At 40.0% G+C, this 57,671-nt stretch carries 46 protein-coding genes (2 of these 46 only partly in view); 10 read left to right on the forward strand and 36 right to left on the reverse strand.

Annotated elements, in window-relative coordinates; all coding sequences use genetic code 11:
* The 6 genes from PISS_RS07980 to seqA form a co-directional block, all read right to left on the reverse strand.
* On the reverse strand, nucleotides 1–293 hold the 5' end (the start) of the coding sequence (locus tag PISS_RS07980) for a dihydrolipoyllysine-residue acetyltransferase (protein ID WP_058154663.1). Its footprint begins 1,276 nt before the window's first position; 293 of the gene's 1,569 nt are visible here — the first part of the coding sequence; it begins with the start codon at nucleotides 291–293; the stop codon falls past the left edge of the window.
* Between the two features lie 8 nt (nucleotides 294–301).
* Nucleotides 302–1,279: an alpha-ketoacid dehydrogenase subunit beta gene (locus PISS_RS07985; protein ID WP_013464999.1), complete on the reverse strand. Its 978-nt coding sequence runs from the start codon at nucleotides 1,277–1,279 to the stop codon at nucleotides 302–304.
* A complete protein-coding gene (locus PISS_RS07990; RefSeq protein ID WP_058154665.1) occupies nucleotides 1,279–2,493 on the reverse strand; it encodes a thiamine pyrophosphate-dependent dehydrogenase E1 component subunit alpha in 1,215 nt (404 codons plus the stop codon). Before PISS_RS07990 ends, PISS_RS07985 begins: the two co-directional genes overlap by 1 nt.
* 265 nt (nucleotides 2,494–2,758) lie before the next feature.
* A complete protein-coding gene (gene astE, locus PISS_RS07995; protein WP_058154666.1) occupies nucleotides 2,759–3,811 on the reverse strand; it encodes a succinylglutamate desuccinylase in 1,053 nt (350 codons plus the stop codon).
* 81 nt (nucleotides 3,812–3,892) lie between these two features.
* The gene (pgm, locus tag PISS_RS08000; RefSeq protein ID WP_058154667.1) at nucleotides 3,893–5,530 is read right to left on the reverse strand and encodes a phosphoglucomutase (alpha-D-glucose-1,6-bisphosphate-dependent); all 1,638 of its coding nucleotides are present in this window, start codon (nucleotides 5,528–5,530) and stop codon (nucleotides 3,893–3,895) included.
* Nucleotides 5,531–5,539: 9 nt separating this feature from the next.
* Nucleotides 5,540–6,124 carry a replication initiation negative regulator SeqA gene (gene seqA, locus PISS_RS08005; protein ID WP_028835192.1) on the reverse strand — a complete coding sequence of 195 codons (585 nt, stop codon included), beginning with the start codon at nucleotides 6,122–6,124 and terminating at the stop codon, nucleotides 5,540–5,542.
* A gap of 489 nt (nucleotides 6,125–6,613) precedes the next feature.
* On the opposite strand from seqA, the gene PISS_RS08010 reads away from it, so the two are divergent.
* The 5 genes from PISS_RS08010 to fur all read left to right on the forward strand — a co-directional run bounded on the left by PISS_RS08010 (nucleotide 6,614) and on the right by fur (nucleotide 9,145).
* Nucleotides 6,614–7,381 carry an alpha/beta fold hydrolase gene (locus tag PISS_RS08010; RefSeq protein ID WP_008113779.1) on the forward strand — a complete coding sequence of 256 codons (768 nt, stop codon included), beginning with the start codon at nucleotides 6,614–6,616 and terminating at the stop codon, nucleotides 7,379–7,381.
* A gap of 95 nt (nucleotides 7,382–7,476) precedes the next feature.
* Nucleotides 7,477–7,698, forward strand: coding sequence for a DUF2788 domain-containing protein (locus PISS_RS08015; RefSeq protein WP_008113777.1), 222 nt, complete (start codon nucleotides 7,477–7,479; stop codon nucleotides 7,696–7,698).
* A 2-nt stretch (nucleotides 7,699–7,700) separates the two neighbouring features.
* Nucleotides 7,701–7,979, forward strand: coding sequence for a LexA regulated protein (gene ybfE, locus PISS_RS08020; RefSeq protein ID WP_008113775.1), 279 nt, complete (start codon nucleotides 7,701–7,703; stop codon nucleotides 7,977–7,979).
* 13 nt (nucleotides 7,980–7,992) lie between these two features.
* Nucleotides 7,993–8,520 carry a flavodoxin FldA gene (fldA, locus tag PISS_RS08025; RefSeq protein WP_058154669.1) on the forward strand — a complete coding sequence of 176 codons (528 nt, stop codon included), beginning with the start codon at nucleotides 7,993–7,995 and terminating at the stop codon, nucleotides 8,518–8,520.
* Nucleotides 8,521–8,701: 181 nt separating this feature from the next.
* Complete coding sequence (gene fur / locus PISS_RS08030) at nucleotides 8,702–9,145, forward strand: ferric iron uptake transcriptional regulator (protein WP_013465004.1); 444 nt, start codon at nucleotides 8,702–8,704, stop codon at nucleotides 9,143–9,145.
* A gap of 72 nt (nucleotides 9,146–9,217) precedes the next feature.
* Here fur and glnS read toward each other — a convergent pair whose 3' ends face one another.
* Nucleotides 9,218–10,882, reverse strand: a complete 1,665-nt coding sequence (glnS, locus tag PISS_RS08035; RefSeq protein ID WP_058154670.1) for a glutamine--tRNA ligase — start codon at nucleotides 10,880–10,882, stop codon at nucleotides 9,218–9,220.
* A 214-nt stretch (nucleotides 10,883–11,096) separates the two neighbouring features.
* On the opposite strand from glnS, the gene PISS_RS08040 reads away from it, so the two are divergent.
* Nucleotides 11,097–12,167, forward strand: coding sequence for a DUF3083 family protein (locus tag PISS_RS08040; RefSeq protein WP_058154672.1), 1,071 nt, complete (start codon nucleotides 11,097–11,099; stop codon nucleotides 12,165–12,167).
* Nucleotides 12,168–12,245: 78 nt separating this feature from the next.
* Here the strand turns inward: PISS_RS08040 and sucD are convergent, their stop codons facing one another.
* The 8 genes from sucD to sdhC all read right to left on the reverse strand — a co-directional run bounded on the left by sucD (nucleotide 12,246) and on the right by sdhC (nucleotide 22,104).
* Nucleotides 12,246–13,118, reverse strand: coding sequence for a succinate--CoA ligase subunit alpha (sucD, locus tag PISS_RS08045; protein ID WP_024603036.1), 873 nt, complete (start codon nucleotides 13,116–13,118; stop codon nucleotides 12,246–12,248).
* A complete protein-coding gene (sucC, locus tag PISS_RS08050; protein ID WP_008464053.1) occupies nucleotides 13,118–14,284 on the reverse strand; it encodes an ADP-forming succinate--CoA ligase subunit beta in 1,167 nt (388 codons plus the stop codon). Before sucC ends, sucD begins: the two co-directional genes overlap by 1 nt.
* 176 nt (nucleotides 14,285–14,460) lie before the next feature.
* Entirely contained in the window at nucleotides 14,461–15,978 is a 1,518-nt protein-coding gene (gene odhB, locus PISS_RS08055) for a 2-oxoglutarate dehydrogenase complex dihydrolipoyllysine-residue succinyltransferase (protein WP_058154674.1), read from the reverse strand.
* A gap of 3 nt (nucleotides 15,979–15,981) precedes the next feature.
* Nucleotides 15,982–18,801 carry a 2-oxoglutarate dehydrogenase E1 component gene (sucA, locus tag PISS_RS08060; RefSeq protein ID WP_024603038.1) on the reverse strand — a complete coding sequence of 940 codons (2,820 nt, stop codon included), beginning with the start codon at nucleotides 18,799–18,801 and terminating at the stop codon, nucleotides 15,982–15,984.
* 87 nt (nucleotides 18,802–18,888) lie between these two features.
* Nucleotides 18,889–19,605 (reverse strand): succinate dehydrogenase iron-sulfur subunit, encoded by a 717-nt coding sequence (locus tag PISS_RS08065; protein WP_008112091.1) that lies wholly within the window; start codon nucleotides 19,603–19,605, stop codon nucleotides 18,889–18,891.
* A gap of 10 nt (nucleotides 19,606–19,615) precedes the next feature.
* The gene (gene sdhA, locus PISS_RS08070) at nucleotides 19,616–21,388 is read right to left on the reverse strand and encodes a succinate dehydrogenase flavoprotein subunit (RefSeq protein WP_013465011.1); all 1,773 of its coding nucleotides are present in this window, start codon (nucleotides 21,386–21,388) and stop codon (nucleotides 19,616–19,618) included.
* Nucleotides 21,389–21,736 (reverse strand): succinate dehydrogenase, hydrophobic membrane anchor protein, encoded by a 348-nt coding sequence (gene sdhD / locus PISS_RS08075; RefSeq protein ID WP_013465012.1) that lies wholly within the window; start codon nucleotides 21,734–21,736, stop codon nucleotides 21,389–21,391. It abuts the gene before it with no gap.
* On the reverse strand, nucleotides 21,727–22,104 hold the full coding sequence (sdhC, locus tag PISS_RS08080; RefSeq protein WP_076916082.1) for a succinate dehydrogenase, cytochrome b556 subunit: 378 nt from the start codon (nucleotides 22,102–22,104) through the stop codon (nucleotides 21,727–21,729). Before sdhC ends, sdhD begins: the two co-directional genes overlap by 10 nt.
* Before the next feature lie 406 nt (nucleotides 22,105–22,510).
* Here sdhC and PISS_RS08085 point away from each other — a divergent pair, with 406 nt between their 5' ends.
* From PISS_RS08085 to PISS_RS08095, 3 genes are all read left to right on the forward strand, one after another.
* A complete protein-coding gene (locus PISS_RS08085; protein WP_013465014.1) occupies nucleotides 22,511–23,797 on the forward strand; it encodes a citrate synthase in 1,287 nt (428 codons plus the stop codon).
* A 111-nt stretch (nucleotides 23,798–23,908) separates the two neighbouring features.
* Nucleotides 23,909–25,135 carry an aminotransferase class V-fold PLP-dependent enzyme gene (locus PISS_RS08090; RefSeq protein ID WP_036954659.1) on the forward strand — a complete coding sequence of 409 codons (1,227 nt, stop codon included), beginning with the start codon at nucleotides 23,909–23,911 and terminating at the stop codon, nucleotides 25,133–25,135.
* A 12-nt stretch (nucleotides 25,136–25,147) separates the two neighbouring features.
* Nucleotides 25,148–25,564 carry a SufE family protein gene (locus PISS_RS08095; protein ID WP_024603040.1) on the forward strand — a complete coding sequence of 139 codons (417 nt, stop codon included), beginning with the start codon at nucleotides 25,148–25,150 and terminating at the stop codon, nucleotides 25,562–25,564.
* 36 nt (nucleotides 25,565–25,600) lie between these two features.
* Here PISS_RS08095 and tcdA read toward each other — a convergent pair whose 3' ends face one another.
* The 7 genes from tcdA to PISS_RS08130 are packed head-to-tail and all read right to left on the reverse strand — an operon-like array spanning nucleotide 25,601 to nucleotide 33,061.
* Nucleotides 25,601–26,398 (reverse strand): tRNA cyclic N6-threonylcarbamoyladenosine(37) synthase TcdA, encoded by a 798-nt coding sequence (gene tcdA, locus PISS_RS08100; protein WP_058154675.1) that lies wholly within the window; start codon nucleotides 26,396–26,398, stop codon nucleotides 25,601–25,603.
* A complete protein-coding gene (locus PISS_RS08105) occupies nucleotides 26,399–27,079 on the reverse strand; it encodes a TIGR01621 family pseudouridine synthase (protein WP_058154677.1) in 681 nt (226 codons plus the stop codon).
* Nucleotides 27,072–27,836: a 3-deoxy-manno-octulosonate cytidylyltransferase gene (gene kdsB, locus PISS_RS08110; protein WP_058154678.1), complete on the reverse strand. Its 765-nt coding sequence runs from the start codon at nucleotides 27,834–27,836 to the stop codon at nucleotides 27,072–27,074. The genes PISS_RS08105 and kdsB overlap by 8 nt, the downstream gene beginning before the upstream one ends.
* Nucleotides 27,824–28,021, reverse strand: a complete 198-nt coding sequence (locus PISS_RS08115) for a Trm112 family protein (protein WP_008112074.1) — start codon at nucleotides 28,019–28,021, stop codon at nucleotides 27,824–27,826. The genes kdsB and PISS_RS08115 overlap by 13 nt, the downstream gene beginning before the upstream one ends.
* Complete coding sequence (gene lpxK, locus PISS_RS08120) at nucleotides 28,011–28,991, reverse strand: tetraacyldisaccharide 4'-kinase (protein WP_058154680.1); 981 nt, start codon at nucleotides 28,989–28,991, stop codon at nucleotides 28,011–28,013. The genes PISS_RS08115 and lpxK overlap by 11 nt, the downstream gene beginning before the upstream one ends.
* Nucleotides 28,988–30,733 carry a lipid A export permease/ATP-binding protein MsbA gene (msbA, locus tag PISS_RS08125; RefSeq protein WP_058154681.1) on the reverse strand — a complete coding sequence of 582 codons (1,746 nt, stop codon included), beginning with the start codon at nucleotides 30,731–30,733 and terminating at the stop codon, nucleotides 28,988–28,990. The genes lpxK and msbA overlap by 4 nt, the downstream gene beginning before the upstream one ends.
* A gap of 60 nt (nucleotides 30,734–30,793) precedes the next feature.
* Nucleotides 30,794–33,061: a DNA internalization-related competence protein ComEC/Rec2 gene (locus tag PISS_RS08130; protein ID WP_058154683.1), complete on the reverse strand. Its 2,268-nt coding sequence runs from the start codon at nucleotides 33,059–33,061 to the stop codon at nucleotides 30,794–30,796.
* On the opposite strand from PISS_RS08130, the gene PISS_RS08135 reads away from it, so the two are divergent.
* Entirely contained in the window at nucleotides 33,041–33,547 is a 507-nt protein-coding gene (locus tag PISS_RS08135) for a DUF2062 domain-containing protein (protein ID WP_058154685.1), read from the forward strand. The genes PISS_RS08130 and PISS_RS08135 overlap by 21 nt on opposite strands.
* A gap of 97 nt (nucleotides 33,548–33,644) precedes the next feature.
* On the opposite strand, the gene PISS_RS08140 is transcribed toward PISS_RS08135, so the two are convergent.
* From PISS_RS08140 to nhaC, 14 genes are all read right to left on the reverse strand, one after another.
* A complete protein-coding gene (locus PISS_RS08140; protein WP_024603047.1) occupies nucleotides 33,645–35,384 on the reverse strand; it encodes a DUF3466 family protein in 1,740 nt (579 codons plus the stop codon).
* An 11-nt stretch (nucleotides 35,385–35,395) separates the two neighbouring features.
* Nucleotides 35,396–37,309: an ATP-binding cassette ATPase Uup gene (gene uup / locus PISS_RS08145; protein ID WP_058154687.1), complete on the reverse strand. Its 1,914-nt coding sequence runs from the start codon at nucleotides 37,307–37,309 to the stop codon at nucleotides 35,396–35,398.
* Between the two features lie 15 nt (nucleotides 37,310–37,324).
* Nucleotides 37,325–37,564, reverse strand: a complete 240-nt coding sequence (locus tag PISS_RS08150; protein WP_016900376.1) for a glutaredoxin family protein — start codon at nucleotides 37,562–37,564, stop codon at nucleotides 37,325–37,327.
* The gene (gene rlmKL / locus PISS_RS08155; protein WP_024603050.1) at nucleotides 37,557–39,674 is read right to left on the reverse strand and encodes a bifunctional 23S rRNA (guanine(2069)-N(7))-methyltransferase RlmK/23S rRNA (guanine(2445)-N(2))-methyltransferase RlmL; all 2,118 of its coding nucleotides are present in this window, start codon (nucleotides 39,672–39,674) and stop codon (nucleotides 37,557–37,559) included. Before rlmKL ends, PISS_RS08150 begins: the two co-directional genes overlap by 8 nt.
* 90 nt (nucleotides 39,675–39,764) lie before the next feature.
* Nucleotides 39,765–40,295 carry a cell division protein ZapC gene (locus PISS_RS08160; protein WP_036954637.1) on the reverse strand — a complete coding sequence of 177 codons (531 nt, stop codon included), beginning with the start codon at nucleotides 40,293–40,295 and terminating at the stop codon, nucleotides 39,765–39,767.
* Nucleotides 40,296–40,426: 131 nt separating this feature from the next.
* Entirely contained in the window at nucleotides 40,427–41,437 is a 1,011-nt protein-coding gene (gene pyrD, locus PISS_RS08165; RefSeq protein ID WP_036954635.1) for a quinone-dependent dihydroorotate dehydrogenase, read from the reverse strand.
* Nucleotides 41,438–41,543: 106 nt separating this feature from the next.
* The gene (locus PISS_RS08170; RefSeq protein WP_036954632.1) at nucleotides 41,544–46,385 is read right to left on the reverse strand and encodes an NAD-glutamate dehydrogenase; all 4,842 of its coding nucleotides are present in this window, start codon (nucleotides 46,383–46,385) and stop codon (nucleotides 41,544–41,546) included.
* A gap of 210 nt (nucleotides 46,386–46,595) precedes the next feature.
* A complete protein-coding gene (locus PISS_RS08175; RefSeq protein WP_058154688.1) occupies nucleotides 46,596–48,917 on the reverse strand; it encodes an efflux RND transporter permease subunit in 2,322 nt (773 codons plus the stop codon).
* Nucleotides 48,917–49,912, reverse strand: coding sequence for a WD40/YVTN/BNR-like repeat-containing protein (locus PISS_RS08180; protein WP_058154690.1), 996 nt, complete (start codon nucleotides 49,910–49,912; stop codon nucleotides 48,917–48,919). The genes PISS_RS08175 and PISS_RS08180 overlap by 1 nt, the downstream gene beginning before the upstream one ends.
* A 124-nt stretch (nucleotides 49,913–50,036) precedes the next feature.
* The gene (locus PISS_RS08185) at nucleotides 50,037–51,401 is read right to left on the reverse strand and encodes a DUF1329 domain-containing protein (RefSeq protein ID WP_058154691.1); all 1,365 of its coding nucleotides are present in this window, start codon (nucleotides 51,399–51,401) and stop codon (nucleotides 50,037–50,039) included.
* 13 nt (nucleotides 51,402–51,414) lie between these two features.
* Nucleotides 51,415–53,511 carry a DUF1302 domain-containing protein gene (locus tag PISS_RS08190; protein WP_096038460.1) on the reverse strand — a complete coding sequence of 699 codons (2,097 nt, stop codon included), beginning with the start codon at nucleotides 53,509–53,511 and terminating at the stop codon, nucleotides 51,415–51,417.
* Between the two features lie 253 nt (nucleotides 53,512–53,764).
* Nucleotides 53,765–53,986, reverse strand: a complete 222-nt coding sequence (locus PISS_RS08195) for a DUF2835 family protein (protein WP_016900377.1) — start codon at nucleotides 53,984–53,986, stop codon at nucleotides 53,765–53,767.
* A gap of 3 nt (nucleotides 53,987–53,989) precedes the next feature.
* Entirely contained in the window at nucleotides 53,990–56,584 is a 2,595-nt protein-coding gene (gene pepN, locus PISS_RS08200) for an aminopeptidase N (RefSeq protein WP_058154693.1), read from the reverse strand.
* Nucleotides 56,585–56,634: 50 nt separating this feature from the next.
* A protein-coding gene (gene nhaC / locus PISS_RS08205; protein WP_016900378.1) for a Na+/H+ antiporter NhaC crosses the window boundary here: on the reverse strand, nucleotides 56,635–57,671 show its 3' portion. Its footprint extends 448 nt past the window's final position; 1,037 of the gene's 1,485 nt are visible here — the last part of the coding sequence; its start codon lies off the right edge, out of view — the gene reads right to left on this strand; it ends in the stop codon at nucleotides 56,635–56,637.

Genomic DNA, 57,671 nt, shown 5'->3' on the forward strand with positions numbered 1-57,671 from the left:
TCACGAGTACTTGTTGGTGAAGAAGCTGTTTGAGTCTCTTCACTAGGCGCTTCACCGGCAACATCCATTGCAAATAACGGCGCATGTACTTTAGCAATATCGCCTTTTTTACAATGCAGCTTAGTGATCACCCCATCGTGTACCGCTGGAATTTGCACTAAGGCTTTATCTGTCATCACATCACAAATAGGCTGATCTTCTTTTACAGTGTCGCCCTCTTGTACCAGCCATTCGACTACTTCGCATTCAACTATGCCTTCACCAATGTCAGGTAATATAAAATCTTTAGCCATGGAAACCCCTAAAAGTTCACTGATTGTTTAATTGCGGCCATTACTTTTAATGCATCTGGAACATATTCTTTTTCGAGCGCCAGCGGGTATGGCGTATCTAGGCCACAAACACGTAAAATAGGCGACTCTAAATGCAGAAAACACTCTTGAGCGATGGTTGCGGCTATTTCTGCGCCAAAACCGTTAGTAATAGGTGCTTCATGACTAACAATAAGACGGCCTGTTTTAGTCACTGATTTAGCAATCGTTTCAACATCCCATGGTAAAATACTGCGAAGGTCAATCACTTCACAGCTAATGCCCTGTTCACTGGCTTGCTTTGCCGCTGCTTCTATAATTTCCATTTGTGCACCCCACGCTAATAAAGTAACGTCAGTACCCTCTTGAACCACTTCAGCTTTACCAAGTTCAATGCTGTAATCTTCCTCAGGCACTTCACCAGTTGAAGCACGGTATAAACGTTTGGGCTCAAAAAATAGCACTGGGTTGTCGTCTTTAATACACGCACGCAGTAAGCCTTTAGCTTGGTACGGGTTACGCGGCACGACAATTTTTAACCCTGGCGTGTGAGCAAAGTACGCTTCTGGCGATTGCGAGTGATACAAACCACCAGCAATACCGCCACCGTAAGGTGTACGAATCGTTAGATTACCCACATTAAACTCATTACCACTACGATAACGAAACTTAGCCGATTCATTCACAATTTGATCAAACGCAGGAAAGATGTAATCAGCAAATTGAATCTCTGCCAATGCAGGTGCACCAAAGGCTGCCAAACCATTTGCAAAGCCTAAAATACCTTGCTCTGTGAGCGGGGTATTGAATACGCGATGCTTACCGTACTTTTCTTGTAACCCTGATGTTGCTCTAAAAACACCGCCAAAATAACCCACGTCTTCACCAAAAATACACGCTTGAGGATGTTCATTCATGGTGATATCTAAAGCAGAATTAATTGCATGTAGCATGTTCATTTTAGCCATTACTTAATTCTCCCTGCTGTTGTTGGGTAGGCGTCTGGATGTGCTTTTATATGCGTTTTAAGTTCATCATATTGACGTTGTAAAGATGGAATTGGCGTATCGTAAACATCTGAAATTAGCTCTCCTAACGCCGGCTTATCAATTACTTCAGCGCGTTTTAGTGCCGCTAAAATATCATCACGAATTGTTTCTTTCGCTTTGATATCTTCTGCGTCATCTAACCAATTTTGTTTTACTAACCATTTTCTAAAGCGCTCAATTGGGCATGTTTTATAGTTTGCTTCTTCATCTTTTGAACGGTAACCGCTTGGATCATCTGATGTTGAATGCGCACCTAAACGATACGCTATCGATTCAATTAATACCGGTTCACCTTGTGTTGCAGCAATTTCGCGGGCTTTTTTAGTAGCCGCGTAAACGGCGAGCGCATCACTGCCATCAACACGAATGGTTTTAATACCATAACCCACACCACGCGATGCAATCCCATCGCCTTTAAATTGCTCATCGGCTGGGGTTGAAATAGCATAACCATTGTTACGTGCAAAAAAGATAACCGGTGCTTTATGTACTGCAGCCATATTTAAGCCTGCATGAAAGTCACCTTCTGAGGCAGCCCCTTCACCAAAATAACAAATAGTAACGTTATCAATAGTACTTGCTAGTTCACCTGTTTTAGCATCAATGTGTTTTACTTTTTGACCATATGCGTAACCCGTAGCCTGTGGAATTTGTGTTCCCAAAGGTGATGAAATGGTCATGTAGTTAAGTGCTTTAGAACCATAATGGATCGGCATTTGACGGCCTTTACCTAAATCTAATTCATTCGAAAACATTTGGTTCATAAATTGATCAAGGGTAAAACCACGATAGTGTAAGGCTGCTTGTTCACGGTATTGCGCCATGATCATGTCATCTTGTTCAAGGGCTGCAGCAGAGGCTGTTACCGCCGCTTCTTCCCCTAAACACTGCATGTAAAAGCTAACACGCCCTTGGCGTTGAGCACCCTGCATACGTTCATCCAATAAACGAATAAAACGCATGGTTTCGTATAATTTAATAGCGGTGTGTTTAGAAATATCAGGTGCAGGAGCACTAGGATGAATGTCGCCGTCCTCAGTTAAAATACTCAGGGTTGGAATATTAAGTGCGTGGCCGTCAATAAACTCAAGCTCATGATTAATATTCAGCGATACGTTATTGGGATTACTCATAACCTACCTTCTTTTGTTGTCGGTATCACAGCGCCCCTTTGGATTATTATTATGGGTGATAGTTGCTGAATAAACTTTGCAACATCTGCACTGTATTTAATTAAAGCTGCCAACACTTTACGTTAACGTAAAGTGTTATTCAACAAAACTGTGACCAAATAAAAGTAAATAATGAGCAAAAAACTGGCAAGTTAACTATACATATAATTAACCACTTATTAATCAGTTGATTAAACTTTAATAACAAGTGGTCTGATGTGTTGATTTAGCTAAAGCGGCTATCCACTTGCATAGGGACTACTGTAAGTAATGCACGTTGCCCAATGGCAACCTGTGCGTTAGGAAAAATAATTGCTTCCCCTTCTACGTCGGCATATATGGCATTATCGCCATCGGTGGCTAAAAGCTCACCCTTTGCAAACCCTGTAAAATTCTCGGCATCGTCAGAAAACGGAAAACTAAAGTTTTGCTCTGTGCGGTTAATAGTTCGATGAACAGAAAACAACTCAAAGTCGCTTGCATTAAATTCTGGGTATTTTACTTCTTTTTGGCTAATTAATGCAGTTAGAGTTTGTTTTGTTTTTGCAAAGCGTGACATGTCGTTTTCACCAAAGGGTTTCACTTGCCCAAGCTCTACAGTAAATGAGTCGGCACCATGCACAAACGACGAATAGTAGCTAAACGTGGTGGCTGGCGACTTCATCATCAATACTGTATTCACACCACAGCTTAATAAGAACTGCAGTTGCGACTTTTTCCAAGGCTTGCCATGTAAGAATGGGTAAACAGCAAATTTTTCGTTTTTAGAACCGCGAATAGCGGTATGTAAATCATAATGACAGCGATACGTACCCTGCTCTGAACGGGCGTAAAAATCGCTAACATATTGCTCAAGTTTATCAGCGCGAACGCGTTCGTCGTTCATCGCTATACCATCAACAGTGTGGTGGCCGTTAAACAAGCGGTTTAAGTTCTCTTCTACAAATCGTTTACCAATATTAATTGACTGAGGATTACCAAAAATAAATAAAACCCGTTGTTGTAATTCAAGTTGCCCACTAATAATGTGTTTAATGAGTTCATCGCAAATTTCAATGGGGGCTGTCTCATTGCCATGAATGGCACTGGATAGCACCACATTTTTTGAGGTAACACAATCAGGCTCAAACTCAATCACACCGGTGTCATGCACGGTTACTTTAGTCTGGTTGTTAAGCGTAAATTGACCTGCCTCTAAATGCCATTCATGGTTTCGCGAAAGCGTTAAAAAATCACCATCTTGTTTTAATTGATTAATATATTCTGCAGTGGCTGACATAACGATAAAAGCCCTTTTTTTTGTAAATTATAGATACAAAAACGGCTGATAAAATCAGCCGTTTTTAGTTGTAATTGCATATTAGCTAATCACTGAATCAACCAGTTTTTTAGCTTCTTTTTCTAATAAGGCTAAGTGCTCTTCGCCTTTAAATGATTCTAAGTAAATTTTATAAATATCTTCCGTACCTGACGGACGCGCCGCAAACCAGCCGCTTTCAGTTACCACTTTTAGCCCACCAATAGCTGCATTATTACCTGGCGCATGAGTTAGCTTTTGTAAAATAGGCTCACCTGCTAAGGTATCTGCTTTTACGTCATCAGCACTGAGTGCTTTTAATCGCGACTTTTGCTCAGGCGTTGCTGGCGCATCTAGGCGTTTATAAAGTGGCGCACCAAACTCTTGCTCTAGTTCTTTATACAGCGCAGACGGGGTTTTACCCGTAACTGCAAGAATTTCAGCGGCGAGTAAGCCCATGATAAAGCCATCTTTATCTGTACACCAAACCGTGCCATCAAAACGTAAGAAAGCCGCTCCAGCACTTTCTTCACCACCAAAGGCCAATTTGCCTTTGTTTAAACCCTCAACAAACCATTTAAAGCCAACGGGTACTTCTTTTACTTTACGCTTGTTGCGCTCCGTCACTTTGTCAATCATTGAGCTAGAAACAAGGGTTTTACCGATTTCAACACTGGCATCCCAATCACGATGCGTTAGTAAATAGTCAATCGCTACGGCTAAAAAGTGATTTGGATTCATTAACCCATCTGGTGTTACTATGCCGTGACGGTCATAATCAGGGTCATTACCAATCGATAAATCAAAATCATCTTTAAGGGCAATTAAATTAGCCATTGAATAAGGTGATGAGCAATCCATACGAATTTTGCCATCTTTATCAAGCGGCATAAATGCAAAACGCGGATCAACACTGTCATTAACGACCGTTAAATCTAAATTATATTTTTGCGCAATCACTGGCCAAAAGTTAATGCCTGAGCCACCTAATGGATCAATACCAATCTTGATGCCTGCTTCGCTAATCGCTTTTAAATTAATAATGTTTTTTAAATCATCAATATAAGGCGTCATTAAATCTTCGTAGCGAATAAAACCAGAACGTGAAGCTTTAGCAAAAGGAAACAGTTCTACTTCAACTAAGTCTTCTAATAATAATTGATTGGCTCTGTCTTCAATCCATTTTGTAACGTCTGTATCTGCAGGACCGCCATTGGGCGGGTTATATTTAAAACCGCCATCTTCTGGTGGATTATGAGATGGAGTCACTACAATGCCATCGGCAAGCTCATTAGGATGATTTTTATTATAACTAACAATAGCATGGCTAATAACTGGCGTTGGAGTAAAGTCACCATTTTCTTGGGTGATCACTTGGACTTCATTAGCAACCAACACTTCAATTGCTGAGTTAAAGGCCGCCTCGCTCAGTGCGTGGGTATCTTTACCTAAAAATAACGGACCAAATATATCGTTCTGTTTTCTGTAATCACAAATAGCTTGGGTAATTGATAATATGTGCGATTCGTTAAATTTTATATCGTAGGCACAGCCTCGATGCCCTGAGGTGCCAAATGCAACACAATGCTCGGGGTTTTGCTCTAAGTCAGGCTCATTTAAATAATACGCAGACACTAACTTTGGTACATTCACTAAAGCCGATTGTGGTGCAGTTTTACCTGCGCCGGAATGAATTGCCATGGTCTTTCCTTAAAGATAATCACGAATTTTTTCAGCTTGCTCGTTGCTGTAGCCTAAACTAAGTGCAACTTCATGCAGCATCATTTTTTTACGCGTGGTATTAGAATTGGTCATCACCCAATATTCACTGTCAGTGATATTTTTTGGGTTCATACTACTACCGCTATTCACTAAGTCTTCTTTACTGGTCGCGAAGTAAACACGATCTCGACCTTTAATATCTAACACCGCAGAGAAGTCTGTTTTGTGCGTTCGGTAAAATGCACTTAATATAAATAAGAAACGACCAACAACACCTTTTTGCATTGCCAGCTCTTCTTTATTTAAAATGTTAAATACGTTTGCATTTTTTTTATTTACCGGCGGTTTTGCCACTTGGGTTGGCTGTTCAACGTCTGCTATAGGTTGTTCTAGTGATGAATTAGACACACTAACGGTTTCATTTTTATGATCAGTGTCTAGTTTAGTGGTGGTAATTTTTTCGCCGTTGAGATTTAATAAACGACGTAAAATAGTGGATGCACTCTCACCAATACTCTGTGTATTGCTTGCAATGTACTGATATAACTCGTCGTCTATGTCGATTTGTTTCATGTTCTTCCTGTCATTACGGGTCACATTTTTCTTTCGATATGATTATACCCAAATCACCTCAAGATGCGAGTTTCAGTTGGAATTAAAAGCGATTTAGGCAAGGCATTGATTGCAAACAATAGTCGTTCTACTGCTAAAACCAATAACGCAGTGTAAATCGCTTTTAAACCAACCCTCTGGGCGTTTCACAGGAACTTACTCTCATCGTTGTTAATTTTTAAAAGGGATCACCATTGTTGCAAACTAACGCCTTGATATTAAGCCCCGGTCAAACGCTGAATTCTGTATCTTGTGATGGTTTGGGTATATACCCAATCCAGTTAGAAATGCGAGTTACAACCCACGCGACTCTAAACATAGTAGTAATTAATAATTACTAAATAATCAGGAAGCTAGGTATTTTTGAGTCCAACATACAAATAATATCTGTATTTTTTGCTTTTTAGGGTAATGCTCGGCAAACTATGCGCAAAATTGAAGGAGGCGTCTATGCAATTAAATTACAAACAAATTGGTCAAGGTCCAAATGTTATTTTGATCCATGGACTGTTTGGCTCTTTAGAAAACCTTAATGTGATTGCAAAGCCATTAAGCGAGCATTTTTGCGTAACCAATGTTGATTTACGTAATCATGGCCTTTCGCCCCACAGCGATGAAATGGATTATACTGAAATGGCTAATGATGTTGTTGAATTAATGACGGCATTAAACATACAAAAAGCGCATCTGGTTGGGCACTCTATGGGCGGCAAAGTGGCGATGCAAATAGCACTGAGCCATACTGATTTAGTCGATAAACTAGTGGTTCTTGATATTGCGCCTGTGAGCTACCCTGCGCGCCATACTCAAATACTTGAGGCTTTAAATGCAGTAAAAAATGCAGATATTAGTGATAGAAAGCAAGCTGATTTAATAATGCAACCGTATATAGAGGAGTTAGGTGTACGTCAGTTTTTATTAAAAAGCTTATATAAAAATGATGATGGGCACTTTGTTTGGCGCTTTAATTTACCTGTGCTCGATGATAAATATTCAACTATTACCGCAAACATTAATGCAAATAATTCTTGTTTGTGCGAAACTCTGTTTATTAAAGGTAATGACTCTGACTACATTTTAACCGAGCATCGCGAAGCGATTAATGCGCTGTTTAAAAACGTCAGTGCAAAAATCATTCATGGTGCGGGTCATTGGTTACATGCCCAAAAACCACAGGCTGTAAACAAAGCAATCAATGATTTTTTAACTGCAGTTTAATGTTATTTTTATGGCGTGTTTTTGATTTATCACACTAAATAATTAAAGATTTATGTGCTATAGTACGCGCCGTTTAATTTAAAGGTTATACGTCGATGGTCAGTCAGTTTATTAACGAATTTGATACCTTAGGGTTGTATTTTGGCTTAGCAGGTATTTTTATTTTTATCGGCTTGGCAATTAAAGACGTACTGAAAAGCGGCAATGTGCCTAAATTTGGTCGTTATATTGTGTGGCTGGTACTCTTTTTAGGTTGCTCTGGCTTTATTGCCAAAGGACTTATTCAGGTATTTTGGCAAGGTGCGGGTGTAGGTTAAGCATGGCCAAGTCAGAAACAGATAGAACAACGCTTGATTTATTTGAATACGAGAAACGTCCAGGAAGACCTAAAACTAATCCCCTTCCTCGGGATATGCAGTTAAAGGTTAATAAACGTAATCAAATAAAAAGAGATAAGGCACGTGGTTTAAAGCGTGTTGAATTTAAAGTTTCGTCACAGCTGTATCAGGCACTGAGTGATATGGCAGATGCACAAAATATTAGCCGCAGTGCGTTGATCGAAACAATTTTACAAGAAAGATTGGCTATTGATAGATAAAAGGTTTAAATCCATGGCAAGTGTAGGCATTTTTTTCGGAAGTGACACAGGTAACACAGAACACGTAGCAAAAATGATCCAAAAAGAATTGGGTAAAAAGCTCGTTGCTGTGCATGACATTGCAAAAAGCTCTAAAGAAGAGATTGCTGAGTTTGATCTGATCTTATTCGGTATTCCAACTTGGTATTATGGTGAAGCGCAATGTGATTGGGATGATTTCTTTCCTGAGCTTGAAGAAGTAAGCTTTGAAGGTAAACTAGTGGCTATTTTTGGCTGTGGCGACCAAGAAGACTATGCAGAATACTTCTTAGATGCTATGGGCATGATCAACAATATCGTAACAGAACGTGGCGCTATTGTTGTAGGCCATTGGCCTACAGACAGTTATGATTTTGAAGCATCAAAAGGCATGGCTGATGACAAGCATTTTGTTGGTTTAGGTATTGATGAAGACCGTCAGCCAGAATTGACTGAGCAGCGCGTTAAGCAATGGTGTGCTCAGGTATATGATGAAATGTGCTTAAGTGAGTTAGCAGATTAATCCCCCCTTTTAATGCTAACTGTTTAAAATATTATCAAACAGTTAGCATTTTCCGCGTTAATATTGATATAGATCAATTGTTCTTTGCACTTCCTGCTAAGGCACGTTATCCTAACTGTTATTGTGACGAGTACATCTTGCAAGATGTCTAGTATAACTAAATAAAATTGAGACAGATTTAATGACTGATCATAACTTGGAACTTAAAAAAGCCGGGCTAAAGGTAACTTTACCGCGTATTAAAATTTTAGAGATTCTTCAATCTCCAGATAACCAACACATAAGCGCTGAAGATGTTTACAAGGTTTTATTAGATCTAGGCGAAGAAATTGGTCTTGCGACTGTTTACCGTGTTTTAAATCAATTTGATGATGCAGGAATTGTAAGCCGTCACCACTTTGAAGGCGGTAAGTCAGTATTTGAACTTTCTGGCAGCACTCACCATGACCACTTAGTGTGTTTAAAATGTGGCAAGGTTGTTGAGTTTGAAGATGATTTAATTGAACGTCGTCAACTTGAAATAGCTGAAGAAAACGGTATTAAGCTGACCAATCACTCTCTTTACCTATATGGCGAATGTGAAGATAAAGACGCGTGTAAAGCGTTTGCGCAAAGCAATAGTTAAAAGCCTATTTAGTTTAATAAAAAAAAACCTGCGATTAAGCAGGTTTTTTTATAACTAAAAAACAGAGCAATATTATTTGTGCTCTATTTTAGCCCACGAATCACGTAAGCCTACCGTTTGGTTAAATACCACGTTTTCTGATTTAGTATCACGTGAGAAATAACCGGTACGCTCAAACTGAAAACCTTGTGCTGGTACAGAATTAGCCAATGAAGGTTCAAGTTTAGCATTAGAAATAACCACTAATGAGTCTGGGTTTAACGTGCTTTCAAAGTCCTCTGCGGCTGCAGGGTTAGGCACACTGAATAAACGGTCATATAAACGTACTTCAGCTGTCACTGACCCAGGCGCAGATACCCAATGAATAACCCCTTTTACTTTACGACCATCGCTTGGATTTTTACCCAATGTTTCAGGATCGTAAGTACAGTAAATAGTTGTAATTTCACCATTGTCGTCTTTTTCAACACGCTCTGCCTTAATCACATAAGCACCACGTAAGCGTACTTCTTTATCAAGCACTAAACGTTTAAACTTATTGTTCGCTTCTTCACGGAAATCTTCGCGTTCGATAAAAATTTCACGCGTGAAAGGCACTTCACGGCGACCCATTTCTTCTTTATTTGGGTGATTAGCCACAGAAAGCGTTTCTACTTTATCGGCTTCATAATTCTCAATCACAATTTTCACTGGATCAAGTACAGCCATTGCACGCGGAGCATTTTCGTTTAAGTCATCACGGATACACGCTTCAAGCATGCCCATTTCAACCATATTTTCCTGCTTAGTAATACCGATACGCTGACAGAATTCACGTACAGATGCCGGTGTATAACCACGACGACGCAGACCCGCAATGGTTGGCATACGCGGATCATCCCACCCTTCTACGTGCTTATTAACCACTAAGTCATTAAGCTTACGCTTTGACATAATTGTGTATTCAAGGTTTAAACGTGAAAACTCAATTTGTTGCGGGTGACATTCAAGGCTGATGTTATCCAATACCCAGTCATATAAACGACGGTTATCTTGGAACTCTAGCGTACATAATGAATGAGTAATGCCTTCAAGTGCATCAGAAATACAATGCGTGAAGTCGTACATTGGGTAAATGCACCACTTATCCGCTGTTTGATGATGATTAGCAAAACGTATACGGTATATAATTGGATCGCGCAGCACCATAAATGAGCTGGCCATATCTATTTTAGCGCGAAGGACACATTCACCTTCTTTAAATTCACCGTTACGCATTTTTTCAAATAATGCGAGGTTTTCTTCAGGTGATGTTTCGCGGTATGGGCTGTTTTTACCAGGCTCTTTTAATGTACCACGGTATTCGCGAGCTTGATCTGCAGTTAAGAAACAAACATACGCTAAGCCTTTATTGATAAGCTCTACCGCATAACCATAAAGCAGATCAAAATAGTTTGACGAATACTTAATCTCACCATCCCAATTAAACCCTAACCACTGTACGTCTTCTTTAATTGAATTAACGTAGTTAATATCTTCTTTTTCTGGGTTTGTATCGTCAAAACGAAGGTTACATAAACCGTTATAGTCTTTGGCGATACCAAAATTTAAGCAAATTGATTTTGCATGGCCAATATGTAAAAAGCCATTAGGTTCAGGTGGAAAACGGGTATGCGTTGTGGCATGTTTTCCACTTGCTAAATCTTCATCAATTCGGGTTCTAATAAAGTTATTTGGGCGATTCTCGATTTCCGCCATAGGATTATAAACCTCTGTATATTGCGTGATAACAAAACTACTGCATTATTACAAAAACCAACCTTAACATACAGTAATAGATGCGGGTTTATGCAGTTATTACCAAAGTTTGTTAGATAAGGGATAGTTTATGAGCAAAATTTGTTTTAGCGCAATATTAAAGTCATTAAAGCGATTTATAGTAAACGAATAACCCCAACTTAAAGGAACGAAGATGGCCTCATTAAATCAACACCGCATATATATTCCAAGTAATGCACGTGCAAATCATTACTTATTAGCCGAAATTACACCTAATGAAGATTTTTATAAAAACTTCAGTAATATTAATGCTTGCTATGAACGAATTGCGCGTCAGTTATTTGCATCATGTGATGAATATGAACTGCATAATGTCCATTTACTCGCAAATGATAAACTCCCAGTGGTGAGATTTCATGATGAGTCTTACCAACTTGAAACCGATAAGCAAATGTTGTTTTTTTATAACCCTCGTTACCATGAAGCGCATAAACTTCATCACACAGAAAATCAGCAAAGTAAAAAAATACGCCTATTGTTTTTAGCTACTGGTGAAGATATACGTGCCCACTCTGCGCAATTTCATACCAATGTACAAAAAGTATTGAGTCATTTACAAGATCAGTTATTCTTAGACCAGCCAAGCTTTAAGCTGCGCGATCATCAACATTTAACCTATGATTTATTCGCTAAAGAAAAAGGTAATAAAGAAAGCTATGGATATAAACTAAGAAGTTTATACCCTCGTTATCAATCCAGACAATGCGCAATACCTAGTAGCCATGCTGAAATGACTTACGTCACCTTCTCTATTCCCGTGTCACGTAATATTAAAACGCAATTTCAAACACAAATTAATAGCCATACTTATAAACCGTTTTATAACCACTTTTTGCAGTTATTTACTCAACTTTGTGAAGATAATAAACTCACCCATGCAGCGATGGTTGCCAATGGGGCAATGCCAATAATTCGTAATAGTGAAGTAGATAGAAATGAGGGAAATGGTGAGTTACAAAAAATTAGTTTTGATATAGAAGATTCAGCGCCGCAATTAAAAGTATTTTTTGATGAAAATAAACTCGTAGAGACGCTACATTTTGTGATTGTTGCCGCCGCACATAACAAACATGAGATTGGCTATGGTCGCTTTATGAACCAAGTAGAGAAAACCGTTCATGCATTCTGTGATGAATTAGCTATTAATAAGCAGCGCCAAGATTTATCTCTGCGATTTTTTCAACATATTAGTTACCCGTTTTAAGATTAAGGGCAATACGCTCTAGCCATACATAACAAAAAGGCTCGCAATTGCGAGCCTTTTTTAAAGAATAACCGCTGATTACCAGCCTGTTTTTTCTTTAAGTGCTTTACCGATATCAGCCAGTGAACGTACAGTTTTTACGCCCGCAGCTTCTAATGCAGCAAATTTCTCATCAGCAGTACCTTTACCGCCTGCGATGATTGCGCCAGCGTGACCCATACGCTTACCTTCTGGTGCAGTAACACCAGCAATGTAAGAAACAACAGGTTTAGTTACGTTAGCTTTGATGTACTCTGCAGCTTCTTCTTCTGCAGTACCACCAATTTCACCAATCATTACGATTGCTTCAGTTTGGTCGTCTTTTTCGAACATTTCTAAAACGTCGATAAAGTTAGTACCTGGGATTGGGTCACCACCAATACCAACACACGTAGACTGACCAAAACCAGCATCTGTAGTTTGCTTAACCGCTTCGTACGTTAAAGTACCAGAGCGAGAAACAATACCTACTTTACCAGGCTTGTGGATGTGACCAGGCATGATACCAATCTTAGTCTCACCAGGAGTGATAACACCTGGACAGTTAGGACCGATCATACGTGTACCTGTTTGATCTAGTTTAACTTTAACGTCAACCATATCAAGTGTAGGAATACCTTCAGTGATACAAACAATTAGCTCGATGCCCGCATCGATTGCTTCTAAGATTGCATCTTTACAAAAAGGTGCTGGTACGTAGATAACTGATGCAGTTGCGCCAGTTGCTTCTACAGCGTCACGTACTGTGTTAAATACTGGAAGACCAAGGTGCGTTTGACCGCCTTTACCTGGGCTTACACCACCAACCATTTGTGTACCGTACTCAAGCGCTTGCTCTGAGTGGAAAGTACCTTGACCACCAGTGAAACCTTGACAGATAACTTTTGTATCTTTATTGATTAATACAGACATTATTTGCCCTCCGCAGCAGCAACAACTTTTTCAGCCGCGTCTGTTAATGATTCAGCAGCGATGATGTTTAGATCAGACTTAGCAAGTACTTCACGACCTAGTTCAGCATTAGTACCTTCTAAACGTACAACTACTGGTACTGTTACACCTACTTCTTTAACTGCGCCAATGATGCCTTCTGCAATCATGTCACAACGAACGATACCGCCGAAGATGTTAACTAAAACAGCTTTAACGTTGTCATCTGAAAGGATAATTTTGAATGCTTCAGATACACGTTCTTTCGTTGCGCCGCCACCAACATCTAGGAAGTTAGCTGGCTTGCCACCGTGTAGGTTTACGATGTCCATAGTACCCATTGCTAGGCCTGCACCGTTAACCATACAACCTACGTTACCATCAAGGGCTACGTAGTTAAGCTCGAAGCTTGCTGCGTGAGCTTCACGCGCATCTTCTTGAGATGGATCGTGCATTTCACGGATTTTAGGTTGACGGTAAAGTGCATTACCATCGATACCGATTTTACCATCTAGACAGTGAAGGTTACCTTCATCTGTGATTACTAACGGGTTGATTTCAAGTAATGCGAAATCGAAATCGTTGAACATATTACCAAGACCCATGAAGATCTTAACAAACTGTTTCATTTGCGTTGGGTTAAGACCCAATTTAAAACCAAGCTCACGTGCTTGGTAAGCTTGAGGACCTACTAATGGATCGATCTCAGCTTTGTGGATAAGTTCTGGTGTTTCTTCAGCAACAGTTTCAATTTCAACGCCGCCTTCAGTAGACGCCATGAACACAACTTTACGAGAAGCACGGTCAACAACAGCACCTAGGTACAGTTCGTTAGCGATGTCAGTACAGCTTTCTACTAAAATTTTAGCAACTGGCTGGCCTTTCTCGTCTGTTTGGTAAGTAACTAGGTTTTTACCTAACCAGTTAGCTGCAAACGCTTTAACTTCGTCGATAGTTTTAACTAGCTTTACACCGCCAGCTTTACCACGTCCACCTGCGTGAACCTGAGTTTTAACAACCCACATATCGCCGCCAATCTTTTCAGCAGCTGCTGCAGCTTCTTCAGGTGTATCGCAAGCGAAACCTTGAGAAACTGGTAAACCATATTCGGCAAAAAGTTGTTTTGCCTGATACTCATGCAAATTCATGATGCTTTATCCAATTTTTTATATTAAAAGAGTTGAATATTTATGCAAATAAACAACTATCCCAAATTGCGTGCCTAGTATAGATCTCATGGCGCTACATGAAAACCCCAGTATGACCATAGGCACAAAAAAAAAGCTGTGATTTTAACTCACAGCTTATATTTCATACTACTTAATTAAACATCCAGCAGTAAACGTGTTGGATCTTCAAGTAACTCTTTAATTGTTACTAAGAAACCAACTGATTCTTTACCATCGATTTGGCGGTGATCGTAAGATAACGCTAAGTACATCATAGGTAAGATTTCAACTTTACCGTTTACAGCCATTGGACGATCTTGGATTTTGTGCATACCCAAAATTGAAGACTGCGGTAAGTTAATAATTGGAGTAGATAGTAACGAACCGAATACACCACCGTTGGTGATAGTGAAGTTACCGCCGGTCATATCGTCAAGCGTTAGCTTACCATCACGACCTTTAAGCGCTAGCTCACGAATCCCCTTTTCGATTTCTGCAACAGATAGCTTGTCACAATCTTTGAGTACAGGTGTTACTAAGCCACGAGGTGTAGAAACAGCAATGCTGATGTCGAAATAGTTGTGGTAAACAATATCATCGCCATCAATTGATGCATTTACATCTGGGAAACGCTTTAACGCTTCAGTCACTGCTTTCACGTAGAAAGACATGAAACCTAAACGGATACCGTGGCGCTTTTCAAATACTTCTTGGTACTGCTTACGAAGATCCATGATTGGCTTCATGTTAACTTCGTTAAATGTAGTTAACATTGCAGTAGAGTTTTTCGCTTCAAGAAGACGATTCGCAATTGTTTTACGTAAACGTGTCATAGGCACACGTTTTTGTGTACGGTCACCCATAGGTGCTGCTGGCGCTGCTTCAGCTTTTGCCGCTGGAGCAGGTGATTTTAAGAATTGATCAACATCTTCTTTAGTCACACGACCATTTTTGCCTGAACCTTTGATTTTTGATGCATCAAGGCCTTTCTCAGCAATTAAACGACGAACTGATGGCGTTAACACATCTGAACCCTCGCTTGAGCTTTCTTCTTTGGCTGCTGGTGCATCCGCTTTAGCGTCAGATTTATCGGGTGCAGCGCCTGCTTTTACTTTACCAATGACTTGCTCACCAAGAACAGTATCGCCTTCGTCATGAATGATTTCACCCATAACGCCGTCTTCTTGGGCAACCACTTCAAGTACAACTTTATCTGTTTCAATATCAACCAAGTTTTGGTCGCGTGTTACCGCGACACCTGGTTGAACATGCCAAGTAGCAATTGTTGCATCTGCAACTGATTCTGGAAGTACAGGTACTTTAATATCCACTTCTTTACCTTCTGATGCTGGTGCTGATTGCGCCGCCGGCGCGTCTTCTGATTTTTCTGATGCTGAGCTATCTTCTTTTGGCTCTTTACTTGGTGATGCTTCTTGCGCATCACCAATTAAACCGATCACTTGGTCACCAAGTACCGTAGCACCTTCTTCTTGTAAAATTTCAGTGATCACACCGTCATTTTGTGCAACCACTTCTAAAACCACTTTGTCTGTTTCAATATCTACTAAGTTTTGGTCACGGCTTACTTTGTCGCCAACACTTACATGCCATGTAGCAACGGAAGCATCTGCAACCGACTCAGGAAGAACAGGAACTTTAATTTCTGTGCTCATTGCTTATCCTTTCTTTTCTATAGTAAGCGCGTCGGCAACGAGCGCTTGTTGTTCTTTAGTATGTACTGACATATATCCACATGCAGGAGATGCTGATGCCTTACGGCCTGCATATTTCAATTTTGCACCTTGTGGAATTGCATCAACAAAGTGATGTTGTGAACAGTACCAAGCGCCTTGGTTTTGCGGCTCTTCCTGACACCACACAAAATCAGTAACGTGTTGGTAACGTTCAATAATTGCTTTCATTTCGTCATGTGGGAACGGGTAAAGCTGCTCAACACGAACAATTGCAATATTGTCTTGCTCAAGTTTACGACGCTCTTGTAATAGTTCGTAGTAAACTTTGCCGCTACAAAATACAACACGTTCTACTTTCTTAGCATCAATCTCATCAATTTCATCAATGATGTTGTGGAATACACCCTCAGAAAGCTCTTCTAGCGATGACGTTGCAAGTGGATGACGTAGCAATGATTTAGGTGTCATTACAATCAGTGGACGACGCAGTGGTCTAACTGATTGACGACGTAACATTGCGTACACTTGCGCCGGTGTTGATGGCACACATACTTGCATGTTGTGATCAGCACAAAGCTGTAAAAAGCGTTCTAGACGAGCCGAGCTGTGCTCTGGACCCTGACCTTCATAGCCATGAGGTAACAAACACGTTAAGCCACATAAGCGACCCCACTTTTGCTCACCTGAACTTAAGAACTGGTCAAATACCACCTGTGCACCATTAGCGAAATCACCAAATTGTGCTTCCCACAATACTAATGAAGTCGGCTCTGCAGTTGCATAACCATATTCAAATGCTAATACCGCTTCTTCAGACAGTACTGAGTCGAACACTTCAAACGTACCTTGATCTTCACTAAGGTTCTGTAATGGTAAATACGTTGCACCATCTTTTTGACTATGAACAACCGCATGACGGTGGAAGAAGGTACCACGGCCTGAATCTTGTCCAGTTAGACGAATATCAGTGCCTTCAGCTGCAATAGTTGCATACGCTAAAGTTTCTGCCATACCCCAATCAAGTGGTTTTTCGCCAGCAGCCATTGCTTTACGATCATCGTATATTTTTTTAACACGAGATTGTGCTTTGTACTCTTCTGGGTAACTTGCAACTATGTTACCAAGTTCTTTAAGCTTTTCTACCGAAACGCTAGCATCGTAATCAACACTCCATTCATGGCCTACATACTTAGCCCAATCTGAAGAGTGTGATGTTTCTGGCTGTATTTCTTCAACAACACAGTTGCCATCGTCTAAACCATTACGGTAATCATCAGCAAGCGCTTTCACTTCATCTTCTGTGAAAGAACCTTCAGAAATCAGCTGATCCGCGTAGATTAAACGAGGTACTGGGTGTTTTTTAATTTTTTGGTACATAATTGGCTGTGTAGCGTTAGGCTCATCAGCTTCGTTATGACCATGGCGACGGTAACAAACAAGGTCAATCACAACGTCACGTTTAAACTGATTTCTAAAATCAAGCGCGAGTTGCGTTACAAAAGCAACCGCTTCAGGATCATCAGAGTTTACGTGGAAAATTGGCGATTGAACCATTTTTGCGATATCAGTACAGTAATCAGTTGAGCGTACATCGTCTTTTTTACTTGTTGTAAAACCAACTTGGTTATTAACAACAATACGGATACTACCGCCACAACTAAATGCATTAGTTTGCGATAAGTTAAACGTTTCTTGAACAACACCCTGACCTGCAATTGCTGAGTCGCCGTGGATAGTGATTGGAAGTGCTTTGCTGCCTGTTTTGTCATTAAGACGATCAAGACGTGCACGCACAGAGCCCATAACCACCGGATTTACGATTTCTAAATGCGACGGGTTAAACGCAAGTGCCATGTGCACGTTGCCACCTTTAGTCGCGAAATCTGATGAATAACCCATGTGGTATTTAACATCACCTGAGCTTAACGTTTCTTTGTGCTTGCCAGCAAACTCATCAAAAAGTTCTGATGGATTTTTGCCTAGCACATTAACAAGAACATTTAAGCGACCACGGTGGGCCATACCAATAACGGCTTCTTTTTGGCCACTTTCACCGGCACGGTGAATAAGCTCTTTTAACATTGGCACTAACGCATCGCCACCTTCAAGTGAGAAACGCTTAGCACCCGGGAACTTAGCCCCTAAATATTTTTCAAGACCATCAGCCGCTGTTAATCCCTTGAGGATTCGTAGCTTTTCATTTTTATCAAATTTTGGCCTAGACTGAACAGACTCTAAACGCTGTTGTAACCAACGCTTTTCTTCTGTTGATGTGATGTGCATATACTCGGCGCCAATAGAACCACAGTAAGTGGTTTTTAGTGCTTGGTATAACTCACCTAAAGGCATAGTATCGCGGCCAACGGCAAACGATCCTACGTTAAATTCGCGGTCAAAGTCAGCATCCGATAAGTCGTGGTACTCTAGCTCTAAATCTCGTACACGTTCTCGTTGCCAAATACCTAGTGGATCTAGGTTTGCATTTTGGTGTCCACGAAAACGGAAAGCATTAATAAGTTGCAGTACTTTAACCTGTTTAAGGTCGCCACCACTGCCCTCTGCTACCACTACTTCTCTATGCTTGTTTTTAGCAAGCGCCGCAAATTGTGAACGAACTTCTGAATGTTTTACTTCAACATCCACACCATCTACTTTTGGTAACTGTTCGAACACTTCTCGCCATTCTTCTGGCACCGAAGTCGCATCGTCTAAATACGCTTCATAAAGCTCTTCAACATAAGCAACGTTACCGCCGTTTAAATGTGAAGATTCTAGCCATGCCTTCATCACACCTTCGTGCATTTATAAGCCCTTTTTTTTAGCGCAGAAATTAATAGTTATATAACAAGATGGCTAATAAATTATTAGCCATCTTTCGTCTACTAGAAATTAAACCGAGCGGTTTAATAACATAGATTTTATTTGTCCAATTGCTTTGGTCGGATTAAGACCCTTAGGACAAACGCTAACACAGTTCATGATACTGTGGCAACGGAACACACTGAATGCATCGTCTAAGTCAGCTAAACGCTCTTCTGTTGCTGTGTCTCGGCTATCAGCTAAGAAACGGTAAGCATGAAGAAGGCCTGCTGGACCTATAAACTTATCTGGATTCCACCAGAAAGAAGGACACGATGTAGAACAACATGCACATAAAATACACTCGTAAAGCCCATCTAATTTATCACGTTCTTCGATAGATTGAAGACGTTCACCTGCAGCAGGCTCATCATTAATTAGATACGGTTTTACTTTTTCGTATTGAGTGTAGAACTGACTCATGTCAATAACAAGGTCACGAACAACAGGAAGTCCAGGTAATGGACGCACTACGATTTTACCTTTGCCATTTTTTTGCAGCGTAGATAAAGGAGTAATACATGCTAAACCGTTCTTACCATTCATGTTTACGCCGTCTGAACCACACACGCCTTCACGGCATGAACGACGAAACGATAGTGTAGGATCTTGCTCTTTTAATAGTAAAAGTGCATCCAATACCATCATGTCTTGGCCTTCCTCAGTTTGCAAAGTGTAATCTTGCATACGAGGTGCGTTATCAACATCCGGATTGTAACGATAAACTGAAAATTGTACTTGTGCCATCGTCTCGCTCCTAGTAGGTACGTGCTTTAGGTGGGAAAGCTTCACGTGTTTTAGGCTCGTAGTTTACTTTACGCTTGCTCATTTCATCCGTTACCGGATTAAATACTGAGTGACATAACCAGTTTTCGTCATCACGATCTGGGAAGTCAAAGCGAGAGTGTGCGCCACGGCTTTCAGTACGGAAGTTTGCAGCTACTGCAGTTGAGTAAGCTGTTTCCATTAAGTTGTCTAGTTCTAAACATTCAATACGCATGGTGTTAAAGTCTGATGATTTGTCATCAAGACGCGCGTGCTGTAAACGTTCACGGATTTCTTTAAGTTCAGTAAGACCTGTAGCCATTGAGTCACCTTCACGGAATACCGAGAAGTTAAGCTGCATACATTGTTGTAGGTCTTTCTTGATTTGAACTGGGTCTTCGCCTTGACCAGCTGTTGAGTTTTCCCAACGGTTAAAGCGCGCAAGAGACGCTTCTAGGTCAGACTCTGAAGCCGCTTTAGAAATTTCAACGTCATTTAGGTATTTACCTAAGAAGTTACCTGCTGCACGGCCAAATACAACTAAGTCAAGTAATGAGTTACCACCTAAGCGGTTAGCACCATGTACAGATACACACGCAATCTCACCAACAGCAAATAAACCTTGTACTACTTTTTCGTTGCCAGCAGCATCGATATTAAGTACTTGACCATTTACGTTTGTTGGCACACCACCCATCATGTAGTGACATGTTGGGATAACTGGAATCGGTTCTTTTGCAGGGTCAACGTGAGCAAATGTTTTAGCAAGATCACATACACCTGGAAGACGTAAGTTAAGCGTTTCTTCGCCTAAGTGGTCAAGTTTCAACTTAAGGTGAGGACCCCAAGGACCATCACAACCACGACCTTCACGAATTTCTGTCATCATTGAACGAGCAACAACGTCACGAGACGCTAAATCTTTAGCATTTGGTGCGTAACGTTCCATGAAGCGTTCGCCATCTTTATTTAAAAGATAACCACCTTCACCACGACAACCTTCAGTTACTAGCGTACCAGCGCCAGCTATACCTGTCGGGTGGAACTGCCACATTTCCATGTCTTGCATAGAAATACCAGCACGTGCAGCCATACCAACACCGTCACCGGTATTAATGTGAGCATTGGTTGTTGATGCGAAAATACGACCTGCACCACCTGTCGCTAACACAACTGCTTTTGATTTGAAGAAGGTGATTTCACCTGTTTCAATTTCAATCGCTGTACAGCCTACTACATCGCCATTATCGTTTTTAACTAAATCAAGTGCATACCATTCTGAGAATACATTGGTTTTGTTTTTAACGTTTTGTTGATAAAGAAGGTGTAATAATGCATGGCCCGTACGGTCAGCTGCTGCTGCAGTACGCGCAGCTTGTTCACCACCAAAGTTTTTCGATTGACCACCGAAAGGACGTTGGTAAACACGGCCATTTTCAAAACGCGAAAATGGTAAGCCCATGTTTTCTAATTCAGTAATAGCTTCTGGGCCAGTTTGACACATGTATTCGATAGCGTCTTGGTCACCGATAAAATCGGAACCTTTAACGGTATCATACATATGCCATTCCCAGTTATCTTCATGCGAGTTACCTAACGCGACTGTAATACCGCCTTGAGCAGATACAGTGTGTGAGCGTGTCGGGAAAACTTTAGAGATTAGCGCACATGTTTTGCCAGATTCAGTAATAGCAAGAGCAGCGCGCATACCTGCACCACCGGCACCAATTACTACGGCGTCAAATTCACGAACAGAATATTTCACTTAAACACCCCATAAAACGATTAAACCCACAGCTACGTAAGCAACAGCCATTAGGTTTAGTACAAAGCCTAAAAAAGCACGCAATTTAGCGTTCTTTACATAGTCGGTAAGAACCTGCCAAAGGCCGATACGGGTATGAACCATAATGCAAACTAGGGTGATTAACGTTGCCCCTTTCATTGCTAGGTTTGAGAATAGGCCTGTCCAGGCTTCATATGTGACTTCTGGCATTGCTAAAAAATAGCCAATAATAAAGATTGCATACGCGCTGATTATTAATGCCGTTGTGCGTAAAGATACAAAATCTTGTACGCCATCACGTTTAAGAGTTGCTTGATTTAAGACCATATCCACACCCCTGCCAATACAGCAAACACAACGCCAAGTGCCATCGCAATTTTAGCGCTAGTATTGCCTGATTCAAGTTCTTCCCAATGCCCCATATCCATAATAATGTGACGGATACCACCGATAAGGTGATAACCCAATACAGAAAGGGTGCCCCAAGCTATAAATTTGGCAATGAATCCGTTAAACAGACTCTTGACGAATTCAAAACCTTCAGCTGAAGAAAGAGACTCTGACCAAGCCCAAATGACAAACGTTAAAGCAAAAAATAATGCAACACCGGTGACGCGGTGAAAAATTGAAGCTTTAGCCGTTGCCGGCATAGATATAGTTGTTAGATCTAGATTTACAGGTCTTTGCTTTTTCACAGTTACTTGCCCATCTTGCCCGCAGTGGGGCTCATCTACTTGTTTTTCTAAAACCCACCAAATGTTTCTGGTGGAACTATCAAAATAAACGTATTGATACTAATAAAGTTCACTTTTTATGAAAATTATTATGTAAAAAAAAGTTTACCCAAATACAAATTGGTTAAAAACCTCCGTTAGTATATATAGCCGGAGACTCTTTTACAATTCTTGTTTACTTTGAGTCGTTTGCGAATTAGCCAATGGTATAATATTCAATCTATACCGAATATTTATTATACATATGTGCATAATACTTATAAAAATTGACTTTATACCCCTCTTTCACGTTAAAATGTAAAGATGTGCTTAGAATAGATTTTAGAATATAAAAATCAGAATAGTTATCTTAATAGGAGATACATAGATGGCAGATAAGAAAGCCACGGTCCATATTGATGGGCTAGATCCAATCGAACTTCCAATTTATCAAGGTACTGCTGGCCAAGATGTAATTGACGTACGTACACTCGGCTCACATGGTCACTTTACTTATGACCCAGGTTTCATGTCGACTGGTTCTTGTGAATCTACCATCACTTACATCGATGGTGGCAAGGGTGTTTTATTACACCGTGGTTACCCAATCGAACAGTTAGCAGAAAGCTCTAACTACGTTGAGTTATGCTACTTACTATTAAATGGTGAGTTACCAACTAAAGAGCAATACGATGATTTCGCTACAAAAATCACTCGTAGCACTATGCTAGATGAAAAAATCGCAAACTTCTTCCAAGGTTTCCGTTTTGACGCTCACCCTATGGCGATGCTATGTGGTGTGGTTGGTGCTTTATCTTCTTTCTACCATGAAGATCTGGATATCACTGATGCAGTTCAACGTAAAACAAGCGCTATTAAATTAGTTGCTAAGTTACCAACAATTGCAGCAATGGCGTACAAAACAAACATCGGTCAACCATTTGTATATCCACGCAATGACTTAAGCTATGCAGAAAACTTCTTACACATGATGTTCTCTGTGCCTGCTGAAGAATACAAAGTAAACCCTGTCACAGCTAAAGCAATGGATAAAATCTTCATGCTTCATGCTGACCATGAGCAAAATGCATCAACGTCTACAGTACGTTTAGCAGGTTCTTCTGGTGCTAACCCTTATGCATGTATTGCTGCGGGTATTGCATCACTTTGGGGCCCTGCTCACGGCGGTGCTAACGAAGCATGTTTAAACATGTTAGAAGAAATTGGCTCAGTTGATCGCATTGACGAATACGTAGCAAAAGCAAAAGATAAAGCGGACCCGTTCCGTCTTATGGGCTTTGGACACCGTGTTTATAAAAACTTCGATCCTCGTGCAACAGTAATGCGTCAAACATGTCATGAAGTGTTAGCAGAGCTAAACATTCAAGATCCATTACTTGATATCGCAATGAAACTAGAGCAAATTGCACTTGAAGACCCGTACTTTGTTGAGAAGAAACTTTACCCTAATGTAGATTTCTACTCAGGTATTATCTTAAAAGCAATCGGCATCCCTACCAGCATGTTCACTGTAATCTTTGCAATGGCACGTACTGTAGGTTGGATCTCACACTGGGACGAGATGCTTTCTCAACCTGGTCATAAGATCAGCCGTCCACGTCAGCTTTACACAGGTGAAACACACCGTGATTATAAAGCAACTGACAAGCGCTAAGCATTAAGTTAGTTTAAAAGGCCGCCTCTGCGGCCTTTTTTATTACCTGCTACTTGAGAATTATCTTAAACAGATTACAATTCCTGCCCACTTGATTAACTTTATGAGCCTATGTCTGTGTCCTCGTTTGATCCTAAAAAAATCCGTAATGACTTTCCTACTCTAAATCAGACAATCAATGGCTACCCTTTGGTTTATTTAGACTCAGCAGCAACAACACAAAAACCACAATGCGTGATTGACGCTACGACACAGTTTTACACCTTACAGAATGCAAATGTTCACCGCGGACGTCATACGCTGAGTGAGCAAGCTACAGCGGCTTATGAGCAAGTACGTCAACGCGTTGCCGATTATTTTCAGGTAACCAGTAACGAAATTGTCTGGACCAAAGGTGCCACTGAAGCGATTAACTTAGTTGCTCATGGCTTAAGAAATACATTAACAGCTGCTGACACTATTTTAATTAGCCCAATCGAACACCACGCTAATATCGTGCCGTGGCAAGAACTGGCAGCGCAAACCGGGGCAACATTAAAAACTTTACCACTTAATGCAGATGCTACGTTTGATATAGCACAGTGTTGTGAAGTGATTAAGCGCACCAACCCTGCACTACTGGCTATTACTCACGCTTCTAATGCGCTAGGCAATATTACTGATTTAGTCCCCTTAATAGCCTCAGCTAAGGCGGTAGGCGCGCTAACCTTAGTCGATGGCGCACAAGGGGCGCTGCATTTAAGACCGAATTTAAAAAAGCTCGATTGTGATTTTTACGTGTTTTCTGCTCATAAAATGGTGGGGCCAACAGGGCTAGGCGGTTTATATGGCCGTTATACAGCCCTTAATGCACTATCGCCTTATCAAACAGGCGGTGAAATGATTGAAAAAGTAACCTTAACGCACAGTACTTATCGTAATGCACCGGCTAAATTTGAAGCAGGAACGCCAAATATAGCCGGTGTTTTAGGTTTTGGCGCTGCACTTGAGTATTTAATGGCGCTTGATCTGCAAACATTACAGCACTATGAACAGCAGTTGTTTATTTATGCAGCGAACGCATTGAGCAAAATAGACGGTATTATTATCTACAGCGACCTCAAATCGAATATTGGCACACTTTGCTTTAATTATAAAAATGAACATCCTTATGATCTGTCAACTTTACTTGACGGCTATGGTATTGCTGTACGAAGTGGTCATCATTGTACCCAACCTTTAATGAGTCATTTAAACCTAAATGGTTCACTGAGAGCGAGTTTTGCTTTTTATAATACGACTAAAGATGTAGACCAATTTATTGCCGCACTCAAAGAATGCATTGCTTTATTAGACTAATTTGGATAAATAATGACACACACATATCAACTCGTAACTAAAAGTATTCAAAGCAGTAGTAGCTGGCAACAAAAGTACCGTGAAATTATGTTACTCGGTAAAACGCTGCCACCTTTAGCCGATATATTAAAAACAGATGATGCGTTAGTGCCAGGCTGTGAGAGTAAAGTATGGATGTTTGTTGAGTTTGACCTAACCGAGAATGCACTGGTTGTAATTGGTGACTCTGATACTCGCATAGTAAAAGGCTTATTGGCGTTAATTTTAGCCCTGTATAACGGTTTAACACCCGAAGAAGTGTTAGCAGTAAATGCTTATGATGAATTTGAAAAGCTTGGCTTAATCAGTCATTTGAGTGCGTCTAGGGGTAATGGAGTAAAAGCCATGGTTGAAACAATACAAACCATGGCCAAACAAAAAGCGCTTTAAGCGCTTTTTAAATACTATTAAACCAAAACACTTTATCTAAGTATTTAGACGCGCACGCTTGTCTAAGTATTTTCGAACCGCTTTAGCGGCAACAAAAAAACCAAAACTACCGGTGATCATCGTCACTGAGCCAAAGCCATTATTACAATCCATGTTCATACTGCCATCAGCATTTTGCTTCGCATGACACACACTGCCGTCACTACCTGGGTAAACAAGCTGTTCAGTGGAATATACACAGTCAATATTAAATTTACGTTTTGGGTTTGAACTGAAATTATATTGTTTACGCAAAATGTAACGCACTTTTGCAAGTAATGGATCTTGAGTGGTTTTTGCCACATCGCCAAAGGTAATTTGACTCGGATCGGTTTGACCACCTGCACCGCCAGTTGTAATTATAGGCATTTTATTACGTTTACAGTGAGCTATTAACGCCGCTTTTTCTTTAACCGCATCAATACAATCTATTACATAATCAAAACCTTGAATATGTTCTTGAATATTATCAAGGCTAATAAAGTCATCAATCACATTCACCACACACTCAGGGTTGATAAGCTTGCAGCGAGTTTTCATCGAATCAACTTTAGCTTCCCCTATTGTGCCTGTTAAGGCATGAATTTGACGATTTACATTAGTTGCACAAATATCATCTAAATCAATTAAGGTGATTTTACCTACGCCGGTACGCGCTAGTGCTTCAGCAGTCCAACTGCCTACACCACCAATACCCACAACACAAAAATGTGCTTGCTGTAACCACTCAAATTGCTGTTGACCATACAGTCGTTTAATACCACCAAAGCGGATATCAGTTACTTGTTCACTCATTTACCAATCCAGTTTCCACGGCGTTTGCCAAGAATTAAAATCTTGATGTTTTATCAATTGCGCATACTCTTCACCAGATTCTGGCAACAGGGTATGTTGTATTTTTTGCCCTTTCCATAAAAAATCCAGCGCAAATGCATGTAAATAGGTACGCTCTGCAGGGCTGCCTGCATAACTCGCATCACCCATTATGGGGGCACCCAAACTCTTTAAAGCAACTCTGAGCTGATGGGTTTTACCCGAATAGGGTTTTAATAGGTAAGCTCTAAAACCACTTTTAAAACTAAATGAATAAAACCGCGTAATTGCGGGATTTATTTGCGAGTTTAATAGTTTAAAAGTACCCCGACGTGACTTCGCCATGTCTCCTTTAACCCAACCTTGCTTTTTTTTAGGCTTAGAATCACTTACAGCTAAATAAAATTTATTAATAGTATGCTCAGTAAACATCTGGGTAAACTTTGCCGCAGCGTCTTTATGCCGCGCTAATATGATCAGCCCTGAAGTCACTTTGTCTAGACGGTGAACCGCAAACAATTTTTCGTTTAGTTGTTGCTCAGCAAGAAACACAAAACCAGGGCTTTCTTCTGAATGAAAATTAAGCCCTGCAGGTTTAGTTATAATATAAAAATCATCGTGCGTGTATTGCACTTTTAACACAGGCGTATCTGCTTTATTCACGCGCTTTACTTTGAATATGCGCAACGACTTTAGCTAAATCCTCTGGTGTATCAACCCCAGCATGAGGGGTAACCACCGCTTGCTCTATTTTAATCGCATAGCCATGGTAAAGCACCCTTAGCTGCTCTAGTGATTCTAAAACTTCTAATGGTGATACCGATAATTGAATATATTGCTTTATAAAGCCAGCGCGATACGCGTAAATACCCACATGGCGTTGAAAAGGCGCTAAATTAAGTGGTTGCTGCTCTGCCATCATGGCACTTCTATCAAATGGAATGCTGGCTCTTGAAAAATATAAGGCATTTTTATTAATATCGCTGACCACTTTAACCGCATTAGGGTTAAAGACCTCATCACGCTCTTCAATGGCAACACTGAGGGTTGCCATTGGCGCGGTTGATTGCGCTAATAATGTAGCCACTTGTGACACGTTATCAGGGGATAATAATGGTTCATCGCCCTGCACATTAACCACGATAGTATCTTCTGATAAATTTAGTAAATCAACGACTTCTGCTAACCGTTCAGTCCCTGATTGATGATCTTCTCGAGTCATCAATACATCATTGGTAAAGTGTTTAGCCGCATCAAATACTTTTTGATGATCGGTGGCAATAACCACTTTACTCGCTCCCGACAAACACGCTTTTTCATAGACATGTTGGATCATTGGCTTGCCACAAATATCAGCAAGTGGTTTACCTGGCAAACGAGTAGAAGCGTAACGCGCAGGAATAACAACTACGAATTCCACTTTTCTACCTCTTCAAGAGACAATTCTCGGGCTTCATTTTCAAGTAATACCGGAATATCATCGCGTACAGGATAAGCAAGCTTTGCAGCTGTACTGATCAGCTCTTGGTTTTCTTTATCAAAGCGCAACTTACCTTTACACACGGGGCAAGCAATAATTTCGAGTAACTTCGTATCAAAGGCCATGATGGATCCCTTTTTCTTTTAATAGTAAATTTAATGTGTTTATTACCGCCGCTGTTGGTTGAGCATCAACAGGCAGGTAATACCAATTAGGTTTTGCAAAATCACGGCATTTAACCGCATCTTTTTCTGTCATTAATACACAGTCATCGCCAAATTGAGCGAAATCATCAGCGCTATAAGCATAATGATCGCGAAAATGATGTGTAGACAGTAATTTAATACCTTGTGCTTGCAGTGAAGCCTCAAAACGACCTGGGTTACCAATAGCACTCACCGCATGCGCAGCCTTTAAAGGCGTCGCTATATCCGTGTTATCGGCAACGCGTTTAATAACCGATGGCTGCAAGCGATAACTAAACTCATCCTCAGAGCCATTTTCAATTACTACGTCTACGCTCTTTAATCGAGAGACGGTTTCGCGCAGTGGCCCTGCGGGCATTAGCAAACCATTACCAAATTTTCTTTCGCTATCAACAATACAACATTCTATGCTGCGTGCCATTTTGTAATGCTGCATGCCATCATCAGAAATGATCACATCAAGCTTAAAGTTTGCGTTGAGCTTTTCTATATTGTGTTGCCTATTAGGGCCAACCACTAATGGGCACTGTAAACGATTAAATAAAAGTACCGGCTCATCCCCAGCCTCTCGTGTAGTCGTTTGTGCAGTAACCAATAACGGGTAATGAGTTGCTTGCCCGCCGTAACCTCGACTAATTAAACCAACAGATAAACCTTTAGCAGTTAAATAATCATAAAGCCACAATACAAACGGCGTTTTACCATTACCGCCAACGCTTATATTACCAACCACAATAACCGGTGTTTTGCTGATAAACGATTTAAAAATGCCGAACTTATAGCAATATCTACGTAGCAAAGAAATACAGCCAAAAATAGCGGACAGTGGTAATAGCAATAACGTAATTAAGCTAAAAGGTTTATACCAGCTTTGCTCTATTTTACTCACCCTTGCTCACCAAACTGCATTTTGCATAACGCAGAATAAGTGCCATCGTTAGCAAGTAAGTCTGTATGGGTACCACTTTCAATAACTTGACCACTGTCTATTACATAAATGCGGTCACTATTTTCAATAGTCGATAACCTATGCGCAATTACAATAGACGTTTTGTCTTTCATTAATGTATCGAGGGCATGTTGAATGAGTTTTTCTGATTCAGTATCCAGCGCCGAGGTCGCTTCATCTAAAATTAAAATTGGTGCATCTTTTAATATTGCGCGAGCAATCGCGATACGTTGACGCTGACCACCTGAAAGCATCACCCCATTCTCACCAACCATAGTGTTAAGTTGTTCCGGTAAATCTTCAACAAACTCCCAGACATGAGCTTGTTTAGCCACAGCATGAAGCTCTTCCATCGATACATCGCGTTGGAGGCCATAACAAATATTATTTGCAATCGTGTCATTAAAAAGTACCACTTGCTGCGATACTAAAGCAAATTGACGACGTAAATCGGTGAGCTTATATTCATTTAAAGCAATACCATCCAGTAATATTTCACTGGGCGCTTCTAAATCATAATAGCGAGGTAGTAAGTTTGATATGGTGGATTTACCCGAGCCTGAGCGACCAACAAGCGCAATGCTCTCGCCCGCTTTAATAGTCATAGACAAATTATTTAATACCGGCTCGTCTTTAGTTGGGTATTTAAAGGTGACATTTTTTACCTCAATATGACCTTTAACTTTGTCAACCGATAAGGTGCCCGTGTCTTTTTCTATTTCTTCATCTAGCACTAAAAATACACTCTGCGCAGCTGAAATACCGCGTTGTAAATCGCTGTTCACATTGGCAAGCTGTTTTAACGGGCGTAGTAACATCATCATCGAAGAAATGAGCACTACAAAATCCCCAGAGCTAATACTGTCTATCATTGAGGGCATAGACACCACCCATAAAATAACGGCCATTGCACTGGCGGCTAAAATTTGAATGATAGAGACACTTAACGCCTTAGTCGCATCCATTTTGATACGTTGCTGGCGATTATGATTATTAATTTTAGAAAATTGATCGATTTCTTGAGTTTGACCACCAAAGCCGTGGATCACTTTGTGACCACTGAGCATTTGCTCTGAGCTGCGGGTAACTTGCCCCATCGCAGACTGAATATTTTTAGATATATGACGAAAACGTTTAGATACCACCGCCACTATAATAGCCACTAATGGAATAATAACTAAAAAGATTAACGATAATTGCCAGCTGGTATAAAACATAACTGCAAGTAAAAACACCACAAAAGCGCCTTCACGAACTACAATAAGCAGTGCTTTGGTAATCGCTTGCTGTACTTGCTCTGTATCAAAGGTAATTTTTGAAATAAGGTCGCCAGTCGAGTTTTTATCATGAAACGATACTGGCAAATGTAATATATGCTCAAATAGTTCTTGGCGAAGCGCACGCACTACCTGCGAACCAACATAGCTTAAACAGTACGATGACATAAAATTAAATACGCCACGCCCGATCACCAACGCAATAACCACAAATGGCGCATAAGTAAGTACCTGACTATTACGCTCATTTAAACCTTCATCGATAAACGGCTTCATCAGTTGGATGAATAATGCATCCATACCTGAATAACCTATCATTCCAATAATTGCGACGATGGCAACCGACTTATAGGCACCAACGTAAGAAACAAGCCGTTTATAAATTTGTGTAGTACTTTGATCCATAACACTCTCTAAAACCACTGACAGCCTCTATTGTATCCTTAGCAACAGCAAAACAAAACGTCAATCTTTGATAAACCAATAACTTTCCTGCGCCCTCGCTGTAGTAAGCTCAAGGTGCTTAGCATAAAAATCAACCCTAACTTGTCCTACATCACCGGTGCTATATTGTTTGGCGTTTATTTTATTGTAACGCTCAACTACCGCTTTACTTGGAAATTGCCACTGACCTTGATAGGCACTTGAATGAATCACAATCGTTGGGTTTACTGCCTTAATAAACTCGTCACTCGAGGAGCTGTCACTGCCGTGGTGTGGGCTTATCAAAACGGTACTTTGTAAATCATCTTTCTTTTTAATTAATTGCGACTCTCGCGTCTTTGATATGTCACCGGTAAGTAGCACACTATAGTTTGCAGCTGAGATTTTAACGATACAGGAATTATCATTACTATTATTAAATTCCTCTTTAGCAAAAGTTTGAATACTCAATCCATTAAAATCGAGTGTTGTTGCTATACAGTCGTTATATACACCATTTGGATGAAAATAATCAAAACTCCATGCATAACCGGCCGCTTTAAAATGCGCAACACCTCCGGCATGATCGTTATCTTGATGACTGACAATCGCGGTACTTACCGTTAGATTATGGGCGTCAATATAGGGTAGTAATACACTAGGCACACGACTAAAGCGATTAAAGTAACTCGGGCCAAAATCATAAATAAACGCATGCTTATCTTTTTTTATCAGTACCATAAGGCCATGGCCTACATCAAATACGTTCAACTGCCAAAGGCTAGATTGCGTAAAGTAATAATTAGAGAGTAGAGTCAAAAGCGGAATACACGCCAGTACGCGAAGCTCAATAAAATAAAGTAAAGGAACTACACTATAAAGCAGCACCACAGTGGTTATACTTACCTGACCAACATTAAGCCAACGTATGTGCTGCGGTATCGCCAGCAACATTTGATAAATATAGGTCAGTGGAAAATCATACAACACAATAAACGCATGCCAGTCGGTTAATAACCCCAGCAACACACTTAAAAATAAAGCAGGCATTAATACAAAAGATAAAATGGGAATAGCGACAAGATTTAAAACTAAACCTGCTAAACTCACGCCATTAAAAAAGTATAATGACAGCGGTAATAAGCCAATAAATAATCCCAGTTGAATAACAAAAAGAGTGCGAATATTGGCTAACAATGAATGACCTCGCAGCGGAAACTGTTTTAAAACCATAAAAATAATACATACCGCTAAAAAGGAAAAATACAGGCCAGGATTAAGCAAACTAAATGGATTAACCGCTAGAATAATAACCAACGCATATAAAATACTTCGCCATCTAAGCGCTTGCTTCGCTAAATAATAAAGCAACAAATAACAACCCAACATAATTAAGGCGCGGGTTGCCGAAATAATGAAATCACTCAAGTAAACATAAATAAAAGCGGCAACAAAGCCAGCAGCGCTATAAAAAATAGCAATATTTAATGATTGATTTAGTTCAGGCTTAATCAACTTAAGAAAACAGCGCACTGCAAAATAACAAAAGCCGAAAACCAAAGAGATATGCAATCCAGAAATAGCCAGTAAATGACTTAACCCAAGACTTTGCATTAATTGTTTATGCTCAAAGGTCATTAACGACTTGTCTCCGGTTAAGAGCACGTAATATAGCCAATTAAGTTCAGCACTACTTACGAGCTTTTTGACATAAGTCCTATAAGCCGCGATATGATTATTTTGTGGGCGGTTGTAAATCGCTAACTGCTTATTTAATACTGTACCTTTAAACGCTATTTTTTGTGTAAAGGCATAGAGTTGACTGTCGAACACAGTAAAATTTTTAATCCCCCTAAAATTTTTTAACCTAACTTGAGCAGTAAAAGCATCACCTGGCTGAATAGGTTGTGTTGAATTAATACTTAATAAGGCATTAGGTGCTCTAAACTGACTATATTCGCTATCTTCCAAACGGGTTATTTTCACTTTTACGTATTGTGGAGGTGTTGAAGAAATAACCTCTTCGACAACAACATTGACTGAATAAGCATATTTTTCGTGCTCATTAGGTAATTCTAATGAATAAAACAAGATAAAATGTGCCGCTACACAGCAAATACCGCAAATAAAGCCTAACAATACAGTTAAAAACGGCTTAAAATACGTGCTCACAATGAGGATTGAAATTGTGATAACTATAAATTCAAGGGTTTGGTAATAAAATACGGTAACAACAACTCCGATAACAAACCCAAGACTCATCCACACAGAAGTAAATGGTTGCTTTAAATGGCTAAAAAAACGATCCAACGGTTTTTACCCGATCCAAATAAAATTAGACATCACAAATCGCTAAGAATATTTGGCCGTCTTTTACATGATGCTAACCTTTGGCATTTAAATAGACGTTCGGCACGAGGTGCTTTTGCTGTTGGGCTTTTTTTTGCTTTCATCCCTGTTCCTTTTCAAATGGTGCTCGCGGCTGCCGCAGCGATAATTTTGAGAGTTAATTTACCCATTTCTGTTGCGCTAGTATGGATCACTAATCCACTGAGTATGCCGCCAATTTTTTACGGCTCCTACCTTGTTGGTACATTAGTACTTAATCAACCAGAACAACACTTTGCGTTCGAAGCCAGTTGGGCATGGTTTATAGAAAGCTTAACGACAATTGGCCCTGCATTCTTAGTCGGTTCTTTGGTATGCGCCTCTATCGCCAGTGTTATTGGCTACTTTGGAATAGATCTAATGTGGCGCCGCTCTGTAAGGCGGGCATGGGGAATGAGAAATAATTAGCCTCTCTTCCTTTAAATGCTTACATTACTATAGACAAAAAAAACCCAACTTAACAAGTTGGGTTTTTTAGTCGTTCTGTTTAACGATTTAAGCTCATTTAAAATCTAAATACACGTCTTAAACCAACAAGTGGTAGTAATAATAAACCAAGCCAAGAAAAGCTCGCAGAACTGCGTTCGTAAAATTCAGCATCTGGGGCTTTACAATTCTCAACTTCACCATTAGGGATAGGCGAAAGTTTTACCGCAACGGCTACACTTTCATATTCAATATTACCATTTACATCGGTAACAACTCCGCCCAATGAATTTCGTTTTTCAACTGTTTTAGTCGCAACACCAAATACTTCGTTGTTTTCATTAATCGATTTAGCTTCTACCATTTTATAGCTGAAACTGGTTTCACCATCACTGTCATAACAAGGCAGCAATTTATTTAGGTTAGTGATCTTGTCATCGCCAATTTTATAAATGAAGGCTTCTGAACGGCGGGTGTTCTCAGATTCACCAATTTCACCTTCACCAACAATGTAACCTTGATTATTAATGTCATTTGCATATGAGCTTGAGCTTATAAAGTAATCTTCAGGAAACACGGTCGTGTTTGTATTTATATCATGGTAAAAAAGTTTATTTCTTAGCGTGCCTTCTATTCGCTTGGTCGCATAACCTACAACAATATCGTTATCGTTGATAGCAAATGCTTTACCACTTTGCCAGTCATCTCTTTGTTCAATAAAATCAACCACTTCACCATCTTTAAAGTAAACTGGCATCGTTAAAATTGTGGAATCTCTATCAAAGTAACGGGTATTAGAAAAACCGGCCGCAACGCCATTTTTATTAACCGCTAATGCATTACTAATAAATGGGTTACTGTCTTCATCTTCTTTTGGTGTCAGCGCTAAACCTAACAATTCTGTTGAGGTTACATTATAGGCACTATCTAATGTCCACTTAACCGCTGTTTTATTAAATAAACCACGTGTGTTACGACTATTAATTGATTCAATACACGTCATTACAGGTTCATCAAGACCATCACAATTATCAGCAATTAAGGTTTGTCTCTCTGTAGGGATACTCACTGATACATTACCAACAACAACGTAACCCGTGTCAGTGGCAACAATATCAGACGCTTTACTCGTCCCACCATGTTCAGTAAATTCTGGAACAAGCGGCACTTCTACACCGCCTTCAGAAATTAAAATACCACGTTCTATAAACTCTCGGGTAAACCAAGTTTCTTCTTCAGTTTCACCATCTGGTGTAAAAGTGATTTTATCAAACGGTGCACTGCCCCAACCTACGGTCGTACCGTCCTGTGCAACAGCATTATAAAAATTGCTGGTCGATCGCGTTAACCCATCATAATCAACCGAAGCCACATCAAACAAAGATTGCTCTGTAATTACACCACTGTTGTAATTTGTAGCAACAATTGAGCTAATTTTTTGATATTCAAAGTTAGCAGATAAGTTTGACAAAAAACGAACCATAAAAGTATGCGCATCAGCATTGGTATAAATAGCGTCGTTGTTTTCGATGTCATCAAGTGTAAACGTAATTTCTTTGTCACTTAGTTCAAATGAATTTACTTCATTAGTATAAGCGTTCTTAATTAAACTATCGGTAAAATCAATATAACTAATATCAATTGGGATATTGTATAAGCCATTAGCAAGCCCAATGACATGTCCGTTTTCACTCACATCGGTAACATAAGTATGTTTTGCGTTTTCAAAGTTACCTAACTCCGTTAACGCATAGGTAGCACTTAATGCCGATGTACTCAGTGTTGCTAAAACACTGGCCGCGAGTAATTTATATTTCATTTTATTCCTTACTACTGATTCTTTAATTCTTCAAGTTCTTCCCAACGCTCAAAAGCGGCTTCAAGGTCAGACTCGAGTTGGGCTAAATGGTTCAATTCCTTAGCTGTTACATCACTGTCTTGCTTGAAAAAGTCTTCGTGACTTACTCGTTCTTGTTGTTTTTCAAGCTCAGCTTCAAGTTGTTCCATTTTATTAGGTAGTTGCTCTAGTTCAAGTTTTAATTTGTAAGAGAGTTTATTTGCTTTGTTATTACTTTTAACGGGTGCCGGCTCTGGTTTTTCAACCTTTTTAACTGGCTGCTGTTGCTGCTTCTTTTCTTGCTCTGCTAAATAGTTGGTATAGGCTTCATAATCGCTGTAGCCGCCAACGATATCTGTTACCTTGCCGTTACCCTCAAAGGCCCATACACTCGAACACGTATTATCAATAAACTCTCGGTCATGGCTAACAATCAGCACAGTACCTTGGTATTGATTGATGATATCTTCTAGTAGCTCTAACGTTTCTATGTCTAAGTCGTTGGTAGGCTCATCAAGTACCAATATATTTGATGGCTTTAAGAACAACTTAGCCAGAAGTAATCTATTTTTTTCACCACCTGAGAGCGCTTTTACGGGGGTGCGAGCACGTGCTGGCGGGAACAAAAAGTCTTGTAAATAACCTAATACATGACGAGAACGCCCGCCCATCATGACCTCTTGCTTACCCTCAGCTACGTTGTCCTGAACGGTCGCTTCTTCATTAAGCTTTTCACGGTACTGATCAAAATACGCAAACTCTAAATTAACACCTTGCTTTATTTCGCCACTGTCTGCTTTTAAATCTCCGAATAGAAGCTTTAATAAGGTCGTTTTACCAATACCATTAGGGCCGACTAATCCAATACGATCACCACGCATAACCAAAGTAGAGAAGTCATCAGCAATGATTTTATCTTTAAATGCATGGTTTAAGTGTTTCGCTTCAAACACTAATTTACCTGAACGATCAGCCGTTTCAATATTGAAATCGGTTTTGCCTACTTGATCAACGCGTTTTTTACGCTCATTACGTAATTGTTTAAGCTCACGAACTCGCCCTTCGTTACGCGTACGACGCGCTTTAACACCTTGGCGGATCCACGCTTCTTCTTCTGCTAAACGCTTATCGAACAATGCATTTTGCGTTTCTTCCACTTTTAAATCATGCGCTTTTTGTTCTAAGTAAGTGGCATAATCACCTGGATAAGAAATTAGTTTACCGCGATCTAAATCTAAAATACGTGTTGCAACGGCGCGAATAAAAGCACGGTCATGCGATATAAATACAATCCCGCCTTTAAACTCTTTTAAAAATTGCTCTAACCACATTACACTTGTCATATCTAAGTGGTTGGTAGGCTCATCGAGTAATAATAAATCAGGCTCGCTCACTAGCGCACGCGCAAGTGCAACTTTACGTAACCAACCACCAGAAAGTGATTCTAGTTTTGCATCGGGGGTTAATTCTAGTTGGGTTAAAACCAGTTGAATACGGCTATCAAAACGCCAGCCATCAGCTGCTTCTAACTTATTTGATAAGCGCTCTAGTTTGTTGAGTAACTGATCAGTACAATCTGTTTGCAATTGTGTACTTACATGATGAAAATCAATCAGTAAGTTAGCAATTTCAGGCATACCTTGGGCAACATAATCAAATACAGTGCCGCTTGCCCCTTTAGGCGGATCTTGTTCTAAACGCGATATTTTTAAACTACCGACTTGGTTTATTTCGCCGTCATCGAGTATTACTTGGCCATCTAAGACTTTTAGAAGCGTTGATTTTCCTGCACCGTTACGCCCTACAATACACACACGTTCGCCGCTTTCTATAACCGCATCGGCATTATCTAATAATGGGTGCGTCCCGTAGGCTAATTGTGCTTTTGAAATTCTAATTAAATCCATAATTAATCTTTACTCTTATTCTGCTTGCGCTAAAAACTGCTGCGCCTGAGGTGCAGTAAACGGCCAAAACAATTGCTGGCCTTGTTGATTTTTTAAAACCGGAATACTGATTTGATACTCTAAAATTAATGAGTCATCGCTCATAATATCAATAAGTTGTAATTCATCAGCTGATGAAAGTAACGGTTTTAACAGTTGCTCAGCTTGCTCACACAAGTGGCAACCGTCTGTGTGATATAAAACCCACTTAGCCATGTTTAATTAACCAGCTATTATGAATTTTTTTATTACGTTTAAAATCGGGAGATAAGGTTTTTTCTGAAATATTTTCCGCTTTTAAGCCTAAGCCCATTAACCCTACTTCGTCCATCACAAAGCCGCGTTTATTGTTAGAAAATATAAGCGTACCCGATGGGCTCAATATTTTTTTAACCCAAGTTAACAGCTTAATGTGATCATTTTGTACATCAAACGCATCTTTCATTCGCTTAGAGTTAGAAAATGTTGGAGGGTCTAAAAAGATCAAGTCGTATTGGCCTTGTGCATGCTCTAACCATTTTAAACAGTCTGCTTGCTCAAACCGATAACGCGTATTGCTAATATCGTTAAGCGCAAAGTTATCTTGCCCCCATTTTAGGTAGGTTTTAGATAAATCAACGGTAGTAATCGCTTTTGCACCGCCTAATGCAGCATGAACCGACGCTGTTCCCGTGTAGGCAAACAGATTTAAAAAGCGCTTATCTTTTGCATTTTCTTGAATGTAACGACGCGCAAGACGGTGATCTAAAAATAGTCCGGTGTCTAAGTAATCAAATAAGTTAACTTTAAACTTAGCACCAAACTCCTCTACCACCATGGTTCTGTTTTGCTTAGCCATCGGGGTATATTGTTCTTCACCTTTTTGCTTTTTACGTACTTTTACCGCAATGTTTTCAGGTGCAATATCCAGTTGTTGCGCTGTTAAGCTAATAACATCTTGCAAGCGTTTTTCTGAGGTTTTTTCATCAATTTCTTTTGGTGCTGCGTATTCAAAAATAACCGCTGAATCACCATAAATATCAACCGCAACGTTATATTCAGGAATATCTGCATCATACACGCGATAGGCGTGTACTTGATTTTGCTTAAGCCAATTTTTTAAGCCTTGCTTATTCTTTTTCAAGCGATTAGCAAAAGCCATTGAGCCTTCAAAGTTTAAAGCCGGTTTATCATCCGTGGTAAGACTCACTTGCTTGTCATCAAGTTGATACAAGTTTAATTCAACATCAAGTGGGCCATTTTTAAATTTATAACGTTTTTGCTTAACCAATTTAAGCAGTTTAAACAAGCTTTCATCCATGCCTAATAAAGCTAGTTTCCAGTGGTTGAAGTGTTTTTTAAAGCCAACACCTAAACTGCGATGTAAGTTAACCAGCTCAGCCATAGAGCCAATTCGCTCACCATAAGGTAAATTAGAAATAACAACACCCGGCAATTTAGCAACCGCAGTCAATTTAGTTGCATCGCTTTGTTTAAACTTAATTACCGTATCAAGTTCTGCGCGCTGCGCATTGGCAATGGCTTTATCAAGGACATTTGCGTCGTAATCATGGCCAATCAACCACAATTTAGGGTCGGTAATATTTGCTAAAAGCTGCTCTTTTAGTTCTTTAAATTTTGCCACTCTAAAGCTAGGTAAACGTTCAAACGCAAAGCCTTCACGAAATAGACCTGGCGCTTCATTACGCGCCATTCCAGCGGCTTCAATTAAAATAGTACCAGCACCACAACAGGGATCAAATAAAGGCTGGTTAACATTTTCAAGCCAGCCACTGCGTTTAATAATTGCTGCAGCTAAATGTTCTTTAATTGGTGCTTTACCTTGACCTTGACGGTAACCACGCTCTGATAAACGCGGGCCTGAATAATCAATATAAAGTGAAACACCATGGCGATTTAAACGTGCAACCACTCGTACATTCGCATCTTGCTTATCAACATTTGGGCGCTGTTCATACAGATCATTAAAATAATCAACAATCGCATCTTTAATCACTAACCCTGAAAACTGGGTATTTTTAAGCGAGTCGTTTGTGCCATTAAAGTCAACAGCAAAGGTTTGCGTAGGCCCAAACCACTCTTGCCAAGGTTGTAAGCGTGCAAATTTATACAAGCTGTCTTTGTCATTTACGCCTTCTTTTTCTTCAATAAGCATAAGTACACGCGTAGCAAAGCGTGTTGATAAACACACCTTTTGCGCTAGCAATGAGTCAGCCTCAAAGCGAACAGAACCCACAGTTTGTTTTGACACCGTAGCGCCAAGCTCTGTAAGTTCATCAACCAATAAATTTTCGATTCCGATAGAAGTAAGTGCGATAAATTGCAAAGTAAAAACCCTTAATAGCTAATTGCGCGGGATTATAACATAGGTTTGCGTACAAATACGCCATAAACACGGTGGGAAAACTAAATTAGATTAAGCGGTTTGACTATCGTACTGTGAGATAATAAGCGGGTGAACACGGTTGTTTAATACGCGGATCACTTCAAACTGTGAGAGTGATAAATTATCGTCAAGCGCAAAGGTTTCGCTTAAATTAATACACACAGAAGCATCAGGGCAATGCTCCACAATTAAAAACTCGCCAGTTTGAGATTCAGAGCTCAAGTTGATAACGGCTTCAGTACTAGGTGTTGTACCCGTGTAAGTTTTAAAAAACCAACTTTTAGCTAAAACGGGCTTTAATTGAAACTTAACCGCGGTGGCATTGAGCGCTATTTGACATAATTGCGCAGGATTCCATAAGTTAAACTGCTCGAGGTAATAATATACCTGCTCATAAAAAGCGGCGTCTTCTAAACTAAAGTAAGGGTTTTTAAAGGTGCAATCTGTTAATTGCCTTAGTTTATAAGGGGTGCATAGTTGCATATCGTCATTTAAATCAAGCAGTAAGCGGTTTTTTTCAGCACACGCTATCCACTGCCATTGCTTTGACGCTTGTAACATTTGCTCCTCCCTACTTAGTACTTAAAAAAATAAAATAAGACAATAAGCTTAGAGTATAGCTGCTTTTGACCATTTTTAAAACGTCTTTTTAGAACATTTATCGAACGATCAAAAGCTTACATAACTGATCCTTATAAGTCGTTAATGATCGACTTGACCAATTGTGGTCCTTTATAAATAAATCCAGTGTAAACTTGAATCAAATCAGCCCCTGCGTTCATCTTCTCTTTAGCCGATTGAACGTCATCAATACCGCCTACACCAATGATAGGTAATTGATTATTAGTTAAACGTTTTAGTTCAGAAACAATATGAGTTGAACGCTCTCTTACCGGAGCACCCGATAACCCCCCTGCTTCATCAGCATACTGCTGACCTTGCACTAGGCTACGCTCAAGGGTGGTATTTGTGGCAATCACACCATCAATTTTATTCGTTAATAATGATTCGCTCACTTGTTCAATTTGAATAGGATCTAAGTCTGGCGCAATTTTAACCAGCACAGGTACATTTTTATTATGCTTGGCAATTAAATCTAACTGTTCATTTTTTAAACTTTGCAATAGGTCATCTAATGCTGCGCCATATTGTAAGTCACGCAATCCTGGTGTGTTAGGTGATGAAATATTGACGGTTATGTAAGATGCATACTCAAACACTTTTCGCATACAGTGAATGTAATCATCTTTGCCTTGTTCATTCGGCGTATCTTTATTTTTACCAATATTAATACCTAAAATGCCATCATACTTTGCTGCTTTTACGTTATTTACTAGATTATCAACGCCTTTATTATTAAAGCCCATGCGATTAATAATTGCATTCGACTGTGGCAATCTAAACATACGAGGCTTATCGTTACCTGCTTGTGGACGCGGTGTTACTGTGCCTACTTCGACAAAACCAAACCCCATTTGGGCGAATGCATCAATACACTCGGCATTTTTATCAAGACCAGCGGCAAGCCCTACGGGATTTTTAAATTCGAGGCCTAAAAAGTTAACAGGCTTATTTGCCACGCTTTGTGACCACGCGGCACTTAACGGTGTATTAGCAAAGCGACGTAAGTTATTAAGAGCAAAATCATGGGCCCACTCCGCATCACGGGTAAACATAAAACGGCGAGCTAAATCGTAAAACATGAATATAATCCTCTTAAAGTTGTAGACAAAAAAATACCTCAGACAAGGCTGAGGTATTATATAACAAAAAACTGTTTAACGATTAATTTTAATCAGTTGCAGTTTATTACTTTGCAGAGGTATCACAGTTGTGGCCTAGTAACATAAGCTCTCTAAGTGCAACTGAGAATTTTGCAAAGTCATGACTTTGCGATGTTTTAAATTCAGTGAGCATTTGTTTCCAGCGCTGTAACAACAGATCTTGGCTATCCATCCACTGTTCAATTTGGCCATCAACATCACTACTATCACCTTCAAAGCTGTTTAACACTACTTCAGATAATGTACGTTGTTGCCAATCTAACTCTTCACGATATGAAGCACGCGCAAGTGCTTGCCAATGGTTTGAAACAGGTTGATTAGTAATTTGGTCTAAGAACCAATGTAGCCCCATTTGCGCACCAAGTTTGAAGTAAGTGTGCGATACCATATCGATTTTACGATTAGAGTTTTGCGCAATTTGTGTCAAGTCCATTACAGAGAACAAGCTTGATAACGATACAATACGCTGAGCAATCTCAACCGGAACACCGCTTTGCGTTAGCTCTTCACGTGCACTTTCTATACGATCGCTTTCTGCTTTAACAATGTATTTATTTAAGTTTTCACTTAAATCGGCAAATGTTGGTGCAAATGCTTCAATTGATTGCTCAATTGTTTGTGCTTTCGTACGGTGACGTAAGAACCAACGAGTTGCACGACGAACAGTACGACGTAACTGGTACAACATTTCTGTTTGTACGTTAGACGGTATCTTGTTATCTAAGTCACTAATTGATAACCAAGTGTCACGCATTTGGAATATTTCACTTGCGATTGAATAACATAATGCAATCTCAGCTTCGTTTGCACCTGTTTCTTCATTCATACGCACCATAAAGTTTAAGCCCATATCGTTAACAATATTATTTGCTAACTTAGTGGCAATGATCTCTTTGCGTAGTGGGTGATTATTCATAGCATCGTTAAACTTCTCACGTAATGGACGTGGGAATGATTTAACCAATAACTGACGATAGTAAGGGTTTTCGGTAATTTCGTCGGTTACTAATGACTCTTTAAGAACCATTTTCGCATAAGAGACCAACACTGAAAGCTCAGGACGTGTTAAATCTCTGCCTGCGGCAGCACGCTCTGCTAACTCCTCATCCGTCGGAATAAACTCAATCGCACGGTCTAACTTGCCCTCTTTTTCAAGCGCATGAATAAAACGAATTTTTTCTTTAAGCGTTGAGGTCCCTTTCGATTGGGTAATCGATAAAGTGTGTGTTTGACGATAACAGTCTTTAAGCACTAATTCAGATACTTCGTCGGTCATTGAGTAAAGTAACTCATCACGTTGCTTACGTGTTAAATCACCTTCGGCAACTAAACCATTAAGTAAGATTTTAATGTTTACTTCGTTATCTGAACACGCAACACCGCCTACGTTATCGATAAAATCAGTATTTACACGGCCACCTTTAGCAGCAAATTCAATACGACCTAACTGGGTTGCCCCTAAGTTACCGCCTTCGCCAAAGACTTTAGCACCAAGGTCTTTACCATTAATGCGCAGTGCATCGTTTGCACGGTCCCCTACATCCGCATCTGTTTCTTTAGAGTGCTTAATGTATGTACCAATACCGCCATTCCACAATAAATCGAACTCCATCATAAGTGAGGCTTTGATCAATTCATTAGGCGTCATGCTGGCTTTTTTAGTGCCCAACATTTTTTTCATTTCTGGGCTTAGCGTAATCGACTTGGCTGCACGAGAGAACACACCACCGCCGCTTGAAATTAACTCTTTGTTGTAATCTTCCCATGATGAACGTGGCAAATTAAATAAACGCTCGCGCTCTGGGTAAGAAGCAGCTGCATCGGGGTTTGGATCCACAAAAATATGTAAGTGGTTAAACGCCACTTGCAAACGAATGTGCTTTGATAACAACATACCATTACCAAATACATCACCGGCCATGTCACCAATGGCAACGGCAGTAAAGTCTGTGGTTTGACAGTTAATATCCATTTCACGGAAATGACGCTTAACAGACTCCCATGCACCACGCGCAGTAATACCCATTTTCTTATGGTCGTAACCTACTGAACCACCTGATGCAAACGCATCACCCAGCCAGAAGTTATATTCGATTGCGATACCGTTCGCGATATCAGAGAAAGTCGCAGTTCCCTTGTCCGCTGCAACCACTAGGTACGCATCGTCTTCATCATGACGAGTAACATCAACAGCAGGTACAACTTCGCCGCGCTCAATATTATCTGTGATATCTAATAAGCCACGAATGAAGATTTTGTAACATTCTTGGCCTTCTTTGATAAACGCTTCGCGCTCACTAGGTAGTTGTTTACATACAAAGCCACCTTTTGAACCAACCGGTACAATTACGGTATTTTTAACCTGCTGCGCTTTTACCAAGCCCAAAACTTCAGTACGGAAGTCTTCACGACGGTCTGACCAACGAAGGCCGCCACGCGCAACTTTACCAAAGCGTAAATGCACACCTTCAACACGCGGCGAGTAAACGAAAATCTCAAACGCAGGAACAGGCAGTGGTACTTCTGGAATTAAACTTGGTTGAATTTTAAGTGAAATGTATGACTTAAACTTACCTTCAGCATCTTTTTGGAAGTAGTTTGTACGCAGCGTTGCAACAATCATATCAACGTATAAACGGATAATACGGTCATCATCAAGATTCGCTACGTTTTCTAACTCTGCATAAATTTCTAAGCCTAGTTTTTCAAGTGTTTTAGCACTTGCAGGACTTTTAACTGAGAATTTTTTAGCAAATAAATTAACGATTTTAGCCGCGATGTGTGGGTAATTAGCAAAGGTGCTTTCGATGTACGTTTGCGAGAAAGTAACCCCAATTTGGCGCATGTATTTAGCGTACGCACGTAAAATTGATGCTTCGCGACCGGTTAACCCACCCATTAACACTAAACGGTTAAAACCATCGTTTTCTAAACGATTTGCCCACACACTGGTTAGTGCGGCACGAAAACGTGCGGAAATTTTATCAAAATCGGCCATCCCTTTGCTATCAATCAGCATTGAGAAGTCCATGATCCAATTAATGCCACCATCACTGGTTTTAACTGAGTAAGGTGTTTCACCTACAACACGTAAACCAAAGTTTTCCAGCATTGGCATCACATCTGATAAGTGAATTGGCTCATCTTTGTGGAATAAGCTTAAACGAACAATATTGCTGCTCGCCTCTTCTTGTGGACGATAAAACAACATCTCAAGTTTGTTGTCATCGTTTAGCATTTCTAGCTTTTCAATATCAACAACAGCGGCACTTGGTAATACTTCTTCTTTGTATGAACGTGCAAAAGCGTTGCAGTATTTACGGTTTAATTCGTTACCACGTGCTTCACCAGCAGATTCGAGTAAGGCTGATTGGAGTTTATCTTCCCAGGTACGAGCGGCTTCAATTAGATTATTTTCTATGTCTTTCACGTTATATTCAATATTGTTATCGGTCACACGAACGGTGTAATGAGTACGCGCCAGTGTTGACTCTGAGAAATAGGTAGTAAATTCGACTTTAACGTCAGAATTAAATGCATTCGCTAAAATAGCCTGCGTTTCGCGGCGCAGCGCCGTGTTATAACGTTCACGTGGTACATACACCATACAAGATAGGAAGCGACCGTATGCATCTTTGCGAACAAATAAACGACACATATCGCGTTCTTGAATTTGTAACACGCCCATAGCAACTTCAAGTAGCTCATGTTCGCGAGCTTGCACTAATTCGTCACGTGGGTAGGTTTCTAAGATGTTTAATACCGCTTTGTATGCATGTGTACCCTTAGCAAAATCACACATATCCATAATGCGATTAATCTTGCTTTTAAGAACCGGGACATCAGCAGCGCTGTTGTTATAAAAGTTAGATGAGAATAAACCTATAAAACGGTCTTCACCAATCACATTACCTTTGTCATCAAAACGCTTAACACCCACATAATCAATATAGGCTGGGCGATGAACTCGAGATAATGAATTGGTTTTTGTTAAAATTAATAAGTTACTACTACGTGCTTCTTGACGAGCCACTTCAGGTAACTCAGAAAGCAAACGTGTATGCTCAGCATCTGAGTTTTTCATTAACCCTAAGCTGGTATCCATTTTACCTTTTAATTGATAATCACCTTGGACTGGCGAAAGCTCATATTGGCGGTAACCCATTAATGTAAAGTTGTCTTTTACTAGCCAATCTAAGAACTCAACGGTTTCATTTATTTCGTTATCATTTTTATCTTTGTGGCTTTTAGGTAAGCTTTTACTAACTGCGATTAGTTTTTCGCGAATAGGCTGCCAATCTTCAACCGCAACCGATACATCAACGAGTACAGATTCAAGTTCTTTTTTGAAAGACTCAATAACAGTAGCATCTGTTTGACGGTCAATTTCTATGAAGAATACTGTTTTTGTTGATGTTGATTCTTGCTCTGCTTTTAAGCTTGATAACCCTGATATTTTATCGTTTTTATCACGTTGAATTTTCAGTGGGCTATGTAGAAGTAAGTGAGAGGCAATGTTTTCTCGTGTCATGGCCATACGCACAGAGTCAACTAAAAATGGCATATCTTTAGCAATGATCTCTACAATGGTATGCGATGACTGCCAGCCATCTTTTGCCACTTCAGGGTTGAAAACGCGAATAACTGCGTCATCTGATGTATTTTTTTCTAGCGAATTCCAAAGGCTAAGTGCAGCACCATATAAGTCACTGTCGTTGCGATTTGCCAAATCCTCTTTAGACATATTGCTGTACAAGGCTTTGGCGAATTTCTCAACGAGTAACACATTATCAGCGCGAACTTTTTTCTGGATAAGCTTACAGACGTTATCTAAAATAACCGAGGCTTGGCCTTCATTTCGTGTCATTGTATGTTCCTTAATCTATCACTGCTAGTTTAGCAGAGTATTTGTACAGCCATTTATTAGCGTGGAGTCAGTTAAATTCTAACCCTTTTGAAACTAATAAACAGCCTTTTCGATGAAAACATTTTAAGCATTTCAGCTATTTGGTCATCTATTCACAAAATATAGATATAAATGGCCATTACTGGCCATTTTGGAGCAAATTTATTCACCTTATTTTTTCTGGTCAGTCCAGAGCAAGCTGCCAATTGCAGGTAAAAGTAACACTGCGCCCAACATATTTACTAAAAACATGAAGGTAAGCAGAATTCCCATATCAACTTGGAACTTCAAATCAGAAAAAATCCACGTACTTACACCAATCGCTAATGTAATACCGGTAAATAACACCGCACTACCACGTTCAACTAATGCATTACGATAAGCAATACTCAATGGTACGTTTTGTTTTAACTGCCCCATCATCGATGACAAAATATAAATACCATAATCAACACCAATACCTACACCCAGAGCAATCACTGGTAACGTTGAAACAGTCAGACCAATCTCAAGCTGTACCATCAGTGCTTGTGCAAGGGTTGATACTATGTACAAGGGTAATACCACCGCAATTGTTGCTTTTACACTCTTAAAACTAAGTAAGCATAAAATAATAACCGCACCGTATACATACAACATCATAGGTATTTGCGCTGCTGAAACAGACTCATTCGTTGCAGCCATAACACCAACTGGCCCTGACGCTAATTTAAAGGCAAGTTTATCTGTGCCCTCTTCATCGGCAAATTGTTTTACTTTTGCAATCACGTTATCAATTGTTTGTGCTTTGTGATCGTCTAAAAATATAATCACCGGCATTACCGAACAATCACCGTTTAATAACCCTGTACTGGTTTCTACACGTGACGTTGATTGCACTAAACTGGCAGAATTGCGCGGCAAACTTTGCCACTTTAAATTGCCCTCGTTGTAACCGGCATTGACCGATTGTGCCACTGAACTCAGGCTCACTGCTGACTGCACGCCCGCTAAGTTTTCAACTTTATATTGAAAACGCGATATACGTTCCATTACATCGTGCTCTGTACAGGCCGCAGGGTATGCTTCCACAATCACTTTTAAAATGTCAGACGAAATGGTGTATTTGTCCGATATTAAAAAGGTATCTTGGTTGTAACGTGCATCTTGGTGCAACGATGGCGCACCTGCGTGTAAATCACCTATACGCATTTTATCTGCTTGCCAATAACCCAATGCAAATAAAACCAAGGTAAAACCTATGATCATTTTTGCTGTTTTAGGGTCAGTTGCTTTAACTAATAAATCGCGCATTGCATCGAGTATATTCGGTTTGTTGGCATCACCCGATTGAATATGGATGCTGTTTTCAAAACGCATATACGATGCCCATACAGGCAATAAAATAAGATTAGTAAATATAATAACAGCCACCCCTAAACTTGCTGTAATAGCCAGTTCACGAATGATGCCGATATCTATAGTTAAAAGTGTTAAAAAGCCAACCGTATCTGATAACAACGCAATCCCACCTGGCACCAGCAAAGCTCTAAAGCTAGATTGACAACACACTGCGGTCGTTTTGCCCTCAGTGACTTTTTTACCAATGGCGTTGATCATCTGCACACCGTGGCTTACACCAATTGCAAAGACTAAAAAGGGAACTAAAATTGACATAGGATCAAGGCCAAAGCCTAAACTAGACAATAAGCCTAACTGCCAAATAACGGCAATAATAGAACACACAATTGGTAAAATAGTGAGTTTCAAGCTGCCACAAAACAGCCATACCATGACGAATGTAAACGCAATCGCGATGGCAAAAAATAAAACAACCCCTTTTGCACCTTCAGCGATATCGCCAGCCATTTTTGCAAAACCGATAATATGAATACTGATATTATCAGTACTTAAAGGTTCACGAATCTCGGTTTCTAATTTTTTTGCAAACGCGAGGGTGTCTAATTTTTCTTGTGTTTGCGGATCAGTCTCTAACAGTTGGGCGGTGACCATGGCACACGAATAATCGCTTGCTATCATACGACCAACTACTTTTGCCTTTTCAATGTTTTCTTTTACAACGCCTAACCCTTGCTTGTCTGCTTTAAAGTTAGCTGGAATGATAGGGCCACCAGCAAAGCCGTCTTCAACGACTTCAACAAAACGAGCACTGGGTGAAAAGATAGAATTTACTAAAGGACGATTTACCCCAGGAATAAAATAAAGCTGATCGTGCACTGCTTTTAATTGAGTAAAAAATTCAGGATTGAAAATATCTCCGCTGTCGTCACATACAGAAATTAAAATACTATTTGCACCACCGAACTGTTTCTCATGTTTAGTGTATACCTTCATGTATTCATGATTGAGCGGGATATTTTTATTAAATGACGCATCAAGCTGAATCTGTGTTGCTTTAAAAACCAACAAACAGGTAATTAGCACAAAACTTATGAGTACTACTGTGCGGTGCCTAAAAATCGCTTTTTCTAAGAAATCTAAAATTGCTTGCATTAAGGGGTCAACTCCTTCACTTTAATGCCATTTTCTGTCGCCATAATAAGTCTATCTTTAACAATTACACCATCAAGTATTGCTTTACCATCGGCCAATTGCTCGTATGACAGCTCATCATCTTTTAGATGAAAAATAACACCGCTATTAGCCAGTAATAGCCATTGTTTATTGTTGTAGTTGATAATGCTATTAATAGTGGCGGTTTTGTCATTTTCTAAATGCTGCCATTGTCCACTGTCGGTTTTATTTACGAAAATATTACCGCGTAGCCCCGCGACGATTTGTTGCGATGAATCAGAAGCAAAACCAAAAAACGAGCCAGGGTAAATTTCATCTATCCGTTGCCAAGTTTGGCCATCGTCATCACTTTTTGCCATTAAGCCCATCTCTCCCACTAGCATTAAACCCGTGCTAGTCGGTTCTATGCGGTTAAAATGTGGCAAAATAGACGAAGTTTCTATTTCATACCCTTCGGGATCGGTTTCTTTTAAATCGTTTAAGTACGCTCTATCTTCACTAGATAACAGTGAATCTAAAAACCGTTTTTGCCAATGTTCGCCGCCATCACTGGTTTGATAAAACATACCGTAGGCGCCCACGGCATAACCATGTAAATCGTCTTTAAAATAAATATCTAAACAGGGTTTATCAAGTAAGGGCTTTGCTTGTTGTAACTGCCAGTTTTCACCACCGTCGGTGGTATTTATAATTGTGGCGTCATGTCCACATGCCCAGCCGTGAGAATCATTAGTAAATTCAACCGCCGTTAGTAATACTTGTGTAGGCACTGATTGTGCTTGTTGCCAATTGTTACCATCAACACTTTTAATTACCGTACCGTGTTTACCCACAGCAATGAGCCCTGCTGAGGTTTGTGTGATATCGGTAAGGAGTGTTTTATCTGCATTAATCGCGCTAATCGCACTTAAAGGTGCGTCTTGTGCAAAACTCGCACCGCTTAGGATCAGGCTGGCATAAACCAAATACTTCATAAATTAAATTCGCCTTGAACTGAGGATTTGTTTGTCTGTTATAAAGAGGAAAACCTGTGCGTTAATAGACAAACGCGATGTGAAAGAAAAAAGGCACCTAGGAAACTAGGTGCCTGCTTTTATACTATCTGCCAGCGCGACGTAAAGCGCTCGATGTGAACTCATTATCATTAAATGACTGAGAAAAATCATACATCTTTTCTTGGTTATCTAAACCAATGGCTAAGTAGCGACGTGAGTTAAGGTCGTGGTAAACCTCAAGCGTACTCCACTGAGTCGGTACTTCGTAGTAGTTAAGGCCATAAGCCATTGCTACACGATACAGTTGGTCGCGATTATCGTAGATATCGGTAACATGTACTTGCCAGCTGTCTTCATCAATGTAGAACACACGTTTTTTATAAATATGGCGCGTGTCATCTTTTAAGTTTGCTTCAACAACCCACACACGGTGTTTTTCATAACGTGTATGCTCTGGGTTGATGTGGCCCGGCTTTAAAATATCATCATAGGTTAGCTTATCACTATGAAGCTTGTAGCTATTGTATGGGATGTAAAGCTCTTGCTTGCCTTTTAGCGTCCAGTTATAACGATTTGGTGAGCCGTTAAACATGTCAAAATCATCGGTAGTACGTAAGCTATCTGCTGCTGTACCCGGAGCATCATACGCTACATTAGGTGCACGACGAACACGACGCTGACCTGAATTATACGTCCACGCTTGACGTGGTGTTAATATTTGATCCATGGTTTCATGTACTAACAATGCCGTACCTGCCAAACGTGCTGGCTCTGTCACTTGCTGTTTAAACTTAAACAAAATATTAGAGTCTTGTAGTTCAGCCGGCGTTGCACTTGGATCAGAATATTTAACTAATAGTTGCTCATCAAAGCCAACATAGTTGTACGACCCCGATGCTGTTGGCGCTGCTTGACCACCAAAGCGCTCAATTGATTGACCACGATAGCGAAGTAAATGGTTCCAAATTGCTTCTAAACCTATTTTAGGAATTGGAAATGGAATACCAATTGCTGTGTTCTTAATCCCGTTACCACCTTCAACTAATTCAGCTGTAGTAGCAAATTTCTTTGTCGCATCGTATACAAACTGTGGGTATGACGCTGAACGACGTGTTTTGTAAATAGGCATTTTAAACGTATCTGGGTACGCTTCAAATAATGCTATTTGCCCTGGGCTTAAATTTTCTTTGTACTTATCAATATTGCTTTTATCTATAGTAAACAATACTTCATCAGTTGCGTAAGGGTCTAAGTGGTGCATACCCGGCTCATAACCTGCTGGTGCAGCAGTAATACCGCCGTTCCAAGCTGGGATTGAACCATCTGCATTAGCTGCTTTTTCTGCCCCAATTGGGCTTAGGTCTTTACCTAGACGCGCAGCTTCTTCTGGACTAATTTTAGCCAGTGCTGTGTGACTTGCAAACAAACTACAAAACGCTGTAGCAATGAGGGTAGGTTTTTTAATCATAATAATGTTACCCCTAGATAGAATATTTTAAGTTAAAAGAAACGTAATCTCGGTCAGAGAAAGTGTTGGTGTCGCCACCACCCCAAAATGAGTTGTAACTTACATCTAAAGACCATGCATTTTGGTAATTAAAGCTCATAGTAGCACCTAGTGACTTACGATCTTCAATGAACAAGAACATTGGATCAGGCGTATTACCATTAACATCATGCGAGAACACAAAACGGGGTGAGAAGTTAATACCATTGTAAATATTAAAGTAATCACCTTTGGCAATTAAGCGATAACCCCAAGACGACGCCGTAGCAAACGATTTTTGCTCAGGACCATTTGATAAAGCCATATGCAATGCAGAATAGTCTGAACTACCTGGGCCTTGCATAATACCGCTTCGACCAGTACCAGAAACATTTAAACGCATTTCATCGTATTCAGGCATATTGTTGATGCGAACACCACCAATTTCACCGACAACTGCCCAGCTATCAGCACCTAATGAAGGGCCGAATAAATGCGTTGCCGTAAACTGTAGCTGTGAAGTATTACGTTCAATGTAACCTTTAGCCAGCTCGCCTGGACCTACAACACTTGCAGCATCACCTTTACTCATTTGCGAAATACCCGCAAATTCAGGGCGTAAGCCGGCAATCGCTAATTGCTCAGGCATAGCTGCATAAAGTAATTCTACGTCATCGATTTGCAGTGGTTCGTCTTCACGGAAAGTGAATTCACCTGCAAACGCGGTTTCACCCAGCGAGGTATTAAAACTCAAACCATATAGTTTAATATCTTCAGGGTATTCGTTTGTCGCTTTAGCAAATGCTTTTAAGTCAGAGACGTTATCAGAGGTAATTTCAGTGGTGGCAATCATGGCTAAATCTTGTTGCAATGATGCTTGCGTGAAATTAGATACGCGGCCCGAAATAAGTGGACGGCGGCTGTGATAATTTACATGGTAAAGTGCCACTTCTGTATCGTTCCACTCTGGCAAAAACATACCTAAGCGCAGACCATATTGACCGCCATCATCAGGCTCTGTTTTTCCATCATAGCCTTTACCTTTAAGGGCAACCTTAGTCGGGTACGCTAAGTACATATTGGCCAGTAATTGTTGTCCAGCTGCACTTGATGGATCAATACCTTGGCTCGAAGCCACTTGGCCATAAGTTGCCATCAGGTTATTCAAGTTATCTGTTAAAAACGCTAAGTCAATATCAGGGTTTGAGGTGAAACCAAGCTGTACATTTTGTTGATAACCGTTTTCAGCCGCAAAATCATTGGTAGAAAAATAAGTCCCTGCTGCAGGTAAACGTGTTTCATGCCATTGATACTGATAAAAGCCCTCTAAGGTCATGTTTTCTGTAAGCCCTAATGAGGCCCACAACATACCAACCGGAATAAACGCTTCTTTTAGTTCAGCACCTGGTGCTTTTAATCGGTCAATATCAACCGGATTTACGTTAATACCATGAGAGATTAATGTACTTTCCCCCCAGTTAACCACTTGTTGACCAACTCGAATAGAAAGCGGGTTTTTGCCTTCATTTAAATCAAAGTTTGCCCACACATACGCATCAAGTAAACGAATGTCAGCACAGCTTTGCTCTTTAGTATCATCATCATCACACGGATCTACACCCTGACCAGATGTTGGATTAACGTAGGCACGATCGCCGTCCATTAATTCAAAATCATAAAAATACATAAAACGAGTAAATAAGCCGTAGTTATCTTTACTTATTGATAGGTCATGCGTGCCTTTTAATAGCTTTGAAAAAGTTTCGCCGCTATCAAAGTTTAAATCGCCTGCATCACCATTATTTGAGTAAGAGCCCGGTTGAGCCCAGACATCTTGAGATGAATAAATTGTATTGATTGCTGGGTTATAACCTGTCCAATCAAATGATGGGTTATTACTTTTACCAATGAGGTTAAAGTCACGGTCTTCTACGCGAATACTTTGCCCATAAGAAAAAGTAGAGTCGAAAGCGATATCAAAACCGCCTACCTCAAATGTTGCAGCCTGTGTCTGTGCTGCTGATAAACCGATAGCCGCAGCTGTTAAGCCGAGTACTATTTTATTTTTAACAAAAAGCGATCTTCTTATCATTTTGGTTCCCCCCTGTCGCGGGTATTTTTTGTGTGATCAAGTTATTGTTTTTAGTGTAATCGTAACGATAGAAGCGAATTAAACAAATTACAAATGGTCGCCTTCAATCAGTTATAAGTTTTTTATTTGTTTAACGTTTACGTATTGGTAAGACGTCATACCAGATAATTTATACACGTAAATTAACAATAGAACAAATCGAAATTAACAAAAAGGCAATATTTGTGTATATCTATATCACAAAAAACAACAGCTAGGCTACTCGTTCGAGACGGATGAACTTGTTTTCATTACTTAAAATAAGTCTAAACCGACCACGAATACCTAAACTAGACATGAAGGGCCGAAGATAATGCGCAGCAAAACGAATTGTTTTGCCGCTATCAGCTGTTACTTGAATTGAGCTATACCGGCCATGGTAATAATCCATGCACTCGTTATAGCTCAAATTTATATAAAAATAATGTTCTATCATGATTTATTGTAAAGCTTTTTCAACCTTTTCAAATAAATCATCGCTTAAACCTTCTAAATTCGAAAGGCGCTCTAATTGCGCTTTCATTGCACTGGCACGGGTTTCATCATAGCGGCGCCATGACATAAACGGCGTTAACATACGTGATGCATTTTGCGGGTTAATCGCATTAAGCTTAATTAATAAATCGCCAAGTAATGTATAACCTTGACCATCTAAGCGATGAAATTGTGCGGTATTAAAGTGCGAAAAACTCCCCACTAATGCACGAACTCGATTCGGATTTGAAAAATCAAAACATGGATGTGTATACAAGGCCTTAATTTTCTCAATGGCATCATCAGCGCTATTCATTGCTTGTAAAGCAAACCATTTATCCATTACTAGCACATCATGGCGCCATTGGCTGTCAAAATGCGCAAGTAATTGATTTGATAATGGGTGCGCAGCTTTAACTACACTGCTCAAAGCGCCAAGCACATTAGTCATATTTGTTGATGCTGCTGCCTGCTCAATTAAGCTTACCGCCTTAGCACTGTCTGTTTTTGCTAAATAGTGCAAGCAAAGTTGTTTTAAAGCGCGAATAGCCACCGCTTTGGCACTCACACTACCATCATCGGTGATTGCCTGATAACAACTTAAAAACTCAGTATGTAGTTGTTTGGCAATTTGTTGTTCGAATAGCTCAATATTGGCAATAATGTCATCAACCGGAATAACGTCAAACTCCGCAGCTAAAGTATCAAAACTAGGCAGTTTTAAGAGTTCAGCAATCAGCGCTAAATCACCCTCTCGTTGCGATATTAGCACCCTAAGTGCATCAATAACGGCATCGCTTAGTGGTGCATTACTAGCTGAAATAACGTTTGCCTTGAGTGCATTAATAAACAATTGTTGTTGTGCATCCCAGCGTGAAAAGTCACTGCGTGCAAAACGCATAATATGTAATAAATCAGCTTCAGTGATCTGTTGATTCAAAATACACGGTGCTGAAAAATCTTCTAGCAATACGGCGGTTGGACTGTGTTCAATATTATCAAAATGAAATGTTTGTTTAGCTTGAGTAACATTTAATACGCTATCAACCTTTTTACCTTGGTATTGCAATGCAATACTTTGGCCTTGCTGATCTAAAAGTTCAATCGCAAAAGGAATATGTAACATCGCATTATCAGGCTGATTCAGGGGCGCAAGTTGCTCTATAGTGAGCGTGAAGATTTGTGCACTTTCATCATACGCTTTGGTAACGTTTAAACGTGGTGTCCCACACTGATTATACCAACGCTTAAATTGTGATAAATCAATTGATGATGCATCACTCATTGCCGCAACAAAATCATCGCAGGTAACCGCTTGGCCATCATGACGCTGAAAATACAGTGTCATGCCTTTTTGAAAATTTTCCTCACCCAACAATGTATGCATCATACGAATAACTTCAGCCCCTTTGTCATACACTGTAACGGTGTAAAAGTTATTCATTTCGATGACTTTTTCTGGGCGTATTGGGTGTGCCATTGGGCCGGCATCTTCGCTAAATTGATGAGTGCGCATCACTTTTACCGCGTCAATTCTATTTAGCGCACGAGAGCCTAAATCACTGCTAAACTCTTGATCTCTAAATACCGTTAAACCTTCTTTTAAAGACAGCTGAAACCAATCACGACAAGTTACACGATTTCCGGTCCAGTTATGAAAGTACTCGTGGCCAACAATAGACTCAATGGTGTGGTAATCTTTATCGGTTGCCGTTTCTTGATTTGCCAGCACACATTTGCTGTTGAAAATGTTTAACCCTTTATTTTCCATTGCTCCCATATTGAAGAAATCAACGGCAACAATCATATAAATATCAAGGTCATACTCTAAATTAAAACGTGACTCATCCCAAGCCATCGCTTTTTTAAGCGACGTCATAGCATGCTCTGTTTTAGGTAAGTTCCCTTTATCGACAAATAACGCTAGGGTGACATCCTTACCACTGCGGGTAGTGTATTTCTCGTGTAAAACATCAAAGTCCCCTGCCACTAGAGCAAACAAATAACTCGGCTTTTTGAACGGATCTTGCCATTTTACAAAATGGCGTCCATCTTGCGTTTCACCACTGTCCACTTGGTTACCATTAGAGAGCAAATGCGGAAATGCCGTATCGGCAATAATAGTGACATCAAAAGTTGAAAGTACATCAGGACGATCCATGTAGTAGGTTATTTTTCTAAACCCTTGCGCTTCACATTGAGTACAATAAGCGCCTCCCGATAAGTACAATCCCTCAAGTGATGTGTTTGTTTGCGGTGAAGTTTGCGTCACTATGCTTAACTGACATTCATCAGGCAGATTATTAATGATTAATTGCTGATTTATAATTTTATAATCTGTGAGCTCTGCACCGTCAATCGATAAAGAGATCAAAGTTAAGTCAATGCCATCTAATACCAGAGGGGCATTTGAATCACCCACGCGTTTAAGCGTTAATAAAGCATTTACTTGAGTCGTTAATGGCTGTAAGTCGAAAGTAAGCTCAGTATGCTCGATTGAAAAATCGGGGGCTTTATAGTCTTTTAAATATTCTGCTTGAGGTTTTTGTAGTTCAGTCATGATCACTCCAAAAAAATAGCCCCTTTTAGTGATAAAAGGAGCTACTTAAATTAAGCCGTTTGCTTAGGCTTGATACGCAGTATCTTAATACCTAAGTAAGCATAAATAACGGCTAAGAAAGGATTTATAAGGTTGAAAAATGCATAAAGTGCATAATCAAACGGATTGATTAATAGGACACTTTGCATATACGCACCACAGGTATTCCATGGTATGAGCGGGCTGGTAATTGTGCCACCATCTTCTAGTGTGCGTGACAAATTAACCGGCTTTAACCCGCGCTTTTTATATTCTTCTTTAAACATACGCCCGGGTACAACAATAGCAATATACTGATCGGCTGCGATAATATTGGTACCAATACAGGTAGCAATAGTTGAAGCAATTAATGAACCGGTACTTTTTGCGATTTTAAGAATACTTTTAACAAATATATCAAGTAGACCCGTTTTTTCCATAATCGCACCAAACATAAGTGCCGTCATGATCAACCATGTGGTTGTTAGCATGCCTGACATGCCACCGCCACTGAGCAAAGAGTCCATTTTTTCATCACCGGTACTAATAGTAAAACCGTCAAAAAAGGTGGTCCAAACCAGTTTAAAGTAACCAACAAACTCACCTTGAGTCATATCTATTTGATTAGCAATTAAATCAGATTGAAATAACAATGCCCATACAGCCCCTATTACAGCACCAATAGAAATAGCCGGAAACGCTGGCATTTTTCTTATTGCTAAAACTAGTAACACGATTAAAGGCACCAACATTTCTAAACCAATATTAAAGTTTTGTTGAAGAATTGATGTTATTTCATCAATTTGACCCGACTCGCCTGCCGCGGTGGCATTGAAGCCCATAAATACAAAAATGATTAATGCAATCACAAAGCTTGGAACAGTTGTCCATAACATATGGTGAATGTGTTCAAATAAATCAGCACCAGCAACAGCCGGTGCTAAATTGGTTGTTTCTGACAATGGGCTAAGCTTGTCGCCAAAGTAAGCGCCTGATATAACTGCACCGGCGGTAACTGTCGGCTCTAGGCCAAGTCCAGAAGCAACGCCAAGTAATGCGACACCTATGG

The sequence above is a fragment of the Pseudoalteromonas issachenkonii genome (genome assembly GCF_002310795.1).
Taxonomy (GTDB): domain Bacteria; phylum Pseudomonadota; class Gammaproteobacteria; order Enterobacterales; family Alteromonadaceae; genus Pseudoalteromonas; species Pseudoalteromonas tetraodonis.

Excerpts from the sequence above, each read along its gene's own strand:
- fldA (WP_058154669.1), top strand. The coding sequence starts at position 7,993 with ATGGCAAGTGTAGGCATTTTTTTCGGAAGTGACACAGGTAACACAGAA.
- PISS_RS08085 (WP_013465014.1), top strand. The coding sequence starts at position 22,511 with ATGGCAGATAAGAAAGCCACGGTCCATATTGATGGGCTAGATCCAATC.
- sdhD (WP_013465012.1), bottom strand. The coding sequence starts at position 21,736 with ATGGTCTTAAATCAAGCAACTCTTAAACGTGATGGCGTACAAGATTTT.
- glnS (WP_058154670.1), bottom strand. The coding sequence starts at position 10,882 with ATGGCGGAAATCGAGAATCGCCCAAATAACTTTATTAGAACCCGAATT.
- pyrD (WP_036954635.1), bottom strand. The coding sequence starts at position 41,437 with ATGTTTTACGATTTAGCTCGCCGTTTTATGTTTACCCGTGATGCGGAG.
- PISS_RS08195 (WP_016900377.1), bottom strand. The coding sequence starts at position 53,986 with ATGATAGAACATTATTTTTATATAAATTTGAGCTATAACGAGTGCATG.
- sucD (WP_024603036.1), bottom strand. The coding sequence starts at position 13,118 with ATGTCTGTATTAATCAATAAAGATACAAAAGTTATCTGTCAAGGTTTC.
- pepN (WP_058154693.1), bottom strand. The coding sequence starts at position 56,584 with ATGACTGAACTACAAAAACCTCAAGCAGAATATTTAAAAGACTATAAA.
- PISS_RS08065 (WP_008112091.1), bottom strand. The coding sequence starts at position 19,605 with ATGGCACAAGTACAATTTTCAGTTTATCGTTACAATCCGGATGTTGAT.
- sucA (WP_024603038.1), bottom strand. The coding sequence starts at position 18,801 with ATGCACGAAGGTGTGATGAAGGCATGGCTAGAATCTTCACATTTAAAC.
- PISS_RS08150 (WP_016900376.1), bottom strand. The coding sequence starts at position 37,564 with ATGGCTAAGTGGGTTTTATATCACACAGACGGTTGCCACTTGTGTGAG.
- astE (WP_058154666.1), bottom strand. The coding sequence starts at position 3,811 with ATGTCAGCCACTGCAGAATATATTAATCAATTAAAACAAGATGGTGAT.
- PISS_RS08160 (WP_036954637.1), bottom strand. The coding sequence starts at position 40,295 with ATGTTACAAGCGTCAAAGCAATGGCAGTGGATAGCGTGTGCTGAAAAA.
- PISS_RS08135 (WP_058154685.1), top strand. The coding sequence starts at position 33,041 with ATGGCTAAAAAAACGATCCAACGGTTTTTACCCGATCCAAATAAAATT.
- PISS_RS08175 (WP_058154688.1), bottom strand. The coding sequence starts at position 48,917 with ATGCAAGCAATTTTAGATTTCTTAGAAAAAGCGATTTTTAGGCACCGC.
- sucC (WP_008464053.1), bottom strand. The coding sequence starts at position 14,284 with ATGAATTTGCATGAGTATCAGGCAAAACAACTTTTTGCCGAATATGGT.
- pgm (WP_058154667.1), bottom strand. The coding sequence starts at position 5,530 with ATGGCAATTCATTCCGGCGCAGGTAAAACTGCACCACAATCGGCTTTA.
- PISS_RS07985 (WP_013464999.1), bottom strand. The coding sequence starts at position 1,279 with ATGGCTAAAATGAACATGCTACATGCAATTAATTCTGCTTTAGATATC.
- PISS_RS08010 (WP_008113779.1), top strand. The coding sequence starts at position 6,614 with ATGCAATTAAATTACAAACAAATTGGTCAAGGTCCAAATGTTATTTTG.
- uup (WP_058154687.1), bottom strand. The coding sequence starts at position 37,309 with ATGGATTTAATTAGAATTTCAAAAGCACAATTAGCCTACGGGACGCAC.
- PISS_RS07990 (WP_058154665.1), bottom strand. The coding sequence starts at position 2,493 with ATGAGTAATCCCAATAACGTATCGCTGAATATTAATCATGAGCTTGAG.
- PISS_RS08190 (WP_096038460.1), bottom strand. The coding sequence starts at position 53,511 with ATGATAAGAAGATCGCTTTTTGTTAAAAATAAAATAGTACTCGGCTTA.
- PISS_RS08095 (WP_024603040.1), top strand. The coding sequence starts at position 25,148 with ATGACACACACATATCAACTCGTAACTAAAAGTATTCAAAGCAGTAGT.
- PISS_RS08185 (WP_058154691.1), bottom strand. The coding sequence starts at position 51,401 with ATGATTAAAAAACCTACCCTCATTGCTACAGCGTTTTGTAGTTTGTTT.
- odhB (WP_058154674.1), bottom strand. The coding sequence starts at position 15,978 with ATGAGCACAGAAATTAAAGTTCCTGTTCTTCCTGAGTCGGTTGCAGAT.
- PISS_RS08015 (WP_008113777.1), top strand. The coding sequence starts at position 7,477 with ATGGTCAGTCAGTTTATTAACGAATTTGATACCTTAGGGTTGTATTTT.
- PISS_RS08040 (WP_058154672.1), top strand. The coding sequence starts at position 11,097 with ATGGCCTCATTAAATCAACACCGCATATATATTCCAAGTAATGCACGT.
- msbA (WP_058154681.1), bottom strand. The coding sequence starts at position 30,733 with ATGGATCAAAGTACTACACAAATTTATAAACGGCTTGTTTCTTACGTT.
- PISS_RS08090 (WP_036954659.1), top strand. The coding sequence starts at position 23,909 with ATGTCTGTGTCCTCGTTTGATCCTAAAAAAATCCGTAATGACTTTCCT.
- fur (WP_013465004.1), top strand. The coding sequence starts at position 8,702 with ATGACTGATCATAACTTGGAACTTAAAAAAGCCGGGCTAAAGGTAACT.
- seqA (WP_028835192.1), bottom strand. The coding sequence starts at position 6,124 with ATGAAACAAATCGACATAGACGACGAGTTATATCAGTACATTGCAAGC.
- PISS_RS08140 (WP_024603047.1), bottom strand. The coding sequence starts at position 35,384 with ATGAAATATAAATTACTCGCGGCCAGTGTTTTAGCAACACTGAGTACA.
- PISS_RS08170 (WP_036954632.1), bottom strand. The coding sequence starts at position 46,385 with ATGACACGAAATGAAGGCCAAGCCTCGGTTATTTTAGATAACGTCTGT.
- tcdA (WP_058154675.1), bottom strand. The coding sequence starts at position 26,398 with ATGAGTGAACAAGTAACTGATATCCGCTTTGGTGGTATTAAACGACTG.
- PISS_RS08180 (WP_058154690.1), bottom strand. The coding sequence starts at position 49,912 with ATGAAGTATTTGGTTTATGCCAGCCTGATCCTAAGCGGTGCGAGTTTT.
- PISS_RS08115 (WP_008112074.1), bottom strand. The coding sequence starts at position 28,021 with ATGGCCTTTGATACGAAGTTACTCGAAATTATTGCTTGCCCCGTGTGT.
- ybfE (WP_008113775.1), top strand. The coding sequence starts at position 7,701 with ATGGCCAAGTCAGAAACAGATAGAACAACGCTTGATTTATTTGAATAC.